Raw genomic sequence first — 45,477 nt, 5'->3', positions numbered from 1 at the left:
TTTTGCGGGGTGCAAATGTAACAAGCGTTTTCTAATCTCACAAGCTTTTTAGAATCTTTTTTAGAAAATAAATTTTCTCCTTTAATCCAGTTTACTTGCCAGTCTATTAAAGAACGTATGCGTCATTGCGGGTGCAAAAGTACCACCTTTATTCGCTTTAACAAGCTTTTTTAATCACTTTTTTTCATATTTCCTTAACTTAAAATTTAACCCACTGAAAACATGACTCTTGAAACGAAAGTTTTTTCATCTACCCGACCCTCTCCATACTTTATCGATAAAAAAACAGGAACAACATTATATATAGGTACTCGAAATCATAATATTCTAAATAGAACTCCTCCTCCTATATAAGGAAACTCTAGGTATATTATTGATGTGATTTATCCTTCGGCGAAATCATAAAGTCGATTGAAACGCTACCCGCGTTAGGGATAGCAGCGGAAAGCCCGCAGAAAAATGCAATGAAATGGAATTTTTTGAGGACTTGAAGCGAATAGCCCGACCCATTATAAAAAAGAGGCAATTACCTATAACGATAATTGCCTCTTTTTTTATAATGGGGAACGCCCAAATGATATTTTAATCAAAACGTATTGCTTTGACTGGTGAAATTTTGGTTATTATATAGGAAGGAATTAATAATACCAAGAAACAAACTGTGACCGTGACTAGATTTAATAAAAGGATATATCCCCAATTTAGATATACTGGTGCTTGATTGACGTAGTAATTTTCAGGATTCAGTTGGATTATGCCGAATTGTTGCTGAATTAACAATAATGAGATTCCGATAAGATTACCCCAAAACAATCCTCTTACGATAAGGTAAAAGGCATTGTAGAGAAATATTTTTCGGACTGACCAATTATCGGCTCCTAATGCTTTTAGTATTCCTATCATTTGGGTTCTTTCTAATATTAAGACCAGTAGTGCAACAACCATATTAATGGTAGCGACAAGAATCATGACTACTAATATAACGATGATGTTGAAATCGAATAGTTGAAGCCACTCGAATATGTAACTGTATTTTTCGATTATAGTTTTGCTGTCTAATGTTGATGCTGTTTGTGCATAGACCTGCTCTCCCGTAGATTCTATAATATTAAAATCGTCTACAAAAACTTCGAAAGCGCCGATTTGGTCTGGAGCCCATTTATTGATACGCTGCATGTGGCGGATATCTCCTATTATATAGGTAGCATCGAATTCTTGAAAGCCAGAATTGAAAATTCCCGTGATTTTAAATCTTCGAATATTGGGCAACTGATTTTGATCTTCTTTAATGAAGAATGTATTGAACAGATTGCCTACTTTCAAATTCAATCTATTTGCAAGGAATTGTGATATCAGTACTTCTTGATTTATATTTTTTGAAAAATCAGGTAATTTACCTGAAACGAGATACTCCTTTATATTATCCCATTTATAATCGTTCCCCACTCCTTTGAAAATAATCCCTTCGAAAGCAGTTTCGGTTCTAATAATTCCAGCTTTGCTGGCAATCGCTTGGATGTGCTCAACTCCGGGAACAGATGTAAACTTCGGATAAAAATCTTGTTTTTTAGAAATGGGTATCAGCGTAACTTCAGATTGATTGTTATCATAATTTGAAATAATAATATGTCCGTTGAAGGCTGAAACCTTCTCTCGGATTTTTTGCTGCAGTCCTATTCCGGTTGCTACTGAAACAATCATCATAATCATGCCAATGGCAATTGCCGAGATTGCAATTTTTATAATTGGTGCAGATATGCTACTTTTATAATCTTTAGCAGTGATGAGTCGTTTAGCTATGAAATATTCTAAATTCAATTTGATTGTGTTTCTAATTTGGATTTGCTCCGCCAGTTTGCGTTGCCAAAGCCAAAAATACAGCTAAAACACGAACTACACTAATTGCCATTAATTTTATTTGAACCTATATATGAACTCATTTTTTAAAATATCGCTTTATTATATATTCTTAACAATCATTTCTACTTCCTGTTCTGCCAGAAAAACAGATACAAGGGGAAGTATAAAATCCGATTTAGAAAAAGTTGAAAACAATCCAAAAACAAAAATAAAGACAGGAGGAGATAATTACAACAACTATTTACCATTATTAAAGGACAAGAAAATTGGGATTGTAACCAATCAAACTGGGATTCTCTCCAATAAAACGCATTTAGTAGATTTTCTATTAGAAAAAAACATTGCTATCCAAAAAATATTTGCCCCAGAGCATGGTTTTCGTGGAACTGCTGATGCAGGCGAACATGTGGTTGATGGGAAAGATTCTAAAACGGGACTATCAATTATTTCACTATATGGAGACCATAAAAAACCGAAATCAGAGCAACTCGCTGGAATTGACATTATGGTTTTTGATTTGCAAGATGTGGGAGCTCGATTTTACACTTATATTTCTTCCTTACATTATATTATGGAAGCCTGTGCCGAAAATAATATTCCACTTTTAATTCTTGACCGACCAAATCCTAACGGACGTATTGTAGACGGACCAATTCTTGAGGAAGCATTCACCAGTTTTGTGGGGATGCATCCAATTCCTTTACTTCACGGAATGACAATTGGCGAATATGCGCAAATGATAAATGGTGAAAAATGGTTAAAGAATGAAGAGCAATGTAAATTGACCGTTATTCCCTGCATTAATTACAATCGAAAAATGAATTATAGCTTACCAGTAAAACCTTCACCGAATCTTCCGAATGACCAAGCCGTGAATCTTTATGCGAGTTTATGTCTTTTTGAAGGCACAAATGTGAGTGTAGGAAGGGGAACTGAAAAACAATTTCAAATTTATGGTTCTCCTTATTTACCGAAAAGTGATTTTAGTTTTATTCCTAAACCAAATTTTGGAGCACAAAAACCAGTTTACAATGGAGTACTTTGTTATGGCGAAGATTTGTCAACACATTCAAGACTGAATCAACTCGAATTGAAATGGATAATTAAAGCGTATCAAACTACAACGGACAAATCGAAATTCTTCAATCCTTTTTTTACCAAACTTGCAGGAACTAAAAAATTGCAACAGCAAATAGAAGCTGGAACTTCGGAAGGTAAAATCAGAGAAAGTTGGAAAAAAGGATTAATTGAGTTCAAGGAACTGAGAGCCCAATATTTGATATATTAAAAAAGAAACAAGAAGCAAGACTTGCCATAAATTAGTTAGAAAGGCAATTTCTTCTTCATTTCTTCAACAATGTTAAATGCAGCGGGACAAATAGCAACGTTTTTTAGTGTCAGATCTGTTATCTGCTGAAACTTTTTTCTATCCGTATGTGGAAATTCTCTGCAGGCCTTAGGTCGAACATCATAAATCATACATGCATTTTCATTATCCAGAAAAGTACACGGCACACTTTGCAACACATAATCCCTGTCTTCGTCAATGCGAAGATATTGCTCGGTAAACTGTTGTGGTTTTTGACGCAAATATTTAGAAACACGCTCAATGTCGGCATCCGTAAATAATGGTCCAGTAGTTTTACAGCAGTTCGCACACTTTAAACAATCCGTTTTCTTAAATTCGGCGTCATGTAAATCCTGCATCACGTAATCCAAATTCTTTGGCGTCTTCTTTTTCAGCTTATCGAAATACTTTTTATTTTCGATATGCTTATCTTTGGCTTCTTTAGGAAGATTGTTTAAAATATTATTCATTCGTAGATTTTTTTTTTCGGTTATTCGATAAAACATTCCGCGAAATTACTTAAAACAAATCAACAAATTACCAAATTAATACATCAACTATAATGAAAGACCTTTTTGGCAAAGCCATACTTGATTTTCAAACTAATAATTCCCCGGAAGATTTAATTACAGAAACCTCCATTTCCGAAGAAGATGAAATGAGTGTTGAATATCTATTTCGTTCTTATGATGAGATGCCAAAACTGGAGCAGAAAGCTTTACAACTGGCAAAGGGAAAAATTTTGGATGTAGGTTGTGGTGCTGGAAGCCATAGTTTGTATTTACAAAACGAAAGAAATTTTGATGTTCATTCGATTGATATTTCTCAAAATGCAATTGAAGCCTGTCAACTACGAGGTTTGAAAAATGCTCAAGTTCAAAACATTCTTGAAATGGACTCTGATAATTCTAAAAATAAATTTGATACCATTTTATTATTAATGAATGGTACCGGCATTTTTGGAACACTAAAAGACACAACTAAATTTTTACAGAAACTAAGAAGCTTGCTAAACTCAAACGGACAAATTCTAATTGATTCTTCGGATATAATTTACATGTTTGATAATGATGAAGATGGTGGAAAATGGATTCCAAGTAACGGTTATTACGGCGAATTGACTTTTACAATATGTTATAAAAACGAGAAAGAAGACCAATTTCCTTGGCTTTATTTGGATTATAACACCTTGCAAAATGCGGCTTTTGCCAATGGATTACAAAGCGAATTAATTCTTGAAGGAGAGCATTATGACTACTTAGCTAAACTTTCGATTTAAAAGAAAACATTATATTATGAACAACTCAGCATTAGAAAAATTACGTTATCCTATCGGGAAATTTATCGTCCCGGAAATATATTCAAGCGATTATCTCAATACTAAAATAGCAGAAATCGACAGTTTCCCAGAACGATTAAAAAAAGAAGTACTTTATTTAACCGAGAAACAACTCGAAACACCGTATCGACAAGATGGCTGGACTATTCGTCAAGTAATTCATCATTGTGCCGACAGTCACATGAATTGTTTCATCAGGATCAAATGGGCGCTGACCGAAGATAATCCAATAATAAAATTCTATCACGAAGATCGTTGGGCTGAATTACATGATAATTTAACAATGCCTATTCAACCTACTCTTTCTTTTCTGGAAGGTTTACACTTTCGCTTGGCATATTTAATGAATAGTCTATCTGAAGCAGACTTAGAAAAAACCTTTATTCATCCTGAAAATAACAAGCAATTTAAAATTAAAGAAATAATAGGAACTTATGCTTGGCATGGAAACCATCATTTAGCACATATCACAGCATTAAAAAAACAAAAAGGCTGGTAGTTCTAAGGAACAATGTCCACTAGGCAATCAGATTGCAAGAAGTAAGCAGTCCAAAACTAGTTTAAACTATATTTAATTTAAAACCCCAAACAGCAATTTGTTGTTTGGGGTTTAAATTTTTAAGGAATATTCAAATATTTATGCGTTTGTAAAGAAACGCGCCATTTCGGATTATTCATCACATAATCTACAATCAGCGGAGTCATTTCTTCTTTTTTACTCCATTCAGGTTGCAGAAATAGAATGGCATTACTATTTACTTTTTCAGCTTGCTCTTCAGCAAAAATAAAATCATGTTTATTATAAATGATAACTTTCAACTCATGTGCATTATCATAAACAGTTTGTGTCGGTAATTTATTTTTCTTTGGAGACAAACAAATCCAATCCCAGGCTCCTGTAAGCGGATATGCTCCTGAAGTTTCAATATGAACTTTTCTATTATTCTCTTTTAGCTTTTGCGTCAACAAAGTCATATCCCACATTAAAGGTTCACCACCAGTAACAACAACAGTTTCTGAGTATTTGCTTGCATTTGTAACTATTAAATCAATACCTGTTGGAGGATGTAATTCAGCATTCCAACTTTCTTTAACATCACACCAATGACAACCCACATCACATCCACCAATTCTAATAAAGTATGCTGCTGTCCCAGTATGAAATCCTTCCCCTTGAATAGTATAGAATTCTTCCATTAATGGTAGCATGGCACCTTTATTAACTTCTAATTGTATTTCTTTTGATAACATTATTTAATTTTAAAGTGCAAAGATAGTTAATTTGAAAATGAGTTAATTTGATATTGGAAAATGCTTTCTGAAAAACACTAATAATAACTATTACCCTGGATAAAGCACCATCTTTTTCAGGGCTTGACAACCGAAAAAAGAGCGGATAACAGGACGGATTACACCAATTAATCCAAAAGATTATGCTCAAAAAAAAACCGATAGTTCTTTTGAAACTATCGGTTTTAGTATTTAAAAAAACCTTGTTTATTTCAAAGTTTTCAAAGATTCAATTGCATAATTATTTGTTGGATCTAACGCAAGTGTTTTGTTAAAGTATTCGATCGCTTTAGCTTTGTCTGTATTAGCATAACTTGCAGCAACGTTATTATATGACTCTATAACTTTAGCTTTTGTTGCCTTTTTTTCTAATTCTTCAGCACCTTTTTCAGTAACAACTTTAATATAGTCTTCATAATATTTTACCATCATGTCATCTTTTTCAAGCAATCTATTAGTTCTTGCTCTAAAGATATAAGCATCTTGAGTAGAAGGAGATGCTTCGATAACATTTCCAAAAGCTACGTCAGCTTTTTGCAACGCAATAGAATCTGGTTTCACAACATCTTTTCTAGTATTGTCATAGTATAATGAGTTTCCTAAATAAAAATTGTCAAGCAAATAATTTCTAGATTCTTTATTTGTAGTTGCAATTTCATAAATTGCGCCTGCTTCTTTGAATAATTTTTGTTCGTACAATTTTTTTCCAAGATCAGCTAGATTATTAGTGATAGTAATTTCCATTTCAACCGCTTTCTTAATATCCGCAATACCATTGTTAAAAAGAGTAGGATCTACCGTTTTACCATCAACACTTATTGCCTTTTTAATCTTAGAAAAACCTAAATATTGATAATCTACAGCAAGTACTTTATTTGCAGGAGTTGCAATAAAACTTTCTAATGATTGAATTGCAACATCAACATTTCCATTTTCATATGCAGCAAAGCCTAAATAACGTAAAATTCTAGGATTAACTTTATCCAGTTCTTTCATTTTATTAGCCTCAACTTCTAATGCTTTATAGTCACCCGCTAAGATTAAAAAGTCAGCATGACGCATACGAGAAGCCATAGAATAATCCGTTAAACTCATGTATTTCTCATAATAATCCAATGCTTTTTGAAGGTATTCTTTACCTTTAGCCGGCTCATTTCTTCCCCATAAATAATAGGTCTCAGCTAATTCACGATAAACTGGTCCGTAGCTTGCATTTGTCGCGATTACAGCATCATACGCTTTTACCGCTTCTGTATATGCTTTAGCTCCTTTAAGTAAAACACCTAATTGCATTTTAGCTCTAATCAAAGTTGGATCAGCCGTAAAAGCATCACGATACGCTACGTAAGCTTCATTCTGGTTTTTATCACCATAAAAAGCATTCCCCAGTTCAAGTAAAACTTGCGCATCTTGTGGATTATTAATTTTCGCTCTACTTAAAATAGATAGTGCACTTTTATAATCAGGTTTATTAGCTGCCATATAAGCTTTCCCAATATAAACAAATTCCTCAACATCTTTCTTCTTCAAATCTTTAGAAGCCAATGCAAAATTAGTTTGTGCTGCTGCAACATTTCCGTTATCTAATTCTAATTGAGCTAATCCAATATAATTAAGTTTAGCCCCATCGCCAGCACTTAATCCCTTTTGAAAATAGATTTTAGCGCTATCAGCCACATTTTGTGTAAGGTACACATTACCCAAAAGAAACGAGACTCTTCCAGATGGTTTAGTATTCATTATCGATTTCAAAATCGATTTTGCGTTCTCAAATTGCTCTGCGTCAATTGCTTTTTTTGCCTGATTTAAATCTTGAGCCTGGCTTACGCTTACCGAAGCCAATAAAGCAACACTAAAAATTTTAAATTTATTCATCTTTATTATAGTTAATTTATTTTTTATCATTTCCACTTTTATTTCTTATTGTAATATTCCTTCCAGGAATACGAATAGGAAGTAATCCTGATTTTAAAATTATTCTTTGCCCTATATCTCCGGCAACGAATGAAGCAAAGCCCATTCCCAAGCCAGAATATCCTTGACAATTTATTATATACAAATCACGTGCCAAAGGATATTTCCTTTCAGCAATATTATTTTGTGAAGGCGTAAATGCCCCATCTCCTGTTAGTCCTTTTACATTTAAAGTATTTACGTTATCAACATACTTTTGCATCACTGGTAGTGGCTGAGAAAGCCAATTAACTCCAACTACGCCAATCATTCCATCGTTTTCTGACACATATTTAATAACCTCATCATTAGTTTTAAATGAAAAAACACCTTTCTCAGGTATGGCTTTTATACCTGCCAAAGAATTCATGTATCTTACTGTACTTGAATTTGGGTTATCAAAGACTAATCCTTTAATTGATGTAACTGGCTTACCTTGCATAAAACTAATCACATCTTTTAACGACACTATAGTGTCATTATTACTTTTATTAGAGATAAAAGCAACCGCATCCGTAGCAAAAACTGTTATTTTAGGGACAATTTTTCTCTGTTCAAAAATTTTCAATTCCTCAGTTGTCAAATTCCTAGACAAAACAACAATTGCGCCTTCTTCCTTGAACAAAGAATTAACTGTTTCTGATTCTGATTTTGGAATAAGTTTAATCTTAGCATCATATTTACTTTCAAATACAGCTACTTGATCCTCAAGAATAGGAGTTAAGGTTTCATCTACATAAACAGATGCAGAACCTTTTAGAATAGTTTCTTTACCTTTCGGACTTTTAGATTGATTACAGGCAAAGAACATTATAATTACTGAAACAAAAATAAAATACGGAAGTTTAGCATAATTTTTCATAATCTAGTGTTTATTATCATTAATAATTCGAAAAAACCTAAAAGAAGAGTATACAATAAGTAATATGCCAAAAGCAATTCTATAATTAGCATGAATTGCTAGAGGAAAATTCTTCATAAAGATAATCAATAAACCTAAGACAAGATAAACTAGGAAAAACAAAATCCCCAAAACAAGAAGAAATCGCTCTTTGAGCGATTTCTTCTGAATATTAATAAGTATGCCCTTTAACATTATTCTGCTGATTGGATAGTAATAGGTAAAGAATAAAGTACTCTCACTTTTTTACCGTTTTGTTCACCAGGTGTCCATTTAGGACATTTTTTTAACACGCGAATAGCTTCTTTTCCAGTACCATAACCGATATCTCTAATTACTTTAATATCTGTTAAAGAACCATCTTTTTCTACTACAAAAGTAACATAAACTTTACCTTTTAATCCTTCTTCTTCAGGAGTCTGGTAATTGCTACCAACAAATTTATAAAATTTCTCCATTCCTCCAGGAAAATCAGGCTTTACCTCGATACCAGCAGTGTTATAAATTTGAGTATCCTCTTCTACAACTGCACTAGGACCGTTACCAACTGGTTCAACAGTTAACTCAGCATCAGGATCTCCTTTTATAGTTTCTGCCCCTAATTTTTTGTCTTTTATTTCAACAATTTTTGGCGGCTCTTCTGTAACCTCTTCTGCTTTAGCCACAACTGGCTTAACAAATTTCACCTGATCTACTTTTGGAGGAGGAGGAGGAGGAGGAGGAAGATCTTTTTTAACTTCTTCTTTCTTCGGTGGTAATTTTATTGCCGTAATTTTAGTGTCTAATGTTTCTGCTTCATCTGAACTATCAGGAAGAAGACTTACGATAAGAGGCGCACTAACAGCAAGAGCGAAAACAATCGCGCCAAGCACAAGAGCTTTAACCGTAGTCTTCGTATTTGTTTTTCTAAGCTCATAAGCACCATAGGCCTTATTACGCCCTTCAAATACGATTTCAAGCCATTGGTTTGTGAATATATCTAATTTCATTTTTCTTAATTATTAGGTTATTGAGTAATAAGAAATCTTATTTACCTTCTAACAATTTTTGTTCCTCAGGTGTAAAATCATTTACAATTGCATAGGTTGGTACATCAACAATTGCCATTTCATCTAGTATATCAACTAAATTACGGTAATTTGATTTTTTACTCGGTTTGATAATTACAATCATTCCTTTATCCTTCTTTCCTGTATATTCTATTACTGATTTTTTTCTTTTCAGTAATTCTTTACGAATACCATCTTTACCATAAGAAATATCTTTAGGACCAGCTATTGGAGTTGCTAACAAACCCATATAATATGTCATTTTATTATTATCTCCTAATAATACTGTCATAGTTCGGTTTTCATCAACTTTTATAGGCTTATCCTTATTTTTATCGTCTTCCTTATCTGGCAAACCCAAACTCATCGATTGAGGTTTAGACAACGTAGTAGTAAGCATAAAGAACGTGATTAATAAGAAAGCTAAATCTACCATAGCAGTTAAATCTACTTTTGAGTTCGATTTTTTACTTCTTACTTTTCCACCTTTTTTGCCACCACCGTCGCCGGTATTTAATTCAGCCATTTTAGTGTATTTTTTTTAGTTATTTATCTTTTGCTCTCAAACCAGTAACTAGATTGAAGCTGTTGATTTTTTGATCTTGTAAAATATCCATCACTTGTTTGATAGCTGGATATTCTTCTTTTGCATCACCTTTTATAGCAATTTGCAATTCCTTGTCTGCAATTTCAATATTTGCAATACGAGAATTGTAAATCCACTCTTTCAGCTGATTATCAAGCGAATCTTTAGGAACGCCTGGTTGACCTGCTTTCCCTCTATCAGCAGCTTTCATATCAATAATTTGCTTTAGACTTTGAATTGGCACACCAAAACCGTCCATTAATGCAAATTTATTTGAATCATCTTCAGTAAAAGTTACGCCATACTTTTGGCCCATTAATTCCAGGGTTCTTTTTCTAACTTCTCTACCTTTTAAGTCAAAGAATACTTTTCCTCCTCCAACAGTAATAGTAGCTAAATCAGTTTCTGGCAACTTAGTTTGAACGGTTGATGCAGGCGTATCTACTGGCAATGCTTCTGGTATCTTAGCTGTAGCAGTCAAAATAAAGAAAGTAAGCAAAAGAAAAGCCACATCACACATAGCCGTCATATCAATAGACGCTGCTTTTTTGGACATTTTTATAGCCATTAATATATTTTTTAATATTTATAAGAAAATAGCACTTTAATAAGACTGCTATTTTCTTATAAAATAATTAATTATTTTTGTGTACTTCTGTAGTGTCTGTAAGTATTTACAATTGTATTACCTGCCTCATCAATAGAATAAGTCAAAGTATCAATTTTAGAAGTAAAAAAGTTATAAGCTACAATAGCTAACGCTGAAGTCGCGATACCTGTAGCAGTATTGATAAGTGCTTCAGAGATACCATTTGCAAGTGCAGCTTGATCCGGAGTACCAGCAGCAGCCAAAGCACCAAATGCTTTAATCATACCCGTAACCGTACCTAATAAACCAGCAAGTGTTCCTAAAGAAACTAATGTAGAAAGAATAGTCATATGTTTTTCTAACATTGGCATCTCTAATGAAGTAGCTTCTTCTATTTCTTTATGTATAGTTTCAGCAGCTGCTTCGCTATCTAAACCTTCTTTTTTAACGTCTTGGTATTTCAATAAAGCTGATTTTATTGCATTAGCAACAGAACCTTTTTGTTTATCACATGAATCTATAGCTCCTTCGATATCACCTGTAGTGATAGCTCCTTGCACTTTTTTCATGAATTGATCAAGATCTCCTTTACCGGCAGCTTTTGAAATTACTGCGAAACGCTCAAATGAAAACACAACCACCATTAATAATAATCCTAACAATACCGGTACAATAGGTCCCCCTTTGTACACCATCGCTAAATAATTTCCAGGGATTGGGTGACCTGTATTTACTCCTCCTTCAAAATTCGCACCATTCCCCATTATAAAATTCCACACTAACCATCCAACAAAAACGCATGCTACAATAATGATACCTGAAATCATTCCTCCTCCTTTTGAACCGTTTTCTTTTTTAACGTTTGCCATTTTTTTTTAATTTTAATAGTTTTAAATAATTTGTTCTTTTAGTTATAATAAACTTGTAGTGGAGCAAATTTATATTTTTAGTTTAAATAAAAAAACTTTTTTTAATTTTATTCTAATTAATTTTATTCAAAAAAAATATTTTTCGATTTTTGGTTTGCATTTATATCAAAATTAACAAACAAATGAGTTATTTCACAAAAAAAAACATACTTTTTTATGACATATTGAGATAATATTTCAATAACTAGGCCGAAATAGTTAAAAATATTTTTTTTTGTTATTAACAATAAAAAAGCAAGAAAACTGCAGTTAACACTTTATTTATACATATTAGAAAAATTAATACCTTACAAATAATTTTAATTCGAACATATTATGAGCAGAAAAGAAGATTTCATACAGCACATTACTAACGGCTATATTTCAAAAGGAGAAAGCATTATTTTAGGCGGAGCGATACTTGACGGCGAGGCTTTGGCTGATGCTCACGTAAAAATACCATTAAAAACATTGAATCGTCATGGATTGATTGCGGGAGCAACAGGGACTGGAAAAACTAAAACCATTCAAGTACTTTCGGAACAATTATCCTCTTTTGGAATCCCGGTACTAATGATGGACATAAAAGGAGATTTTAGCGGCATCGCCAAAGAGGGGGAAGAAAAACCATTTATTACCGAACGGCACGCTAAAATAAACATTCCGTATAGCGTTTCAAGTTTTCCGGTTGAATTATTAACTTTATCTGAACAGAATGGTGTTCGTCTTAGAGCAACAATATCAGAGTTTGGCCCTGTATTATTCTCCAGAATATTAGGCTTGAATGACACGCAATCTGGCGTGGTATCAGTTATTTTTAAATACTGCGATGATAATAAAATGCCTTTACTGGATCTTAAAGACATAAAAAAAGTAATCAATTACATTACAGAAGAGGGAAAAGATGAAATCGAGGAACACTACGGCCAGATTTCTACTTCAACAACGGGCACTATCCTCAGAAAAATAATTGAATTGGAACAACAAGGAGCGGATCTGTTTTTTGGAGAAATGTCTTTTGACGTAGAAGATTTAATGCGCATTGACGAAAATGGAAAAGGATACATCAATATCTTGAGACTGACTGACATTCAAGATAAACCAAAATTATTTTCGACATTTATGTTGAGTTTGTTAGCCGAAATCTACCAACAAATGCCTGAAAAAGGAGATTCGGATCAACCAGAATTAGTTATTTTTATTGATGAAGCTCATTTAATTTTCAACGAAGCCAGTAAAGTATTATTAGAACAAATTGAAACTATAGTAAAACTTATTCGCTCCAAGGGAATTGGGATTTACTTCATCACTCAAAACCCAATGGATATCCCAAGTGGTGTTTTGGCACAATTGGGTTTAAAGATTCAACATGCTTTGAGAGCTTTTACAGCCAATGACCGAAAAGCTATTAAACAAACGGCTGATAATTACCCTACATCTGAATTTTATAAAACTGATGAAATTTTAACCAGCCTTGGAATTGGAGAAGCGCTCGTTACTGCATTAAACGAAAAAGGAATTCCCACACCACTTGCGGCTACGATGATGCGTGCCCCGATGAGCAGAATGGATATTTTAACCGAGAGTGAAATTCAGGAAATCAATAACAAATCTAAACTGGTAAAAAAGTATAGCGAACTTATTGACCGCGAAAGCGCTTATGAAATGCTAAATAAAAAAATTACCGTTATTGAAGAAGCAGCAGCAGAACAAGAGCAAGAAAAAACATCTAAAAAAGAGGAAAGTAAAGGACCAAGTACAGCTAGCGTAGTAGGGAAATCAGTTTTAAAAGTATTAACCAGTGCTACTTTTATAAGGGGTGCTTTTGGTGTTTTGACAAAAATGTTTAAAAAATAACATTCTACATTACCCTTTTAGAATTAAAACTCTAAAAGGGTATTTCAAAAAGTAATATTAAAGATGAAGAAATATTTTATTCAAAAAGTTCCTTTTATAGTTCCAACAACAGATGGTAAATTAATAGAAGAACATCACGGAATTGCAACCACAAACAATCCCGAAATTTCGATTGCTCACATGATTGCGCCTCCTAAATGGAGCGAGCCCTTTCAAACACCTGAATTTGAAGAATACACCTATGTCATAAAAGGGAAAAAGCAATTCATCATTGAAAATGAAGTTGTAATTCTTGAAGCTGGCCAATCTATAAAAATCGAGAAAAATACTCGAGTGCAATATTCCAATCCTTTTGATGAACCCTGTGAATATATTGCGATTTGCAAGCCTGCTTTCGATTTTACTAAAGTTCACCGTGAGGAATAAATAGTGTAGATAATAAAGACTAAACTATCGTAAATATATTTAAGCAAACAACTTAAAAAACTATTGCAGCAACTCCAAAATTTTATTCTCTACCGCTTCGCTATTCCAAATATTCTCGATGTTTTCAATTTTCAAAATTTCTTCCATAATAGCATTTTGATAATCTCCAATAGCCAAAGCTTCGGCATAAGGACGATCACTAAAGGTTACTCTGCTATAAAGCGGAATCCATTTTTCCGGATATTTATCTGAGAATGATTTTTCGATTTTCTTTTGCAATAGGAATTTTTCGTCAGCCGTTTTAGAACTCATTTCCATAAAATTACGATAGGAAAGTTCCGCAATAGCATCTGCATTTGGTTTACGGGATTTTTGATATTCAGAGAAAATCGTTTTCCAATCATCTCCATACTCTTCAATCATTTCATAAAGAATCGAAATATCCTCAAAGCCCGCATTCATTCCTTGCCCGTAAAATGGAACTATTGCATGACAAGCGTCACCAATTAAAGCAATTTTATCTTCATAAGTCCATGGAAAACATTTCATGGTCACTAAAGTACTTGTTGGATTTTTAAAGAAATCCTCAGTCAATTTTGGAATTACATCAATAGTATCCGGTAAATTCTTTTCAAAAAAAGCTTCTACCTCTTTTTGATTTTTCAAAGAAGCAAAAGAATTTTCCCCTTCAAATGGCATGAATAAAGTACACGTAAAACTACCGTCTAAATTGGGTAATGCGATTAACATATATTCACCTCTTGGCCAAATATGAAAAGAGTTTTTATCCAATTTATGAGTTGCATCCGAATTTGCAGGAATGTTTAATTCCTTATATCCAATGGGTAAAAATTCTTGCGAATAATCAAACATACTTTGGCGTTGCATGCGATGACGGATTCTAGAAAAAGCTCCATCGGCACCAAAAACCATATCGTATTTTTTTTCTTCCCAAGCTCCTCTTTCAGTTTCACCAATATGTAAAGTCGCATCATCAAGGGTTACATCCCAGATTTTATGTTCAAAAAAGAATTTTGCTCCAGCGGTTTCCGCCAAATCAATCATTTTTCTATTCAAAGTTCCTCTGGAAATCGAGTAAATAGATTCCCCTTCTTGTCCGTAATTTTGAAAATTAAGTTTATCAACAAGATGAATAGCACGTTTGTCCATTGGAATTGCAATCTCTCGCACGGCATCGCCCACTCCCACACCATCAAGTGCTTTCCAGCCTCGGTTAGACATGGCTAAATTAATAGAACGACCTGAAAACTGAATTTGTCTGATATCTGGACTTCTATCATAAACATGAACTGTATGCCCTGCTTTGCGAAGGTAAATAGCTAACAAAGATCCTACTAATCCAGAACCTACAACCGCTATTTTTTTGGGAGTTTGCATTAATTTTTTATAAAAAGTTAGGCAAAATTACTGATTTATTATTTTAAGGACTTTAAAAGCTGTTACTTTTTATGCGGAATAAAGGCTAATTTTGTTGAAGTTCTAACAATCTCCTCCTTATTCAGTTTCATTCTTCTAAATTTCCCTGCGTTATATAACTCCGCTTGATCGCTATAATGTGCACTTAATGGATTTCCAGATTGTCCCGTCGGGAGAATGCTCCAACTGTTTTCTATATCAGAAAAATCAATAATTCTTCTTGTTGAAGGACCTCCTTTTACGATATAATTTCCATCATCGGTAAAATCAAAAAACAAATTATTAATGACTTCTGTAGCACCCGAAACTTCAAAAGGACCCACGTTAAAAATTCTTCTTAAAGCAGCCACTTTCCCCAACGGATGCTGATGTTCTACCGTATGAACTTTATTCCAAGTCCAATCAGAAACCGAAGTTCCCAATTGCTTTTCTAAAGCTACAATCGACTCTTTAAACGATTGTGAAATGATTTTACTGCGCGTTTCTTTTTCATTTTTAGTGCTAATATTATCCCACCAAAGTGATTTTTTATTAGTAATTTGTTTTGCAATGATTTGCTTCATGATGTGCGTTCCTAAAAACTGCTTAAAATTTTCAACACCAAGTTCGTCTTCAAAAGTATTTTTCAAATACAGATAAACCCATTTGTTATAAATAGTAGGTGCTACATCTCCAAGATTATTGGAACCTTTCCATTCTTTCAAAAAAGTCAGAGCTTCTTTCTCATTTTCAGAAAGTGTTTTCTGATCTACATTTAAGATTAACTGTTTAACCACTTCCGGAGCAACTGATGATGTATTATCAAAAATCATTTCTCCTATTGCAGTTTTATCCCAATTTGATTTTGGTTCTAATAATTGAGTAATTCTTTTTGCTCTGTCTTCCGGAAGGTAATAACCTGGATATAAAAATCCATCTATGGGTTCCGGCTGGTTATTCGCTGAATAGACATAATTCCATTTTGGATTTTCTGCCGATGGGTTTTTGGAGAAATCCAGATATTCTTTAATATCATCTTTTCCACTTGCGCCATCCAAAATAAAATTAGGATTTACACCCGCATTATGCTTGTATAATTTTCCCGTTGCCCACCAAGCCACATTTCCTTTGGCATCACCATACATCACATTCAAACCGGGTGCCGCTATTAAACTTACCCCTTTTTGAAAATCTGCTTTACTTTTAGCATGCGAAATTTTATAAACAGCATCCAAAATTTGTATAGGTTGTTGTGTATAAATCCAAGACATCGAAACGGGTTTGTCTTGCTGTAAACCATCAATCAAGTCATTAACAACTGGGCCGTGGCGCGTAATTTTTACATTCAAAACCGCATCAGTAGAATCTTTTACTTTTATAATTTTTTTTCGAATTTCATAAGCGCTGAAACCGTTTGGTGTCTTGTACGTTTTTGCATCATTTGGATTATTCTCCTCTTGATACAAATCGATATCGTCATTCTCAAACATCGTTAAACCATACGCATACTCGCGATTGTGTCCTAACAAAGGGTAGGGAGTTCCTGCCAAATAACAGCCGTACAATTCAAAATCTGGCGTTACTAAATGCGCTTCATACCAAGTTCCGGGTTGCGAAAACCCAATGTGTGGATCATTAGCAAAAATAACTTTCCCATTTTTCGTTTTCTTTGGTGCAATAACCCAACTGTTACTTCCTATAAAAGGAGAAATTGGGGACTGCTCTAAAATCGAAGCTACCGACTTTGAAATAGCGATATATTCTTGAGATGTTTCTTTGGCATTTTTAATTCGGGTGGTATTAAACGAACCATCAATCCCAAAATCCTTGAGATACTCCATTCCGTATTTGTTTCGAATATCAGTCAATAACGGATCTGATTTTTGAGCCATCGCAAAACTAAAAGACATATAACCAAAAATATTGTAAACATCTTTAATCGTAAACTTCTCTTTTTTAACCCCCACCAAACTGAACTCTATTGGCGTTGTTCCTTCTTCTAAATATTGATTAATTCCATCCAAATATGCTATACTCAATTGGTAACTTGGGCTGTTTTTATCTAAAGCTGCAATTGCTTTTGCTGAAGCTTCTTCAATTCCAAGTCCTGCAAAGAATTTATCATTTTTTAGTGCAACTGAGCCAAAAATCTCCGATAATCGTCCCGGTGCAATACGACGCATCAATTCCATTTGCCACAATCGATCTTGGGCATGAACATAACCCAAAGCCATCATTGCATCCTTTGAATTTGTCGCATAAATATGAGGAACACCAAACTCATCAAAATAAACTGTCGTTTCTTTCTGAATGTTTTTCAATTGCAATTTGCCCTCGTATTTTGGTTTCAGATAAAACCCATAAATAATTAAAGCTACCGCTAAAACTGCTACTAACGAAAGTAAAACCAGAAGGACTATTTTAAGTTTTTTCATTTTTAAATAAATTGATAAACAAATATATAGGATTTGAAAGTTATTTAAAAACAATTTATTTAAACGAGTGTGGTTCTGGGAAAATCGATTAAATACAATTATTTTGTTTAATTTATTTTAAAATTAATTAAACAAAAAGTATATTTGTTCCAAATTAAAAAGATATGAAACACATTTCTAGAGACGATATTTCTCAAATGGAGAAAGTCGAAAGATTGAATTTAATCAATTCCTGTACCGGTTATAAGTCAGCTAATTTACTTGCTACAAAATCCCTTGATGGAAAATCTAATGTAGCTATTTTTAGCAGCGTGACCCATTTAGGAAGCAATCCTGCACTGATAGGATTTATCATGAGACCTACCACCGTTCCCAGAGATACGTATAAAAACATCCGAGAAAATGGTTATTTTACAGTAAATCATATAACTATAGATATGATTGAAGATGCGCACCATACCTCTGCAAATTATGAATTAGGTATTTCTGAATTTGATAAAACTAATTTAGAAGAAGAGTACAAACCTAATATTGAAATCCCATTTGTAAAAGGAAGCCCAGTTCAATTGTATTGCAAATATGTGAATGAATATTACATCAAGGAAAATGATACGATTCATGTGATTGCGTCTATTGAAAACTTATTTTTTGAAGAAGAATTGGAGCATAAAGATGGCTGGTTACAAATTGACCGAGGAAATGTTGTGGCACTAAATGGTCTTGATGGGTATTGTTTACCCAAACTAGTAGATCGTTTTCAATATGCTCGAAAAGAACTTCCAACCACTTCATTTTTCAAAAAATAAAAATGAAAAAACTGCGGCTAATCCTTGGCGATCAATTGAATTTAAAGCACTCCTGGCTTCATAAAAATGATGTCAATACTTTTTATGTACTTGCCGAAATTCGTTATACTAGAATTTCCTAGATAAAAAAAGTACTTTAAAGGAACCCAACCTATCGGAATCATGCTAAATTTATGGATTCCTATTAAGCCGAAACATCGATAAATAAAAAAGAGTGTATAAATTCGATACGAACTTACACACTCTTAATTATTAAAGAATAAATTTATTCCTTTTTACTCCCGTCTATAATAGCTCCTGTTCCAGCGCCTATACCAGCACCCGCAACACCTCCAATTATAGCTCCTTGAACTTTTTTCTTACTTATGATTGCTCCCGTCGCTGCTCCAACTCCAGCTCCAATTACAGCACCTTTAGCAGTACTGCTCCAACCTTTCTTTTGTGTGGTTGTAGTAGTTGTAGTGGTAGCTGCCGGTTGATTGACAACTATAACTTCCTTTTGAGTTTCAATTTTGGTTTCTTCAATTTTAGCCATTTCAACCTGCATGGAATCAATAACTCTTTGTTTCTCCATTTCAACTTTCATCGAATCTACAGTCGCTAGCTTCGCTTTTTCGATTTCCATTTTCCCTTGATTTTGACAAGAAACAACAACTGCAGCTATAAGTATAAAATATAAAGCTTTCATAATTTTAAGTTTTGTAATTAATAACTATGCAAAGAAACATTCAAACCTGTTAAAAAGTTTTATACAATTTAAACTATTTTTTATATAATTCTATGTCTGAATTATTTTAGAATCCCTGATTTTAATATTTGTCCAAAGTGATACATGTCTTCAAAAGAACAATATAATGGAACTGGTGCTAATCGAATAACATTGGGTTCGCGCCAATCGGTAATCACGCCATTTTTCATTAAGAAATCAAACAAACTGCGCCCTTCCCCATGAAGCAACACTGATAATTGTGACGCTCTTTCTGAGGGATTTGACGGTGTAATAATTTCGAAACTACTATCCACTTCTTTGTCTATTTCATGCAGAATAAATTCTAAATAGGAAGTAATTGCATTTCTTTTTTGAATTAAAGCGTCCATTCCAATTTCATCAAACATTTCTACTGACGCTAAATAAGGTGCCAAAGAAAGCACTGGTAAATTACTTATTTGCCAACCATCAGCACCACGAATTGGATCAAAAGTGGGTTCCATTTTGAAACGACGTTCTTTATTATGTCCCCACCAACCCGCGAATCTTGGCAACTCCGAATTGTTGTGGTGTTTTTCATGAATGAAACAACCGGAAGCATTTCCAGGACCAGAATTCATATATTTATAACTGCACCAAGCTGCAAAATCGACATTCCAATCGTGCAATTCCAGCTTTACATTTCCTGCAGCATGCGCTAAATCCCAACCTACATAAGCACCAGCTTTATGACCAGCTGCTGTTATGGTTTTCATATCAAAAACTTGCCCAGTGTAATAATTGACACCGCCAATTAAAACCAAAGCCAACTCCTCTCCTATTTCTTCAATTTTGTCCAAAATATCTTCTAAGCGAATGTTGTGTTCGCCATCGCGACGCTTGATTTCAACAATCGCATCTTCCGGTTGTATCCCGAGGTTTCGGGAGTGAAAATGAACCTGACTTTGAAACATATATTGATCCGAAGGAAATGCTTTTTCCTCACAAATGATTTTATATCTGGTTGCTGTAGGTCTGTAAAAGGAAACCATCAACAAATGAAGATTGACCGTTAACGTATTCATCACGGTAACTTCGCTTGGTAAAGCACCCACAATTTTACTCAACGGATTTGCAAATCGTTCGTGGTAATCCCACCATGGTTTTTCACTGTAAAAATGACCTTCAACAGCCAAATTTGCCCAATCGTTCATCACCTCATCTACATATGCTTTAGTTCGTTTAGGTTGTAATCCTAAGGAATTTCCTGTGAAATAAATTACCTTTTTCCCATTGACCTGCGGAAAAATAAATTCGTCTTGGTATTTATGTAATTGATCTTGTGAATCAAGTTTTTTTGCAAATTCAAGGGTATTTTCGAATGTCATGATTTGTATTTTGTTTTGTAAAAGTAGTAAAAAAAGGCTGATACATAAAAGACTTTTCGCCGATTGAGGACACTCAAAATAGTTAAAATTCCGGGTGAGAAAAAATAGTTCCCTAATACTATACGGAAATAAAAAACAACTCGTTATTATTTATATTTAATTGAATTTAAAATCCTTAGCTATGCTTAAAAACAGTTTGAACGTCATTATTATTGCTATCGCTGTGGTAATTTCCTCCTATTTATTTTCGAATGCTTTTCAGAATCGAAATAAAAGCAACAATACCATAAGTGTTACCGGTTCCGGAAAGAAAGATTTCGTATCGGATTTAATTGTTTGGAGCGGCTCTTTTTCTAAAAAAAGCATGACTTTGAAAGAAGCTTACGCAGCATTGGATTCTGACAGAGAGAAAATAAAAAGCTATTTATCAGGCAAGGGAATTGCTCCGAATGAAATGATTTTCTCAGCGGTTAATTTCAATAAAGATTTTGAAACTACCTATAACGAAAATGGAACGACAAGACAGCAAATTTTCAGTGGATTCAACTTAACACAAAGCGTGAGCATTCAATCTAAGGAAGTAAATAAAATTGAAGAACTATCAAGACAATCAAGTGAATTAATCAATTCGGGAGTGGAATTTTATTCTACTCCTCCTGAATATTATTACACAAAACTTGCCGAGTTAAAAATAGAAATGATTGCCGAAGCCACAAAAGACGCGAGTATCAGAGCAAAAAGCATCGCTGAGAATGCAGATGCGAGTTTAGGAAATCTAAAAAAATCGGATATGGGTGTTTTTCAAATTACGGGACGAAACTCATCGGAAGATTTTTCTTATGGCGGTTCCTTCAATACGCAATCCAAAAACAAAACGGCTAATATCACGGTGCGACTCGTGTATCAAGTGAATTAGGAATACAAATCATAAATTATCTTGTGTGAGGGATGGAAGCGGCATCCTTTATTTTCTTTCTTTAAGAAAATAAAGATACAGCGTACAGCCCGACCCGCTTTTTCAGCGGGACACACCAAAAAAAAATCTCGCCATTACTGACGAGATTTTGTTATTTAGAATATGATGTAATTCAGATTAGATGATTAACATCGCGTCACCGTAAGAATAAAATTTATATCCTTCTTTGATTGCTTCGGCATAGGCTTTTTTCATTAAATCATGTCCGCAAAATGCTGAAACCATCATTAATAAAGTTGATTTTGGCGTATGGAAATTAGTAATCATACACGTTGGAATCGTGAAATCATGTGGAGGAAAAACGAATTTATTTGTCCATCCATCAAAAGGATTCAAGGTGTTTTGTGACGATACTGAACTTTCAACGGCACGCATAGAAGTAGTTCCTACGGTACAAATACGTTTCTTTTTAGCTTTGGCTTCGTTTACAATATCACACGCTTCTTGAGTAATTTTTAATTCCTCAGAATCCATTTTGTGTTTTGATAAATCCTCAACCTCAACTGGATTGAAGGTTCCCAAACCTACGTGAAGTGTTACTTCGGCAAATTTAATTCCTTTGATTTCCAGTTTTTTCAATAAATGTTTCGAGAAGTGCAATCCTGCAGTTGGTGCCGCAACAGCTCCTTCTTCTTTAGCATAAATAGTTTGGTAACGTTCCGCATCTTCCGGAGTTACGTCTCTAGAAATGTATTTTGGGATTGGAGTTTCTCCAAGTTCTGTTAATTTATTTCTGAATTCTTCATAAGAACCGTCGTAAAGGAAACGCAATGTTCTTCCACGAGAGGTGGTATTGTCGATAACCTCAGCCACTAATGAGTCGTCATCTCCAAAATATAATTTGTTACCAATTCTGATTTTTCGAGCCGGATCAACCAAAACATCCCAAAGTCTTTGCTCAGAGTTTAATTCTCTAAGTAAAAAAACTTCGATTCTTGCTCCTGTTTTTTCTTTGTTTCCATACAAACGTGCTGGAAAAACTTTGGTATTATTCAGAATTAAAACATCTCCGTCATCAAAATAATCGATAACATCTTTGAACATTTTATGCTCTATAGTTCCCTTCTTACGATCAATAACCATTAGACGAGCTTCGTCTCTGTTTTCAGCTGGATATTCGGCAAGAAGTTCTTTTGGTAAATCGAATTGAAAATGTGATAATTTCATTTGATAAAGTTATGAGTTATAGATTGTGAAGTATGAGTTTTGAGGTCATAATTCTAAATCGTGTGCAAATATACGATTGTGAGATAGGCGTTGTCAAGTGTTTTGCTGTTTATTTTCAAAAGTCCAATGCCACAAAGGCGCAAAGGGACTAAGCAAAATTTCATTTACAAAATTTCAGACACATTAAAATCTAATTTCTTCATGTCTTCCCAAAAATCAGGGTATGATTTAGAAACTACTTCCGCATTTTCGATGATTATCGGCACTTTTAATGCTAATGGGGCAAATGCCATCGCCATTCTGTGATCATTATAAGTAGCGATTTTAATGTTATGATTGATTTCGTTTGAAGCCACAAGCGTCAAGCTATCATTCGTAACTGCTATATTTGCTCCTAGTTTTGTTAGCTCAATTCGTAGTGCTTCAAGTCTGTCAGTCTCTTTAATTTTCAACGTGTGCAGCCCTGTAAGATGACAACCAATACCCAATCCAAGGCAAGTAACTACAATCGTTTGGGCGATATCTGGCGTGTTATTCAATTCTAATTTGAAAGTTTCAGGTTTGAAGTCAGGCAGTTTTACCAAAGTCATTTTGTTTCCTTCAAAATGCGTATCAACACCCATTTGTTTGTAGATTTCTACCAAAGCAGAATCGCCTTGCAAACTGGTTTCTTTATAGCTAGTCAATGAAATGGAAGCATTGTCAGCCAATGCAGCCAAACTAAAAAAGTACGAAGCAGAACTCCAATCGGATTCTACGATCATTACTTTCGATTCCACTTCTTGTTTTGGATAGACGGTAATTACATTTCCTTCGAAACTGGTTTTGATATTCAAATCATTCAACAAAGCCAATGTCATTTTGATATAAGGAACTGAAGTAATTTCACCTACCAAAGTAATTTCAATACCGTTTTCCAGTTTTGGCGCCACTAATAACAATGCCGATATGTATTGACTGCTCACATTTGCGGGAATAGTAACTTTAGAAGCCGTGATTTTCTGTCCTTTGATTCGAATAGGCGGATAACCTGCTTCTTTCTCGTATGAGATTTTCGCCCCCAATTGCTCCAACGCTTCCACCAAAACTTTTATTGGACGCTCAGTCATTCGTTGAGAACCAGTCAAAACTACTTCTCGGCCTTCATTTACAGCAAAATAAGCCGTTAGAAATCGCATCGCCGTACCCGCATGATGAATATCAACTATTTCCTCGTTTCCTTTCAATGCTTTTTGCATTACTTCACTATCATCTGAATTAGAAGTATTAGCCAAAGTGATATTTGGAAACAGTGCTTGCAACAATAATAGTCGGTTGGTTTCGCTTTTTGAACCAGTAACTGCAATTTGAGCTTGTAAATTGGAATGGGAAGTTTGTAACAGTAAATTCATGTTTTTAATTATGAGTTATGAATTATGAGTTATAGCTTTAGCTTTCTACTCAAATACTTTGGGGCGCAATTTACCACTCCTCATTTATAATTCATAATTTATAATTCACAATTATTTTAGTTTCTCGTTGTTTTTGTGACGGTCTTTGTCTCGAATAGATTTTAAATCCATCTTTTTATCAAAAGCAGCCTGCAAATCGATTCCGGTTTGGTTTGCCAAACACAACACCACAAAAACCACATCGGCTAATTCTTCGCCAAGATCTTTATTTTTATCGCTTTCTTTTTCGGATTGTTCTCCGTAACGGCGGGCAATGATTCGGGCCACTTCGCCTACTTCTTCAGTAAGTTGTGCCATATTGGTCAATTCGTTAAAGTAACGAACGCCGTGCTCTTTTATCCAAGTGTCAACGTCTAGTTGGGAATTTTTCAGGTTCATTATTATAGTTTTTTTATTTCTTTATCAAAATCAGAATTTGAATCCTGATAGGAATTACAAAATTATACTTTTGTAAGCACTATTTTTTCATTTTGCTTATCAATCATTTTCTGAAAGAATTCTTTTAAAGCAGTATAATAATCCGCTGCAACTATTGCTGTGTTAATATCTGAGGTTATTGAAATTTGGATTTTATTTCCAGTAGCACCAATAACATATTTATATGTCCCAATGTTATCTGGCGTAGCAATACTCATTGAAACAGGTAAAGATTCTACAACATAACCTTCCGGTATTTCTATCATAATATTATACTTATTCTCCATAGGATAACCAAAATCAATCGGATATGCTCTTACTTCCTGTTTAAAAGGATTTGCTTTAGCTGACAAAAATAACAATGGAGATATATAGATTTTTCCGTTGATACTTTCAAAATCATTAGAATCCTTAAAAGTATACTTTTCAACAATTGGTTTCCCCAAGTCCAATTCATTTTCTCTCAAATAATCGGTTATTTCAATAGCATTATTTTTATTTTCTAATTCTTCCAGATAATTGTCTTTGCTTGTTACTATGTTTTTTTGTCTAAAATAAAGCGCTTCATGATTGGTAAGCTGCTTTCTTATTTTTCCTGTTATCACACCATTGCTATTGATTGCAAAACCTACAACTATAATTTCTTTCGAAAGTGTTTTTGGCATTAAGTCTACTTCTTCGGATGTTCCGTCTTTTCTAATTAGCCTTCCAAACCAGTTCAAGTCTCTTAATGGCAAAACATTAGGTAACGAATACTTTTCAGTTGCATCCAATAAAATCAAACTACCTTGAATCTCTACTGCAGCAATTACATAATCAAAAGCAGTTCTGCTAGGAAATAATGCTACTCCGTTAGTGCGCGTACTTAACAATACCGGATTAGCGCTGATTCCAGCATAACGCAACATAGCGGTAAGCATAAGGTTAATTTCGGCTACATTTCCTGTTTTATCTTTATATGCTTTTTTCACACCGTCGTTACAAGAATAACCATAATAATCATTCCATTTTACACTAGATTTAACGTAATTAAAAATAGCCGCTATTTTTTCTTCTTGGGTATTCAAACCTTTGATTAAAGCATTTATATCATCTTCAAAATAACCTGTTTTATCTAATTCTGGTCCAAAATCATCATACTCATAAATTGTCTTTACTACTGATTTCCAATCGGTCGAATACGGTTTCAAAAGCTGATTAGGATATTGTGTCATAGATAATTCCTGTACCAAACTTGATGTGTAATTATCAATATTATTCACAAAAGATTCTTCATTCATAGCCGGTAAATTCTCTGCTAAATAAGTGGTTTTAGTTTCTTCGTATTCTAGTGTACTTTCATAAAATGATGTATTTACATTACTAGAGGCTGTTCCAGCTTGTTTACTTTCCATATCCAAAAATTTAATTATTTTTGGTTTTTTCTCTACCGTTACTTTTGGGAAAATAAATCCTTTTTGATTGGTATTATAAATAAAATATTGTGGAATAAAAGTTCTGTACTCTGAATAGTCTACCGGAATTGTGGTTTGGAAACTATACTCTCTCGGCATTCCAATATTCCGTGATCGAATTGTATACTGAAATTCTATTACAGAACCTTCTTTTACATTTGGCATTGTTATCTTTTTCTGCCCCCAAAATCTATTGATTGTCTCATCAAATGTTCCGTCACTTTTCAGTTTCGTTTTCTCAATTTTCCCATCCAGTAAATTGTATGTTACAGCATCCGTAAAAGAAACATTTTCTTTAGAATTATCCCCTAAATAGTATCGCACTTTTTGATTTGCCCAATCATAACCTTCTTTTTTATAAATCTTAATCCTGGTTTTCACTTCAGTTATCATTACAAAACCTTCGCTTTTAGTATATTCAAGACTCATCTTTCCTTTTTTGAATAATATCGTCGCTACTGCCGAAGGGTCCTTATGATGTTCTTTTTCTTCTAATTCCGCAATCGAAACTTTACCCAATTCAAAGTTTTGAGCATTTACTTTTGAAAATAAAATAAGAAATAATAAAAGAAGAAGAGTGATTTTCGATTTCATAGTTTTACATGGTTTTGGTTAAAATAATTTTACTATTGTCATTTCTGGAAATCTGTTCTATAAAAAGACGGTATTCATCGTACTCTTTGTTAGAATACAATCCTTTTTTCAAGAACATTGTACGCTTGTAAACAAGATTGGCAGCATCTTTCTTGATGATTTCGGTTTTGTATTCCCCAAACTTCGTTTTCAATTCAAAATTACTTGGTAGAAATTCAATAGAAAATCCTGAAGGCAAACTAATCTCAATTTCATCTCCATCAACATATCCTCTTTGAATTTCAAATGGGTTTTTCCGATTTCGGATTCGTTTTATATTTCCTGTAAATTGGTTATACCCATTGACCACAAACATTATCTTATTTCCTGAAACACTTCCATAATTAACGGCACTAATTTCAGCATTTTCAGTAAAACTAATCTTCTCCTTATCATTAGTAAATGTTATTTTATCAATTTTTAAATTATTTATATTATCCCAATATTTTTTATAATGGGCTTCTTTATCTATCGGTTGAAAATTCTCAATAGCAGATTTCTGATTGTATTGCGAACCTTCTGAGACAATAATTATTTTGCCTAAAAAATCTCCCGTTTGCGACAAAGAAAATTTTCCTTTACTGATTTGCGTATTATTTATATCTTCATAAATTTTTGTTCTAACAATTTCTCCACCTTCGGGCTTCATAATTAAAACGTCTCTATCGTCAGTAAAAGTACCCTGGTAACCAAAAGGAGTATCCTGACTGGTACACTCCAGCCAAACATAATTATCTCCATTAGGAATCGATAAAATCATGTGATTGCCTTGCATGGATACAAAATCAGGTTCAATGTTTCGTTTACGAGGGCTTCCGTATAAAATAGTATTGTATGACGGAACATCAACTTCATTAAGAAGTGCTTTTGTATAATTAGTCAATGCCTTGCAATCGCCATATCCTAATCGATCAACATCAGCGGCTAACATTGGTTTCCAACCTCCGATTCCAATACTGATATTTACATATCGCGATTTTTGCTGCACATAATTATAAATCAGTTTTGCTTTCTTTATTGGATCTTTTTCGTCTCCAACAAGCGCTTTCATTTTTAACTTAGTTTCCTCAGACAATTCCGTTGTTCCTGACAAAATTTTATCAGAATACCATTTGCCGAATGTTGCCCAGGTTTTAGCGTTTCCATCTACATTTTCAAGATGAAAATTTTCTAAACCCATCATTACTTTTGGAAAAATAGTAGTAAACCCAGGACTATAATCTTCTTCTTTTTGAGCGGTAATATTAGTGGCGGTATAAGAAAGTTGCGTGGGTGAATCTACTGTTTTATTAATTTTAAAATTCGAAAAATTAGATTCCATCTTTTTAAAACCAAGAGTAGAGAGGAAATTTACATTTAAAACACTTTTTTCAGCACTTACAAAGTAATCACTTAAAGGATACCACTGTGGAATAAAAGCAGTGTTTGAACTTTCTACTTCGCTTTCATAAATTATGGTAAAGGGATATTGGATAGGTGTGTAATCCAAATAAATAATACGGTCGTCTGAAAAAAGCGTACTTCCACTCACTGCACTTTGATCTTTGAAATCTTTTCTTTTTATTTTTTTAATTTCAATACCTAAACCATCAAAAACTGATGCTTCTATATTTTTTACTGAGGACGTTTTGCTATAATATTCTGTCGCTTCAATTTCGCCAAGTCCTTTTTCGTTTAGAACGGTGACTACTCTTTTGGTCTTGATATTCATATTCCTTTGAGACGAAATAGTAATATCAATTTGATTCAAACGAACTACGGCATTCGCATTTTCCTTGAGGCTATCAGCTATAGATAGTGTATTGTATTCGCTTTTTTGTGCAAGAAGTAATGTAGAAGAAAACAACAATATAAAACAAGTAAATTTAAATTGCATAGATTACATTTTTCTCAAATTTATAAGAAAAATTCGGCAAAAAAAATTATTCTCTATTTTTACTATCTATTTGTATCGTTACAGGCCCATCATTTAACAACAGAACTTTCATATCCGCACCAAAAACTCCTGTCTGCACTTTCTTCCCCAACTCTATTTCTAGGCGTTTTACAAAATTTTCATACAATGGAATGGCAACTTCTGGTTTTGAAGCTTTAATATAGGAAGGACGATTGCCTTTTTTGGTGGAAGCATGAAGTGTAAACTGACTTACCACAATGATATCGCCATTTATATCTTTAACAGATAGATTCATGACCTGATTTTCATCTCCAAAAATGCGAAGGTTTGCAATTTTACCAACCAGCCAATTACTGTCTTCTTGTGTATCGCTATCTTCTATTCCAACTAAGACCAATAAACCTTTTTGGATATGGGCAACAACTTTTTCATCAATGGTTACAGAGGCTGAGGAAACTCTTTGAATTACAACTTTCATTATTTTATATTCTATAAAAAACAGACGCGATAAATCGGGTCTTTATTATTCCCTCGTTTTATCACTAATTATTCGGTCTTCATTATGAATGTCCGTACGGTAGTGTTCATCGTCACCTTCCAGAATTTTAAGGTAACTTCTATAACGGGACCAAGCGATTTCGTCTTTTTCTAATGCGGCTTTAATAGCGCAATGCGGTTCCTCTTTATGCAAACAATTATTGAATTTACATTGGTCTTTCAATTTGAAAAATTCAGGAAAATAACCACTCACTTCTTCTTTTTCCATATCTACAATCCCAAAACCTTTGATACCTGGCGTGTCGATGATACTAGCATCAAATGACAAATCATACATTTCGGCAAAAGTTGTTGTGTGTTGTCCTTGCTTACTTGCTTCAGAAATTGTCTTTGTTTTTAAATGCAAAGAAGGTTCCATGGCATTTACCAAAGTTGATTTTCCAACACCGGAATGTCCGGAGAACATACTCACTTTCCCAATCATCATTTCTTTCAACTCCTCAATTCCTTTCATTTCGGTAGAAGAAACGCGCAAACATTTATATCCAATTTCCTGATATACATGTTGCATGTACAATTGTTCATCAAGTGTGGCGTCATCAAAAGTATCTATTTTATTAAAAACCAATATCGTTTCAATACCATACGCTTCAGCAGTAACCAGAAAACGGTCAATAAAATTAAAAGTCGTTGGCGGATTATTAATTGTAACTAACAAGAAAACCCTGTCAATATTTGAAGCAATAATATGCATCTGATGGGATAAATTCACAGACTTCCGAACGATATAATTCTTCCTGTCGTGAATCTTGTGAATGGTTCCCGTAACGGTATCGGATGATTCTTCGAGTTCATAATCCACAACATCGCCTACAGCAATAGGATTGGTACTTTTGATTCCTTTAATTCGGAATTTACCTTTCATACGGCATTCTATAAAATCACCTTGTTCGGATTTTACGGTGTACCAACTTCCTGTAGATTTGTATACGAGTCCTGTCATTTTTTAATTTACAATTTATGAATTTGGTTTTTTATTTTAAAACCTTAGACTTTGCAAAGATAATTCTTTGTTTCCCGTTTAAAGTTTAAAGTTTAAAATTTTTCACTTTGAATGCCATTACTGCTAATTAGAAATAGAAAATCCCCACAACTTTTTTTTAAAGCTGTGGGGATTCATTTTCAAAATACTATGAAATAATAGCCTACTTATTTTTTTATTTGGTATGGAAAATTACGACCTACTTTTCGCATCATTCTTTCCATTACTGCATTTGCAGAACTCATTACGTCTTCATTCATCTCTTTGTAAAATCTCCAAAGTAAATCCCCATCCGTTCCATTATATACATTCATGGTCATTTCTCCACTAGCAACTTTTCCTGTTCCAAAACCAATTAAAAGTGTTTTGGCTATCGCTAAACCTTCACTACTTGTTTTTTCATAAGCATATCCACATTTTATTACTGCGTCAACACCAAGAATCTTAGCTAGTGCATCTGGAGTCATTTCACCTATTTTATCATAAACTTCACTTTGTTTCAACAAAACATTGGTTCTTTCAACATCCTGAACAACAACTGAATAATCCTCTGATTTTCTCAAAAGATACGTATACATCCCAGATTGTAAATTAGATCCTAATTTTCTTTCTTCCTCTTTATTTGTTTGAGCATCAAAATTCTTTGGCAATCTTTTATACGAGATTGAGGCTTTAAATGGCAATATTGCAACCGTTTTATGCGCTGCAGTAAGCTGCTCTAATTTAGGCGACTCAAAAATTTGTTTTGAACTTTCGAATTGTGCAAACATAAAAGTAGTTGACAATAAGCAAGTAAGAAGTAAGATGAATTTTCTCATAATAGTAAAGTGGTTTTAAGGTTGATTAATTAAGCCCACAATAATACAAAAAAAACCTACAAATAGATTGTAGGTTTTAATAAAAAATAATTTAACTAATTTGAATTAATTAAGAGTTTAATATTTTTTCTTGGTGACCAATACTTTCTTGGTGAATGTTTTTGAATAATTTAACTATAAATTCTTCCGTCAATCCTTTTTTTCCACCTTCCAAAATCATTTTCTCTTGGATTTCATTCCAACGATTGTTTTGCAATACAGCAACATTAGCGTCTTTTTTTACTTGACCAATTTCGTCAGCAACTTTCATACGTTTTCCTAACAATTCCAATAAATTAGCATCCAAAACATCAATATTCGCTCTCAATTTTGTCATTTTATTGGTAAATTCATCCGATGCATCGTCATGTTTTCTCACTTTCAAATCTTTGAAAATTTGTTTCAAAGCGTCTGGCGTTACTTGTTGCGCAGCATCACTCCAAGCATTGTCTGGATCATTATGCGTTTCGATAATCATACCGTCATAATTCAAATCCAATGCTTCTTGAGTCACTTCAAGAATCATATCACGGTTTCCAGTAATATGTGATGGATCAATGATTAATGGTAAATCAGGGAATTTGCTTTGCAATTCAATAGCAATCTGCCATTCTGGAATGTTTCTGTATTTTGTTTTTTCGTATGTAGAAAAACCTCTGTGAATAACTCCTAAATTCTTAATTCCGGCAGCATACAGACGCTCAACACCTCCAAGCCACAAAGCCATATCTGGATTTACTGGATTTTTAACTAATACGATTTTATCTGTTCCCTTTAATGTATCTGCAATCTCTTGAACCGCAAATGGATTTGCAGTTGTACGAGCACCTACCCATAATACATCAATATCATGTTCTAAAGCCAATTTACAATGCGCTGCAGTTGCTACTTCAGTTCCCATTAGTAAACCTGTTTCTGCTTTTGCTTTTTGTAACCATTTCAATCCTATTTCTCCAACACCTTCAAATCCTCCCGGACGCGTTCTTGGTTTCCAAATTCCTGCTCTAAAAACACTCACATCTGAATCTTTCAATTCATGTGCAATTTTCAATACTTGTTCTTCTGTTTCAGCACTACATGGTCCTGCGATCACAAATGGATGAGTCAAATTGAATTCATTCAACCAATTTCTCATTTCTTTCTTGTTTTCCATCTTTTCTAATTTTTTCCCCACCCCAGCCCTCCCCGAAGGGGAAGGAGCTGTAAATGGATGATTGTTAATGTTTAATTATTTTATTATGTGTTGTTCTCTTTAACTGTAACCTGATCCCGAAGCTTCGGAATGAACACTGATTACTTTTTTATATTTATTCCGTTTAATATTTCTTTTATTTTATTGACACTTTGCATTTCATTGTAAATCGCATCGTAATCTTCCTTTTCCAATAATTCCTTAAACTTTGATAAATTAGAAATGTACTCATCCAATGTTTTCACTACTTGCTTCCTGTTTTGTTTAAAAATAGGCGTCCACATTGCTGGGGAACTTTTGGCCAAACGAACCGTACTTTCAAAACCAGAACCTGCCATATCAAAAATATCCTGTTCGTCTTTCTCTTTATTGATTACCGTTTTCCCAAGCATAAATGCACTGATATGTGATAAATGCGATACATAAGCAATGTGTTTGTCATGTGATTTCGGATCCATATAACGAATTCTCATTCCCATAGCAGTAAAAAGTTGCAATGCTTTTTCCTGTAATTTGAAAGTCGTTTTCTCCACCTCACAAATAATATTCGTCTTTCCTTGAAACAATCCTTTTATGGCCGCCGAAGGTCCTGAAAACTCCGTTCCGGCAATAGGATGTGTTGCAATGAAATTTCTTCTCTTAGGATGATTGGCAACCGCTTCACAAATAGGCGTTTTAGTAGAACCCACTTCAAAAACAATTGTATTTTCTCCTATTACATCCAATACTTTTGGCAAAACTGTCAACGCAACATCAACAGGAACAGAAACGATTACAAAATCTGCGTGTTTTAAATCCTCAAAAGTCGCACCAGCATCAACAACTCCTAAAGCAATTGCTTCCCGCAAATGATTTTCGTTGTTGTCAATTCCATAAATTTTGGCTTCAGGATGCAGCGTTTTAATGTCCAATACCATCGAACCACCAATCAATCCTATTCCTATCACAAATACTTTCATTTCTTATTTTTTTGTAGCTAATCCTGCTATCCGTTTCAATCTTTTACTTTTTAAAGAAAAAAGTAAAAGGATTTTCACTGCTATCAGGGCTAGGGCATCTCGTTTTTTAGAATTTTTCTTTAAACGAATCTATTAATTAGACGCAATAAATTGCATCTCAACGTCACCTTACGCTATGCAAATCTGTCAATCGCTTCTTGTACTTTTTCTTCTTTTACACACAATGCAAATCGAATATATCCTTCACCATTACTCCCAAAAATTGTTCCCGGAGTAATGAAAATAGATTTGTCATATAAAATTTCATCAATAAATTTCTCCGCCGATGTAATTCCGTCAGGCAATTTTGCCCAAACAAATAATCCAACTCCTTCTTTATATACTTTACATCCTAATTTCTCAGCCAATTGTTCGGTAAGAATTCTGCGTTTTCTATAAATCGCATTCATCGATTCAAACCAAGTCTTGTCACTTTTCAAAGCTTCAATAGCTCCTTTTTGAATCCCGTAAAACATTCCGCTATCCATGTTGCTTTTTACTTTTAGTACAGCATCAATACAAGCTGCATTTCCTAAAACCATTCCAACTCTCCAGCCCGCCATATTGAAAGTCTTGCTCAAAGAATTCAATTCTAAAGCCACGTCTTTTGCACCTTCCACTTGCAACAAACTCATCGGATTGTCATTCAAAACAAAACTGTACGGATTGTCATTCACTAATAATATCTGATGTTTTTTGGCGAAAGCCACCAACTTTTCAAACAACTGTAAACTTCCTCTTGCTCCTGTTGGCATGTGCGGATAACCAATCCACATGATTTTCACTTTCGATAAATCCAGTTTTTCCAAAGCTTCAAAATCAGGCTCCCAGTTATTTACTTCTTTTAAATCGTAATAAACTGGTACTGCTCCAACTAAATTAGTCACCGAAGTGTACGTTGGATATCCTGGATTTGGAATTAAAACGTGATCCCCTTCATTCAAGAAAGCCAATGAAATATGCATAATTCCTTCTTTGGAACCCATCAAAGGCAAAATCTCAGTATTAGGATTCAACTCTACCTTAAAGTTATTCTGATAAAAATCAGCCATTCCCTTTCTCAATTCCGGCAACCCTTGGTAACTTTGGTACTGATGCGCATTTTCTTCTTGCATGGCTAGAACCACTGCATCAACAACCGCTTGTGATGGTTGTAAATCAGGACTTCCAATTCCCATATTGATAATTGGTTTCCCTTCAGAAGCCAATTGTCTTACTTCTCTCAATTTTGAGGAAAAATAGTACTCTTCAATTATATCCAGACGTTTCGCTGTAGTAATCATGGTTTTGTATTTTTATATTCGCCTAAAACTTTAAAGTATTCTGCCATAATGGTCAGTAATGCTTTTGCCTTAGCATAATCTTCGTATTTTTCGAAAGTAACATCCACAAAAAATGAATATTTCCAAGGCGTTTCTATTTTTGGTAACGATTGTATTTTGGTTAAATTCAATTTACAATCACTCATTACATTCAGAACTGCCGCTAAACTTCCGCGTTTGTGATCCAATTCAAATTTGATAGAAGCTCTGTTTATTTCGTTTTCTTCAACAAATGAATTCTCCTTTTTAATAATAACAAATCGTGTCATGTTATTATTTATAGTCTGAATTTCCGGAGCTAAAATTTCTAATTCATACATTTCAGAAGCCGTTTTACTCGCAATTGCAGCTATTCCTTTCAACTGATTTTGGTGTATTCTTCTGGCCGTTTCAGCCGTATCTTTATCTTCAACTAATTTTATGTTTGGATATTTTTTCAAGAATTCCATACATTGCAATAATGCCATTGGATGCGAATGTACTTCCTGAATATCTTCAATTTTTTGACCTTTCAACGCCATTAAATTCTGATGAATATCCAAATAATGTTCTCCTATGATGTGCAAATTATTTTTGTCAATCAAGGCGTAATTTGGAATAATTGGTCCCGCAATAGAATTCTCTATAGCCATAACCGCCTGGTCTGATTTCCCAGACAATAAACTATCCACCAATTCTTCAAAAGACAAGCACTCATCTACTTCAACATTCTGATAGTAATAATCTTGTGCCACCTGATGATGGAAAGAGCCTTTTATACCTTGTATTGCAATCTTAGTTCTCATTCTAAGTTATTATTTATTTTATTTGAAAATGAAATTTACATAAATCATGGTTTGTGTTCCATCAATTTTTCGTCATGCTTATTTCATTTATATTCAAAAAAAAATCCTGATTTTCATCAGGATTGTATATTAGTTTTATTTGTTTGTTGTTTTTCAAATAACCATAGCACAATCCCTTACTTCCTAAAGAAGAAATAATAAGTGTTGCTAAAATAAAAACGGTTATTAGACATTGTATTCTCTGTTTTTTAATAATTTCTATGCAAATGTATAACTTATTTCAAGTCAACCAAAAAAAATATTTAATTTTATGTAACAAAAAAAGAATTCTTTGTTAAAACTATTTTATATTACAAAATGCATAAAAAAAGCACTCATAAACTACTGATTATTACAGATTTCAAAATGCCTTTTTAACCAATTCCAATTCTAAAAATAAATTAAGTAGCCATTTTCACCGAAAGCCATTTTTTTCCCTCCGCAATTCGGGTTACTAGCATCGCCGAAACCAAGTCGCCATTAGCATTCAATAAGGTCGCCATAGGATCTACCAAAGTTCCCACAATCATCGCTGCAGGTAAAGCCTGCTCCATTGGAAATCCATAAACGGTTATCGCCAGAATTTCTCCTATATAACCACCATTCGGAATTCCGCCTTCGACAACTGAAACAATTACCGTAATCCCGATAGCGGTGAGCAAGGTATAAGGATCCGTAAAATCTTTACCAAACATGGCAAAAATAACAGCGATTTTTATAATAGATGACATACTTGAACCATCTTTATGCAAAGGTGCCCCTAATGGAATAACTACATTTCTGATATGACTGGGAATATTCATGCGTTCTGCCCCTTCCAGATTGGCAGGAATTGTTGCAATACTGCTGCAAGTTCCCAATGCAGTTAATGATGGAGTGATATTATTTTTCCAAAACACATTCAATCCTTTTCTTCCCCCAGCGATAAAAGCGTACAAACTAAAAAATACGACAAAGTAAAAAGCACAAACCGCATAATACAGCCCTAAAGGTTTTGCATAAGCTCCAAATAATTGCGGGCCAAAAATCCCAACCTGATAGGCAAAATAAGCACCCAAACCTATTGGAGCCGTTTTCATAATCATGTGCAGCAATTGTTTCATCACTTCGTTTCCTGAATTCAAGAACCGACTGAAATCTTTCCCTTTTTCACCTGAATGCAAACTGGCAAATCCTATTAAAAAAGAGAATATGATAAGTGCTAACATATTTTTACGAGATAATAATTCGAAGAAATCATTAGCGGTAAGCAATTGCGTAATTTGAGAACCTGCAGAACTTGCTTGAATAGATTCTAACGGAATTTTGGAAATGATGATATCTTGTTGAATTGGAAACAACAATACACCAAAAATCATCAAAATAGCTGAAATCAATACGGTACTTAAAAACACACCAATTACAATTACAAATAATTTACCGAGTTTCTCTGACTTTTCTAAACTGGCTATCGATGATGAAATTGTAAAAAATATCAACGGAATAATTGCCGTAAACAATAAATTCAGAAATATATCGCCCAAAGGTTTAATCACTTCTACTCCTTTTCCAAAAACTAAACCCAATATACTTCCTGCCAGAATCCCGCCAAGTAGTAATAAAATACTTTTGTAGTTTTTTAAGAAACTGCCCGATTGTGTATTTTTTAAATTCATATCTATATAGTTTATCGTAAATATATAAATCTAAAAGAGAATATCATCCCGCTTTGTAAAACTTTGACAAAGGTCTTTTTACCTATTGAACTACAAAAAACAATAAATCAATGATTATTCTGTTTACTTTTGCAACAAATAAAACCTCATGTCAATAGAAGTAAATAATATATCCAAAAGTTTTGGTGCCCAAAAAGCACTGGATAACATTTCATTTTCTGTAAATAAAGGAGAAATCGTTGGTTTTTTAGGTCCAAATGGTGCCGGAAAATCGACTTTGATGAAAATATTGACAACCTATATCAATGCCGATGAAGGTTCAGCATTAGTAAATGGACATGATGTGAACAGCCAACAAAAAGCCGTTCAACTTTCTATCGGTTATTTACCCGAACACAATCCGTTGTATTTGGATTTGTATGTGAGAGAATATTTAGCTTTTAATGCAGATGTCTATAAAGTAGCTAAATCGCGTATTGAAGAAGTAATTCAACTAACCGGTTTAAGCACCGAAAGTCATAAAAAAATAGGCCAATTATCCAAAGGATATCGCCAACGTGTAGGACTGGCCAATGCATTATTACACAATCCCGATGTTTTGATTCTTGATGAACCAACAACTGGCTTAGACCCAAACCAATTGATGGAAATCCGTAATGTCATTAAAAACGTAGGGAAAGACAAAACTGTTTTTCTATCAACGCACATTATGCAGGAAGTCGAAGCCATTTGTGACCGCGTAATCATTATCAATAATGGCAAAATCGTTGCAGATAAAAAACTGGACAACTTAATTTCCGAAGACAAAGAGCAAGTTATCGAAGTAGAATTTGATTATAAAATTGAAGAACAAGCCATTGCTAAAATTGAAAATCTTACTTCCTATAAAAACACACACGACATGACTTGGGAATTAACTTTCAAAGCAGACAAAGACATGCGCCCAGTCGTTTTTGATTTTGCTACTGCAAATGGTTTGAAAACCTTACAACTCAATCAGAAAAATAAAAATCTGGAAGCTGTTTTTAGGGAGATTACGAAGTAACAATATGTTAAAGGGATAACAACTAAAATTAAAAAAAATGAACGAAATAATTCCAATAATTCCTCTATTAGTCTTATGCTTGTTTACTTTCTTAATTTCAAAATATTGGTTAGAAAAAGATGCTTTAAAAAACAAAATAAAACCATATAACGACCCAAAAATAGATTTCAGAAAATTAGTTACGATACACATAAAAGGGATTAAAATTGGGTCTCAAATTTTAATTTTTGTTATAATTTTGAAAATAATTTACATCCTTTTATAAAGACATCTATCATTCCTAAATTAAATCGACCCTATCCCCAACTCTAAAACACTCGCTTTCATTTCCTCAATAGCAATCTGAATATCATTTTCATTAGTTCTCCAATTGACAAACGAAGCCCGAATTCCTTTTCGGTTTTCGTAAACCGTTGGCGTCATAAACACTTTACCTTTGTCATTAAGATGCGACAAAAACAAATTGACTTTTTCCTGATTGTGGTCTCCCGCCAAAGTAAAACAAACATTATTCAAACGAGTTGGAGCCAACAATTCGAAGTCTTCATTTTGAGTAATGAAATCGTCAAACTGCAACGCCATCGCAACACTATTTTCTATAATATCCTGAAAACCTTGTTTGCCATACGCTAATAACGAAAACCAAACTGGTAAAGCCTTTAAACGTCGAGAGTTTTCAGGTAGAAAATTGAGATAACTAAAATTTTCCAATGGATTTCCTAAATACGGCGCATTCGAATTTTGAAAGGTTTCAATTTGCAAGTTTTTATGTTGTTCTTTTACCAAATAAAAAGCGCTTTCATAAGGCACATTTAGCCATTTATGACAATCAATAGTAATGCTGTCGGCGTTTTTCCAACCATCAACTAAATGTTTGTATTTTGGCGAACAAGCGGCAAAGCCACCAAATGCAGCGTCAATATGCCACCAGAAATTATACTTTTCTTTTAGTTTGGTAATTGCATTGAAATCATCAAAATCGGCAGTATTGACTGTTCCTGCGCTGGAAATTAAAATGAATGCCTTTCCGTTTAGACTTTCAATATTTTTTTCTAAATCGGCAATATCAATCGCTTCACGGTTTCCTTCAATAGTTTTTATCTTAGTAAAATTCTGGCTTCCAATACCTAACATCGCCAAACATTTTACCGACGAAGAATGTGGTGTAGCCGTAAGAATGTTTATTGGTTCTGAAATTCCGTTTTTGGCAAAATCTTTTCCTAATTGATTTCCGAACCATTGTCTCGCTACCGCCAAACATGTAAAATTAGACATCGTAGCTCCTGTAACAAATCCACCTAAAAATGATTTTGGCAAATCCAACAATTGCAACAACAGATTAATCGTTTCAATTTCTATTAAAGCCGAAACACCACCTTGTGCGTTTGTGGCTTGAGCGTTTGGATCGTAAATAGTAGTCAACCAATCCCCAACAATAGAAGCCGGAGTTACGCCACCAGTTACAAAGCCCCAATATCTTGGCCCTGCTTGCGAAACCATCAAAGGTGCTAAACGTTGGTTAAATTCTTCCAAAGCAGACAATGCTCCCAAACCAGAATCGTTTAGATTTCTATCGGTAGTTATAGAATTCTTAGTAGAAGTGGGAACGTTATCCACTGAATGTAGAAAATCAATTCCTTGTTGTTTTACTATTTCAAAGATCTTTTCAATATCGTTTAAGTCTTGTTGGAGGATTGAATTCATTTGGTTTCGATTTTATATATAAAAAAAGGGCTGAAAAATCAGCCCTTTTAAATTGTATCAATTAAAAAACTTGACTCGCTATTTGTCGAATATTTTCTGATTTTCCCATAGAATAATAGTGCAACACGGGAACCCCGGCAGCTTTCAATTCTAAGGATTGTTGAATCGCCCATTCGATTCCTACTTGTCTGATGTCAGCATTATTTTTGCATTGATCGACCGCATGAATCAAATCTTCAGGCAAGTCGATTCTGAAAATTTGTGGCAATACTTGTAAGTGTCTTTCCACAGCAATGGGTTTGATACCCGGAATAATAGGAACCGTAATTCCCATTTCTCTGGCTTTGGCAACAAACTCAAAATATTTTGCATTGTCAAAAAACATTTGGGTAACTACATAATCAGCACCTGCTTCTACCTTTTCTTTCAGTCTTTTTAAATCTGAAATTAAGGAAGGAGATTCCAAATGCTTTTCAGGATAACCTGCCACTCCGATACAAAAATTAGCTTTGTTGTCAATATCCATCACATCATGCAAGTACTTTCCGCAATTCAATTCGTTGATTTGTTTAACCAAATCTACGGCGAAATTATTCCCTCCTTCTTTCGGTACAAAAGACTGCTCGTGTTTCATCGCATCACCACGCAATGCCATCACATTATCAATTCCTAAATAATGACAATCCACTAACATATACTCGGTTTCTTCTTTGGTAAAGCCACCGCAAAGTAAGTGAGGAACAGTATCTACAGTGTATTTATGTTTTATGGAAGCACAAATTCCCAATGTCCCAGGTCGCATCCTGGTTAGTTTTTTGTCTAATAAACCATTGCCTTTATCTATGTAAATATACTCTTCGCGAGAAGTGGTTACGTCTATAAAAGGCGGTTTGAACTCCATCAACGGATCAATATTATCGTATAATTCCTGAATGCTTTTGCCTTTTTGAGGCGGAATAATTTCAAATGAGAATAAGGTGCTACCTTTTGCGTCTTCTATATGTTGTGTTACTTTCATTCTATTTTTGTTTAATCTGCTATATTTGGGTTCAACCATTTCATGGCTACTTCTGTTGAAACGCTTCTACGTTTTGCGTAATCAATTACTTGGTCTTCTTTTATTTTTCCAAGTCCAAAATACTTACTTTCCGGATTTCCAAAATAATAACCTGAAACCGAAGAAGCCGGCCACATCGCCATACTTTCGGTTAGTGTCACTCCTATTTCTTGTTCTACATTTAGTAATTTCCAAATCGTTGGTTTTTCTAAATGGTCTGGACAAGCGGGATACCCCGGTGCCGGACGAATTCCTTTGTAATCTTCAGCAATCATTGCCTCTGTACTCAAAGCTTCGTCAGATGAATAACCCCAAATTTCTTTACGGATTTTTTCGTGCAAATATTCGGCGAAAGCTTCTGCAAAACGATCCGCCAATGCTTTCACCATAATTGAATTGTAATCGTCTAAATCTCTTTCGAATTCAGCCGCCCATTCATCGACACCAAAACCGGTGGTTACACAAAATGCACCCATATAATCGGTTTTACCGCTGTCTTTCGGAGCAATAAAATCTGATAAGGCAATATTGGGAGCTCCTTTAGTTTTTTGCGATTGCTGACGTAAAGTCAAGAATGTCTGCAATGGTTTTCCGTTTTCATCACTCAATTCAATATCATCATCGTTGATTTGATTCGCAGGGAAAATTCCGTAAATTCCTTTAGCTGTTAGTTTCTTTTCTCTCAAAATAACTTCCAACATTTCTTGTGCATCTGCAAAAACAGACGTTGCTTGTTCTCCTACTACCTCATCCGTTAAAATCGCCGGGTATTTTCCGAACAATTCCCATGTTCTAAAAAATGGAGTCCAGTCAATATACGGAACTAAAACATCCAAATCTACTTCGATGATTTGTTCTCCAATTACATTTGGTTTTACAGGAGTAAAATTCTCCCAATCCAACTGCAATTTATTTTTACGTGCTTGCTCAATGGTTAGGAAATTTTTATCACGCGAACGATTTAAAAATGTTTCTCTAAACGCATCATATTCCGCTCTAATATCGCTTGCGTATATCTTTCTATCTTTGTTTAATAAACTTCCAGCCACCGTCACGGCTCTCGAAGCATCGTTTACGTGAATTACCGTTTCTCTATATTGAGGTGCAATTTTCACTGCAGTATGTGCTCTAGAAGTCGTTGCTCCACCAATCATTACTGGGATTTTCATCCCTCGTTTATCTAATTCTTTGGCGAGATATACCATTTCGTCCAGCGACGGCGTGATTAATCCGCTTAATCCAATAATATCTACGTTGTGTTCGATTGCAGCTGCAATAATTTTTTCAGGTGGCACCATTACGCCCAAATCTACAATCTCATAATTATTACACGCCAGCACCACGCTAACAATATTTTTACCAATATCATGTACATCGCCTTTTACGGTTGCCATCAGGATTTTTCCATTTCCTTGCTTGTCACCCGCCTGTTTGCTGGCTTCAATGTAAGGCAACAAATAGGCCACGGCTTTTTTCATTACCCGCGCCGATTTTACTACCTGTGGCAAAAACATTTTTCCACTTCCAAACAAATCACCCACAACATTCATTCCTGTCATCAAGTTAATTTCAATAACTTCAATAGGTTTTGTAGCAGCTAATCGTGCTTCTTCAACATCTAGTTCAATAAAGGCATCGACCCCTTTTACAAGGGAGTGCGTAATTCGTTCTTGAACGGTTCCCGAACGCCATTCTTGAACTACTTTTTCATTACTCTTTACATCACCTTTTACATTCTCTGCAAAATCCAATAATCTTTCGGTTGCATCATCGCGTCTGTTTAGAATAACATCTTCAACGTGTTCTAATAAATCCTTTGGAATTTCATCGTAAATAGAAAGCATTTCAGGATTCACAATTCCCATTGTCATGCCATGTTGAATCGCATGATATAAAAACACCGAGTGCATCGCTTCCCGAACCGTATCATTTCCTCTAAACGAAAACGAAACATTACTCACACCACCACTAATGTGCGCATGTGGAAGATTTTCTCGAACCCATTTAGTTCCTCTAAAGAAATCCAAAGCATTCAGACGGTGTTCTTCCATGCCAGTCGCTACGGGGAATATATTCAAATCGAAAATAATATCCTGTGGAGGAAAGCCAACTTTATTGACCAAAATATCATACGAACGTTGGCAAATTTCTACCCGGCGTTCGTAATTATCCGCTTGTCCCACCTCATCAAAAGCCATGATAATTGCTGCAGCACCATAGCGCTTAATCAATTTGGCGTGATGAATAAATTGTTCTTCGCCTTCCTTTAAAGAAATCGAGTTTACAACACTTTTTCCTTGCACCACTTTAAGTCCCGCCTCGATGATATCCCATTTCGAGCTATCAATCATGATTGGAACTCTGGAAATATCAGGTTCTGCAGCGATTAAATTCAGGAATTTTGTCATAGCATATTCGCCATCGAGCATTCCTTCATCCATATTAATATCGATGATTTGCGCGCCACCCTCAACTTGTTCTTTAGCAATACTGAGTGCTTCTTCGTATTTCTCTTCCTTAATTAATCGAAGGAATTTTCTGGAACCTGTAACATTCGTTCGTTCACCAATATTCACAAAAACGCTTTCCGGCGTAATGATTAAAGGCTCTAATCCCGATAATACAAGGTTTCTTCTCTTTTCTGCGTGTGCCATTTTTGTTTTATTTAATCCTGCACGGTTTCAAAAACGGTGTAGGTTTAGCTTTTTTATTTCTACCTTTTTTAAAACGTGTAGTTCGTTTTGTTTCTTATTATTTTGGGCGTGACCCCAAGGGTCGGGCTATTCGTTACAAGTCCTCGACTAATTCCGCTTTCGCTTCATTTGTCTGTGGGCTTTTCACTGCTATCCCTCACGCGGACTTTCTACAATTCAGCACTATTTTCATTCAACGGGAATAATTTCTGTTCAACGGAATAAATTCCGTTGCTACAAAACATATCGTTCCTATGGAACTCGTCCTTCGCTAGCGCGAGCGTCCCGCTCGTGCCTGTTCAAAATTATAATTCTATTACCCAAAATCTTTTTAACCTGCCTTTGTTTGTGGGCACGAGCGGGACGCTCGCGCTAGCAGGTAATTAAACTAGTATTATGTTAGACGCGATAAATCGCGTCTCTACGTTTTTACATCGTTGCTGTTGAAACCCTAGGTTTATACTCCTTAGCAATATCAGCAATCAACTTGATATGTTCTGGCGTTGTTCCGCAACAACCGCCTATGATATTTACTAAATTATCGTCTAAATATTCTTTGATGAATGCTTGCATCTGTTCTGGGGTCTCATCGTACTCTCCAAATGCGTTTGGCAATCCTGCATTAGGGTGTGCCGACACGTTGAAAGAAGTGTTTTGTGATAAGGTTTGCAAATATGGTTTTAATAAATCGGCACCCAAGGCACAATTGAATCCTACGCTCAACAATGGAATGTGCGAAACTGAAACTAAAAAAGCTTCCACCGTTTGACCTGAAAGTGTTCTTCCTGAAGCATCGGTAATTGTTCCTGAAACCATGATTGGAATATCGATATTACGCTCGTCTTTTACTTCTTCAATAGCAAAAAGTGCTGCTTTGGCATTTAAAGTATCGAAAATAGTTTCCACCAAAAGTAAATCGCAACCGCCATCCATTAAGGCTTCTACTTGTTGTTTGTAAGCAATACGCAAATCATCAAAAGTTACCGCTCTATAACCTGGATCGTTTACATCTGGTGACATACTCGCCGTTCTGTTTGTTGGTCCTATTGAACCAGCTACAAAACGGGGTTTATCCGGATTTTTGGCAGTAAATTCATCGGCTACTTCACGGGCGATTCTTGCCGATTCGTAGTTGAGTTCATAAACGTATTCTTCCAGATAATAATCCGCCATACCAATCGTGGTTCCTGAGAACGTATTGGTTTCAACGATATCAGCACCCGCTTCAAAATAAGCTGCATGAACCGCTTTGATGGCCTGTGGTTGTGTAAGTGACAATAAATCGTTGTTACCTTTTAAGGAATGTGGAAAATCTTTGAAACGCTCTCCACGAAAATCTTCTTCCGAAAAATTGTAACGTTGTAACATCGTTCCCATAGCTCCATCGAGTATGAGTATGTTTTTTTTAATGGCTTCTTGAATACTTGACATTTTATTTTTTTATTGTTGTGCTGTTATGGTTGAAATAAAACCAAAAAAAACACGAATTTTTACTCTTTAGCCCCGATTACTTCACTTAATTTCTATTCTCATAGGAGTTCAGTGAACTTTGTTTGCAGTGTAAATCCTTTCTAGTCCTGAACTTGTTTCAGGATCCTGAAACAAGTTCAGGACTAGAAAGATTGCAACGAAAAGCGGGAACAATGACGGCAAAAATTGCGCCAATCATTCGCTCCTGATACTGAAATAAATTCAGTAAATAAATATCGATATGTTTGTCAAGAAAAGGTTTGAGAAATACTGTGGAAGTATTCTT

Annotated in this window: 40 protein-coding genes; 10 read left to right on the top strand and 30 right to left on the bottom strand. The window is 34.4% G+C overall.

Translation table 11 applies throughout. The annotated features are described in order from the left end of the window. Window positions 1-582 precede the first annotated feature (582 nt). Window positions 583-1,818 (bottom strand): ABC transporter permease, encoded by a 1,236-nt coding sequence (locus ACM55F_RS14000; RefSeq protein ID WP_416854429.1) that lies wholly within the window; start codon window positions 1,816-1,818, stop codon window positions 583-585. Between the two features lie 112 nt (window positions 1,819-1,930). Here ACM55F_RS14000 and ACM55F_RS13995 point away from each other — a divergent pair, with 112 nt between their 5' ends. Continuing rightward, the gene (locus ACM55F_RS13995; RefSeq protein WP_416854428.1) at window positions 1,931-3,148 is read left to right on the top strand and encodes an exo-beta-N-acetylmuramidase NamZ family protein; all 1,218 of its coding nucleotides are present in this window, start codon (window positions 1,931-1,933) and stop codon (window positions 3,146-3,148) included. Window positions 3,149-3,183: 35 nt separating this feature from the next. Here the strand turns inward: ACM55F_RS13995 and ACM55F_RS13990 are convergent, their stop codons facing one another. Continuing rightward, window positions 3,184-3,678: a YkgJ family cysteine cluster protein gene (locus tag ACM55F_RS13990; RefSeq protein WP_416854427.1), complete on the bottom strand. Its 495-nt coding sequence runs from the start codon at window positions 3,676-3,678 to the stop codon at window positions 3,184-3,186. Window positions 3,679-3,770: 92 nt separating this feature from the next. Here ACM55F_RS13990 and ACM55F_RS13985 point away from each other — a divergent pair, with 92 nt between their 5' ends. Together ACM55F_RS13985 and ACM55F_RS13980 are read left to right on the top strand one after the other, a co-directional pair. Continuing rightward, entirely contained in the window at window positions 3,771-4,487 is a 717-nt protein-coding gene (locus ACM55F_RS13985) for a class I SAM-dependent methyltransferase (RefSeq protein ID WP_416854426.1), read from the top strand. Between the two features lie 16 nt (window positions 4,488-4,503). Beyond that, on the top strand, window positions 4,504-5,046 hold the full coding sequence (locus tag ACM55F_RS13980; RefSeq protein WP_416854425.1) for a YfiT family bacillithiol transferase: 543 nt from the start codon (window positions 4,504-4,506) through the stop codon (window positions 5,044-5,046). A 119-nt stretch (window positions 5,047-5,165) separates the two neighbouring features. On the opposite strand, the gene ACM55F_RS13975 is transcribed toward ACM55F_RS13980, so the two are convergent. The 7 genes from ACM55F_RS13975 to ACM55F_RS13945 all read right to left on the bottom strand — a co-directional run bounded on the left by ACM55F_RS13975 (window position 5,166) and on the right by ACM55F_RS13945 (window position 11,784). Then, window positions 5,166-5,798 (bottom strand): 7-carboxy-7-deazaguanine synthase QueE, encoded by a 633-nt coding sequence (locus ACM55F_RS13975; RefSeq protein WP_416854424.1) that lies wholly within the window; start codon window positions 5,796-5,798, stop codon window positions 5,166-5,168. A gap of 246 nt (window positions 5,799-6,044) precedes the next feature. After that, window positions 6,045-7,712, bottom strand: coding sequence for a tetratricopeptide repeat protein (locus ACM55F_RS13970; protein WP_416854423.1), 1,668 nt, complete (start codon window positions 7,710-7,712; stop codon window positions 6,045-6,047). Between the two features lie 16 nt (window positions 7,713-7,728). Further along, window positions 7,729-8,652 carry a PstS family phosphate ABC transporter substrate-binding protein gene (locus ACM55F_RS13965; RefSeq protein WP_416854422.1) on the bottom strand — a complete coding sequence of 308 codons (924 nt, stop codon included), beginning with the start codon at window positions 8,650-8,652 and terminating at the stop codon, window positions 7,729-7,731. Window positions 8,653-8,885: 233 nt separating this feature from the next. Then, on the bottom strand, window positions 8,886-9,680 hold the full coding sequence (locus ACM55F_RS13960; protein ID WP_416854421.1) for an energy transducer TonB: 795 nt from the start codon (window positions 9,678-9,680) through the stop codon (window positions 8,886-8,888). Between the two features lie 37 nt (window positions 9,681-9,717). Next, on the bottom strand, window positions 9,718-10,266 hold the full coding sequence (locus ACM55F_RS13955; protein ID WP_416854420.1) for an ExbD/TolR family protein: 549 nt from the start codon (window positions 10,264-10,266) through the stop codon (window positions 9,718-9,720). 19 nt (window positions 10,267-10,285) lie between these two features. Continuing rightward, window positions 10,286-10,894, bottom strand: a complete 609-nt coding sequence (locus ACM55F_RS13950; protein ID WP_416854419.1) for an ExbD/TolR family protein — start codon at window positions 10,892-10,894, stop codon at window positions 10,286-10,288. A 71-nt stretch (window positions 10,895-10,965) separates the two neighbouring features. Further along, a complete protein-coding gene (locus ACM55F_RS13945) occupies window positions 10,966-11,784 on the bottom strand; it encodes a MotA/TolQ/ExbB proton channel family protein (protein WP_416854418.1) in 819 nt (272 codons plus the stop codon). A 375-nt stretch (window positions 11,785-12,159) separates the two neighbouring features. Between ACM55F_RS13945 and ACM55F_RS13940 the strand changes: the two genes are divergently transcribed. Both ACM55F_RS13940 and ACM55F_RS13935 read left to right on the top strand, forming a co-directional pair. Beyond that, a complete protein-coding gene (locus ACM55F_RS13940; RefSeq protein WP_416854417.1) occupies window positions 12,160-13,680 on the top strand; it encodes a helicase HerA-like domain-containing protein in 1,521 nt (506 codons plus the stop codon). Between the two features lie 63 nt (window positions 13,681-13,743). Continuing rightward, a complete protein-coding gene (locus ACM55F_RS13935) occupies window positions 13,744-14,106 on the top strand; it encodes a cupin domain-containing protein (protein WP_416854416.1) in 363 nt (120 codons plus the stop codon). A gap of 60 nt (window positions 14,107-14,166) precedes the next feature. On the opposite strand, the gene ACM55F_RS13930 is transcribed toward ACM55F_RS13935, so the two are convergent. Together ACM55F_RS13930 and ACM55F_RS13925 are read right to left on the bottom strand one after the other, a co-directional pair. Then, window positions 14,167-15,504: an FAD-dependent oxidoreductase gene (locus ACM55F_RS13930; protein ID WP_416854415.1), complete on the bottom strand. Its 1,338-nt coding sequence runs from the start codon at window positions 15,502-15,504 to the stop codon at window positions 14,167-14,169. 62 nt (window positions 15,505-15,566) lie between these two features. Continuing rightward, the gene (locus ACM55F_RS13925; RefSeq protein ID WP_416854414.1) at window positions 15,567-17,957 is read right to left on the bottom strand and encodes a penicillin acylase family protein; all 2,391 of its coding nucleotides are present in this window, start codon (window positions 17,955-17,957) and stop codon (window positions 15,567-15,569) included. 164 nt (window positions 17,958-18,121) lie between these two features. Between ACM55F_RS13925 and ACM55F_RS13920 the strand changes: the two genes are divergently transcribed. Both ACM55F_RS13920 and ACM55F_RS13915 read left to right on the top strand, forming a co-directional pair. Beyond that, window positions 18,122-18,763 carry a flavin reductase family protein gene (locus tag ACM55F_RS13920; protein WP_416854413.1) on the top strand — a complete coding sequence of 214 codons (642 nt, stop codon included), beginning with the start codon at window positions 18,122-18,124 and terminating at the stop codon, window positions 18,761-18,763. Between the two features lie 2 nt (window positions 18,764-18,765). Continuing rightward, window positions 18,766-18,885, top strand: coding sequence for a cryptochrome/photolyase family protein (locus tag ACM55F_RS13915; RefSeq protein ID WP_416854412.1), 120 nt, complete (start codon window positions 18,766-18,768; stop codon window positions 18,883-18,885). 143 nt (window positions 18,886-19,028) lie between these two features. On the opposite strand, the gene ACM55F_RS13910 is transcribed toward ACM55F_RS13915, so the two are convergent. Both ACM55F_RS13910 and kynU read right to left on the bottom strand, forming a co-directional pair. Beyond that, on the bottom strand, window positions 19,029-19,451 hold the full coding sequence (locus tag ACM55F_RS13910; protein WP_416854410.1) for a YMGG-like glycine zipper-containing protein: 423 nt from the start codon (window positions 19,449-19,451) through the stop codon (window positions 19,029-19,031). 101 nt (window positions 19,452-19,552) lie between these two features. Beyond that, window positions 19,553-20,839: a kynureninase gene (gene kynU, locus ACM55F_RS13905; RefSeq protein WP_416854409.1), complete on the bottom strand. Its 1,287-nt coding sequence runs from the start codon at window positions 20,837-20,839 to the stop codon at window positions 19,553-19,555. 181 nt (window positions 20,840-21,020) lie between these two features. Between kynU and ACM55F_RS13900 the strand changes: the two genes are divergently transcribed. Further along, the gene (locus ACM55F_RS13900; RefSeq protein WP_416854408.1) at window positions 21,021-21,755 is read left to right on the top strand and encodes an SIMPL domain-containing protein; all 735 of its coding nucleotides are present in this window, start codon (window positions 21,021-21,023) and stop codon (window positions 21,753-21,755) included. 177 nt (window positions 21,756-21,932) lie between these two features. Here the strand turns inward: ACM55F_RS13900 and queA are convergent, their stop codons facing one another. From queA to ACM55F_RS13835, 13 genes are all read right to left on the bottom strand, one after another. Next, a complete protein-coding gene (gene queA, locus ACM55F_RS13895; RefSeq protein ID WP_099713566.1) occupies window positions 21,933-22,982 on the bottom strand; it encodes a tRNA preQ1(34) S-adenosylmethionine ribosyltransferase-isomerase QueA in 1,050 nt (349 codons plus the stop codon). A gap of 164 nt (window positions 22,983-23,146) precedes the next feature. Beyond that, entirely contained in the window at window positions 23,147-24,373 is a 1,227-nt protein-coding gene (aroA, locus tag ACM55F_RS13890) for a 3-phosphoshikimate 1-carboxyvinyltransferase (protein WP_416854407.1), read from the bottom strand. A gap of 111 nt (window positions 24,374-24,484) precedes the next feature. After that, entirely contained in the window at window positions 24,485-24,811 is a 327-nt protein-coding gene (locus ACM55F_RS13885) for a nucleotide pyrophosphohydrolase (RefSeq protein ID WP_035668323.1), read from the bottom strand. 62 nt (window positions 24,812-24,873) lie between these two features. Beyond that, complete coding sequence (locus tag ACM55F_RS13880; RefSeq protein ID WP_416854406.1) at window positions 24,874-26,898, bottom strand: DUF3857 domain-containing protein; 2,025 nt, start codon at window positions 26,896-26,898, stop codon at window positions 24,874-24,876. Between the two features lie 4 nt (window positions 26,899-26,902). After that, the gene (locus ACM55F_RS13875; RefSeq protein ID WP_416854405.1) at window positions 26,903-28,813 is read right to left on the bottom strand and encodes a DUF3857 domain-containing protein; all 1,911 of its coding nucleotides are present in this window, start codon (window positions 28,811-28,813) and stop codon (window positions 26,903-26,905) included. 46 nt (window positions 28,814-28,859) lie between these two features. Next, the gene (gene dtd, locus ACM55F_RS13870; RefSeq protein WP_416854404.1) at window positions 28,860-29,312 is read right to left on the bottom strand and encodes a D-aminoacyl-tRNA deacylase; all 453 of its coding nucleotides are present in this window, start codon (window positions 29,310-29,312) and stop codon (window positions 28,860-28,862) included. Between the two features lie 45 nt (window positions 29,313-29,357). Then, on the bottom strand, window positions 29,358-30,335 hold the full coding sequence (gene rsgA, locus ACM55F_RS13865) for a ribosome small subunit-dependent GTPase A (protein ID WP_416854402.1): 978 nt from the start codon (window positions 30,333-30,335) through the stop codon (window positions 29,358-29,360). Window positions 30,336-30,541: 206 nt separating this feature from the next. Next, entirely contained in the window at window positions 30,542-31,192 is a 651-nt protein-coding gene (locus ACM55F_RS13860) for a hypothetical protein (RefSeq protein WP_416854401.1), read from the bottom strand. A 109-nt stretch (window positions 31,193-31,301) separates the two neighbouring features. Further along, window positions 31,302-32,384, bottom strand: a complete 1,083-nt coding sequence (locus ACM55F_RS13855; protein ID WP_416854400.1) for a chorismate mutase — start codon at window positions 32,382-32,384, stop codon at window positions 31,302-31,304. 140 nt (window positions 32,385-32,524) lie between these two features. Further along, window positions 32,525-33,382: a prephenate dehydrogenase gene (locus tag ACM55F_RS13850; protein WP_416854399.1), complete on the bottom strand. Its 858-nt coding sequence runs from the start codon at window positions 33,380-33,382 to the stop codon at window positions 32,525-32,527. 173 nt (window positions 33,383-33,555) lie between these two features. Then, window positions 33,556-34,704: an aminotransferase class I/II-fold pyridoxal phosphate-dependent enzyme gene (locus tag ACM55F_RS13845; RefSeq protein WP_416854398.1), complete on the bottom strand. Its 1,149-nt coding sequence runs from the start codon at window positions 34,702-34,704 to the stop codon at window positions 33,556-33,558. Continuing rightward, on the bottom strand, window positions 34,701-35,528 hold the full coding sequence (locus ACM55F_RS13840) for a prephenate dehydratase (protein WP_416848938.1): 828 nt from the start codon (window positions 35,526-35,528) through the stop codon (window positions 34,701-34,703). Before ACM55F_RS13840 ends, ACM55F_RS13845 begins: the two co-directional genes overlap by 4 nt. 440 nt (window positions 35,529-35,968) lie before the next feature. Further along, entirely contained in the window at window positions 35,969-37,222 is a 1,254-nt protein-coding gene (locus ACM55F_RS13835; RefSeq protein WP_416854397.1) for a dicarboxylate/amino acid:cation symporter, read from the bottom strand. A 148-nt stretch (window positions 37,223-37,370) separates the two neighbouring features. Between ACM55F_RS13835 and gldA the strand changes: the two genes are divergently transcribed. After that, window positions 37,371-38,267 (top strand): gliding motility-associated ABC transporter ATP-binding subunit GldA, encoded by an 897-nt coding sequence (gene gldA, locus ACM55F_RS13830; protein ID WP_416854396.1) that lies wholly within the window; start codon window positions 37,371-37,373, stop codon window positions 38,265-38,267. Window positions 38,268-38,304: 37 nt separating this feature from the next. Continuing rightward, window positions 38,305-38,532 (top strand): hypothetical protein, encoded by a 228-nt coding sequence (locus tag ACM55F_RS13825; protein ID WP_416854395.1) that lies wholly within the window; start codon window positions 38,305-38,307, stop codon window positions 38,530-38,532. 20 nt (window positions 38,533-38,552) lie between these two features. On the opposite strand, the gene ACM55F_RS13820 is transcribed toward ACM55F_RS13825, so the two are convergent. The 4 genes from ACM55F_RS13820 to ACM55F_RS13805 form a co-directional block, all read right to left on the bottom strand. Then, complete coding sequence (locus tag ACM55F_RS13820) at window positions 38,553-39,971, bottom strand: pyridoxal phosphate-dependent decarboxylase family protein (protein WP_416854394.1); 1,419 nt, start codon at window positions 39,969-39,971, stop codon at window positions 38,553-38,555. A 61-nt stretch (window positions 39,972-40,032) separates the two neighbouring features. Next, window positions 40,033-40,989 (bottom strand): methylenetetrahydrofolate reductase [NAD(P)H], encoded by a 957-nt coding sequence (metF, locus tag ACM55F_RS13815; protein WP_416854393.1) that lies wholly within the window; start codon window positions 40,987-40,989, stop codon window positions 40,033-40,035. A gap of 11 nt (window positions 40,990-41,000) precedes the next feature. Further along, entirely contained in the window at window positions 41,001-43,682 is a 2,682-nt protein-coding gene (gene metH, locus ACM55F_RS13810) for a methionine synthase (protein ID WP_416854392.1), read from the bottom strand. A 468-nt stretch (window positions 43,683-44,150) separates the two neighbouring features. After that, on the bottom strand, window positions 44,151-45,152 hold the full coding sequence (locus ACM55F_RS13805; RefSeq protein ID WP_416854391.1) for a homocysteine S-methyltransferase family protein: 1,002 nt from the start codon (window positions 45,150-45,152) through the stop codon (window positions 44,151-44,153). Window positions 45,153-45,477: the final 325 nt, after the last annotated feature.

The organism is Flavobacterium melibiosi, assembly GCF_048158545.1.
Lineage (GTDB): Bacteria > Bacteroidota > Bacteroidia > Flavobacteriales > Flavobacteriaceae > Flavobacterium > Flavobacterium melibiosi.
Note: the sequence above shows the minus strand (reverse complement) of the source record. Positions and strands in the feature narration are given on the sequence as shown.

Coding starts and splice junctions, on each gene's coding strand:
- ACM55F_RS13995 (WP_416854428.1), top strand. CDS start 1,931: ATGAACTCATTTTTTAAAATATCGCTTTATTATATATTCTTAACAATC.
- ACM55F_RS13990 (WP_416854427.1), bottom strand. CDS start 3,678: ATGAATAATATTTTAAACAATCTTCCTAAAGAAGCCAAAGATAAGCAT.
- ACM55F_RS13985 (WP_416854426.1), top strand. CDS start 3,771: ATGAAAGACCTTTTTGGCAAAGCCATACTTGATTTTCAAACTAATAAT.
- ACM55F_RS13980 (WP_416854425.1), top strand. CDS start 4,504: ATGAACAACTCAGCATTAGAAAAATTACGTTATCCTATCGGGAAATTT.
- ACM55F_RS13975 (WP_416854424.1), bottom strand. CDS start 5,798: ATGTTATCAAAAGAAATACAATTAGAAGTTAATAAAGGTGCCATGCTA.
- ACM55F_RS13970 (WP_416854423.1), bottom strand. CDS start 7,712: ATGAATAAATTTAAAATTTTTAGTGTTGCTTTATTGGCTTCGGTAAGC.
- ACM55F_RS13965 (WP_416854422.1), bottom strand. CDS start 8,652: ATGAAAAATTATGCTAAACTTCCGTATTTTATTTTTGTTTCAGTAATT.
- ACM55F_RS13960 (WP_416854421.1), bottom strand. CDS start 9,680: ATGAAATTAGATATATTCACAAACCAATGGCTTGAAATCGTATTTGAA.
- ACM55F_RS13955 (WP_416854420.1), bottom strand. CDS start 10,266: ATGGCTGAATTAAATACCGGCGACGGTGGTGGCAAAAAAGGTGGAAAA.
- ACM55F_RS13950 (WP_416854419.1), bottom strand. CDS start 10,894: ATGGCTATAAAAATGTCCAAAAAAGCAGCGTCTATTGATATGACGGCT.
- ACM55F_RS13945 (WP_416854418.1), bottom strand. CDS start 11,784: ATGGCAAACGTTAAAAAAGAAAACGGTTCAAAAGGAGGAGGAATGATT.
- ACM55F_RS13940 (WP_416854417.1), top strand. CDS start 12,160: ATGAGCAGAAAAGAAGATTTCATACAGCACATTACTAACGGCTATATT.
- ACM55F_RS13935 (WP_416854416.1), top strand. CDS start 13,744: ATGAAGAAATATTTTATTCAAAAAGTTCCTTTTATAGTTCCAACAACA.
- ACM55F_RS13930 (WP_416854415.1), bottom strand. CDS start 15,504: ATGCAAACTCCCAAAAAAATAGCGGTTGTAGGTTCTGGATTAGTAGGA.
- ACM55F_RS13925 (WP_416854414.1), bottom strand. CDS start 17,957: ATGAAAAAACTTAAAATAGTCCTTCTGGTTTTACTTTCGTTAGTAGCA.
- ACM55F_RS13920 (WP_416854413.1), top strand. CDS start 18,122: ATGAAACACATTTCTAGAGACGATATTTCTCAAATGGAGAAAGTCGAA.
- ACM55F_RS13915 (WP_416854412.1), top strand. CDS start 18,766: ATGAAAAAACTGCGGCTAATCCTTGGCGATCAATTGAATTTAAAGCAC.
- ACM55F_RS13910 (WP_416854410.1), bottom strand. CDS start 19,451: ATGAAAGCTTTATATTTTATACTTATAGCTGCAGTTGTTGTTTCTTGT.
- kynU (WP_416854409.1), bottom strand. CDS start 20,839: ATGACATTCGAAAATACCCTTGAATTTGCAAAAAAACTTGATTCACAA.
- ACM55F_RS13900 (WP_416854408.1), top strand. CDS start 21,021: ATGCTTAAAAACAGTTTGAACGTCATTATTATTGCTATCGCTGTGGTA.
- queA (WP_099713566.1), bottom strand. CDS start 22,982: ATGAAATTATCACATTTTCAATTCGATTTACCAAAAGAACTTCTTGCC.
- aroA (WP_416854407.1), bottom strand. CDS start 24,373: ATGAATTTACTGTTACAAACTTCCCATTCCAATTTACAAGCTCAAATT.
- ACM55F_RS13885 (WP_035668323.1), bottom strand. CDS start 24,811: ATGAACCTGAAAAATTCCCAACTAGACGTTGACACTTGGATAAAAGAG.
- ACM55F_RS13880 (WP_416854406.1), bottom strand. CDS start 26,898: ATGAAATCGAAAATCACTCTTCTTCTTTTATTATTTCTTATTTTATTT.
- ACM55F_RS13875 (WP_416854405.1), bottom strand. CDS start 28,813: ATGCAATTTAAATTTACTTGTTTTATATTGTTGTTTTCTTCTACATTA.
- dtd (WP_416854404.1), bottom strand. CDS start 29,312: ATGAAAGTTGTAATTCAAAGAGTTTCCTCAGCCTCTGTAACCATTGAT.
- rsgA (WP_416854402.1), bottom strand. CDS start 30,335: ATGACAGGACTCGTATACAAATCTACAGGAAGTTGGTACACCGTAAAA.
- ACM55F_RS13860 (WP_416854401.1), bottom strand. CDS start 31,192: ATGAGAAAATTCATCTTACTTCTTACTTGCTTATTGTCAACTACTTTT.
- ACM55F_RS13855 (WP_416854400.1), bottom strand. CDS start 32,384: ATGGAAAACAAGAAAGAAATGAGAAATTGGTTGAATGAATTCAATTTG.
- ACM55F_RS13850 (WP_416854399.1), bottom strand. CDS start 33,382: ATGAAAGTATTTGTGATAGGAATAGGATTGATTGGTGGTTCGATGGTA.
- ACM55F_RS13845 (WP_416854398.1), bottom strand. CDS start 34,704: ATGATTACTACAGCGAAACGTCTGGATATAATTGAAGAGTACTATTTT.
- ACM55F_RS13840 (WP_416848938.1), bottom strand. CDS start 35,528: ATGAGAACTAAGATTGCAATACAAGGTATAAAAGGCTCTTTCCATCAT.
- ACM55F_RS13835 (WP_416854397.1), bottom strand. CDS start 37,222: ATGAATTTAAAAAATACACAATCGGGCAGTTTCTTAAAAAACTACAAA.
- gldA (WP_416854396.1), top strand. CDS start 37,371: ATGTCAATAGAAGTAAATAATATATCCAAAAGTTTTGGTGCCCAAAAA.
- ACM55F_RS13825 (WP_416854395.1), top strand. CDS start 38,305: ATGAACGAAATAATTCCAATAATTCCTCTATTAGTCTTATGCTTGTTT.
- ACM55F_RS13820 (WP_416854394.1), bottom strand. CDS start 39,971: ATGAATTCAATCCTCCAACAAGACTTAAACGATATTGAAAAGATCTTT.
- metF (WP_416854393.1), bottom strand. CDS start 40,989: ATGAAAGTAACACAACATATAGAAGACGCAAAAGGTAGCACCTTATTC.
- metH (WP_416854392.1), bottom strand. CDS start 43,682: ATGGCACACGCAGAAAAGAGAAGAAACCTTGTATTATCGGGATTAGAG.
- ACM55F_RS13805 (WP_416854391.1), bottom strand. CDS start 45,152: ATGTCAAGTATTCAAGAAGCCATTAAAAAAAACATACTCATACTCGAT.